Origin of the sequence: Actinomadura hibisca NBRC 15177, from assembly GCF_001552635.1 — a bacterium.
Classification (GTDB): Bacteria; Actinomycetota; Actinomycetes; order Streptosporangiales; family Streptosporangiaceae; genus Spirillospora; species Spirillospora hibisca.
Genome location: NZ_BCRO01000018.1, coordinates 1 through 55,690 on the forward strand (window position 1 = coordinate 1; position 55,690 = coordinate 55,690).

The 55,690-nt window shown below is 74.0% G+C and carries 55 protein-coding genes and 1 pseudogene (1 of these 56 cut by a window edge); 33 read left to right on the forward strand and 23 right to left on the reverse strand.

What is annotated here, in order from left to right; all coding sequences use genetic code 11:
* A partial coding sequence (locus tag AH6_RS08080; RefSeq protein WP_218005751.1) for a hypothetical protein occupies window positions 1-377 on the reverse strand: 377 nt, incomplete at its 3' end.
* A 105-nt stretch (window positions 378-482) separates the two neighbouring features.
* Between AH6_RS08080 and AH6_RS08085 the strand changes: the two genes are divergently transcribed.
* Window positions 483-1,364, forward strand: coding sequence for a hypothetical protein (locus tag AH6_RS08085; protein WP_067476140.1), 882 nt, complete (start codon window positions 483-485; stop codon window positions 1,362-1,364).
* On the opposite strand, the gene AH6_RS08090 is transcribed toward AH6_RS08085, so the two are convergent.
* On the reverse strand, window positions 1,309-2,085 hold the full coding sequence (locus tag AH6_RS08090) for a hypothetical protein (protein ID WP_067476142.1): 777 nt from the start codon (window positions 2,083-2,085) through the stop codon (window positions 1,309-1,311). The two genes, AH6_RS08085 and AH6_RS08090, sit on opposite strands and share 56 nt — an antisense overlap.
* A 205-nt stretch (window positions 2,086-2,290) precedes the next feature.
* Between AH6_RS08090 and AH6_RS08095 the strand changes: the two genes are divergently transcribed.
* Window positions 2,291-3,568 carry a nitric oxide synthase oxygenase gene (locus AH6_RS08095; RefSeq protein ID WP_083982427.1) on the forward strand — a complete coding sequence of 426 codons (1,278 nt, stop codon included), beginning with the start codon at window positions 2,291-2,293 and terminating at the stop codon, window positions 3,566-3,568.
* Here AH6_RS08095 and AH6_RS08100 read toward each other — a convergent pair.
* Window positions 3,517-4,530 carry an alpha/beta hydrolase gene (locus AH6_RS08100; RefSeq protein ID WP_067476145.1) on the reverse strand — a complete coding sequence of 338 codons (1,014 nt, stop codon included), beginning with the start codon at window positions 4,528-4,530 and terminating at the stop codon, window positions 3,517-3,519. The two genes, AH6_RS08095 and AH6_RS08100, sit on opposite strands and share 52 nt — an antisense overlap.
* A 213-nt stretch (window positions 4,531-4,743) precedes the next feature.
* On the opposite strand from AH6_RS08100, the gene AH6_RS08105 reads away from it, so the two are divergent.
* From AH6_RS08105 to soxR, 9 genes are all read left to right on the forward strand, one after another.
* Window positions 4,744-5,142: a TOBE domain-containing protein gene (locus AH6_RS08105; RefSeq protein WP_067476148.1), complete on the forward strand. Its 399-nt coding sequence runs from the start codon at window positions 4,744-4,746 to the stop codon at window positions 5,140-5,142.
* Between the two features lie 25 nt (window positions 5,143-5,167).
* The gene (modA, locus tag AH6_RS08110; RefSeq protein ID WP_067476152.1) at window positions 5,168-5,947 is read left to right on the forward strand and encodes a molybdate ABC transporter substrate-binding protein; all 780 of its coding nucleotides are present in this window, start codon (window positions 5,168-5,170) and stop codon (window positions 5,945-5,947) included.
* Window positions 5,944-6,765 carry an ABC transporter permease gene (locus tag AH6_RS08115; RefSeq protein ID WP_067476154.1) on the forward strand — a complete coding sequence of 274 codons (822 nt, stop codon included), beginning with the start codon at window positions 5,944-5,946 and terminating at the stop codon, window positions 6,763-6,765. Before modA ends, AH6_RS08115 begins: the two co-directional genes overlap by 4 nt.
* Entirely contained in the window at window positions 6,762-7,841 is a 1,080-nt protein-coding gene (locus tag AH6_RS08120; RefSeq protein ID WP_067476156.1) for an ABC transporter ATP-binding protein, read from the forward strand. Before AH6_RS08115 ends, AH6_RS08120 begins: the two co-directional genes overlap by 4 nt.
* 176 nt (window positions 7,842-8,017) lie before the next feature.
* Window positions 8,018-9,835, forward strand: a complete 1,818-nt coding sequence (locus tag AH6_RS08125; RefSeq protein WP_174555081.1) for a phosphoenolpyruvate carboxykinase (GTP) — start codon at window positions 8,018-8,020, stop codon at window positions 9,833-9,835.
* Window positions 9,836-9,969: 134 nt separating this feature from the next.
* A complete protein-coding gene (locus AH6_RS08130) occupies window positions 9,970-10,566 on the forward strand; it encodes a DUF421 domain-containing protein (RefSeq protein WP_067476160.1) in 597 nt (198 codons plus the stop codon).
* A 151-nt stretch (window positions 10,567-10,717) separates the two neighbouring features.
* Window positions 10,718-13,303, forward strand: coding sequence for an ATP-dependent Clp protease ATP-binding subunit (locus AH6_RS08135; RefSeq protein WP_169807816.1), 2,586 nt, complete (start codon window positions 10,718-10,720; stop codon window positions 13,301-13,303).
* Window positions 13,296-13,883 (forward strand): HdeD family acid-resistance protein, encoded by a 588-nt coding sequence (locus AH6_RS08140; protein ID WP_067476162.1) that lies wholly within the window; start codon window positions 13,296-13,298, stop codon window positions 13,881-13,883. Before AH6_RS08135 ends, AH6_RS08140 begins: the two co-directional genes overlap by 8 nt.
* An 82-nt stretch (window positions 13,884-13,965) precedes the next feature.
* Complete coding sequence (gene soxR / locus AH6_RS08145; RefSeq protein WP_067476163.1) at window positions 13,966-14,529, forward strand: redox-sensitive transcriptional activator SoxR; 564 nt, start codon at window positions 13,966-13,968, stop codon at window positions 14,527-14,529.
* A 16-nt stretch (window positions 14,530-14,545) separates the two neighbouring features.
* Here the strand turns inward: soxR and AH6_RS08150 are convergent, their stop codons facing one another.
* Together AH6_RS08150 and AH6_RS08155 are read right to left on the reverse strand one after the other, a co-directional pair.
* Window positions 14,546-16,957 carry a glycoside hydrolase family 65 protein gene (locus AH6_RS08150; protein ID WP_067476165.1) on the reverse strand — a complete coding sequence of 804 codons (2,412 nt, stop codon included), beginning with the start codon at window positions 16,955-16,957 and terminating at the stop codon, window positions 14,546-14,548.
* Entirely contained in the window at window positions 16,954-17,703 is a 750-nt protein-coding gene (locus AH6_RS08155; protein WP_067476166.1) for a beta-phosphoglucomutase family hydrolase, read from the reverse strand. Before AH6_RS08155 ends, AH6_RS08150 begins: the two co-directional genes overlap by 4 nt.
* 144 nt (window positions 17,704-17,847) lie before the next feature.
* On the opposite strand from AH6_RS08155, the gene gnd reads away from it, so the two are divergent.
* Window positions 17,848-19,299 (forward strand): NADP-dependent phosphogluconate dehydrogenase, encoded by a 1,452-nt coding sequence (gene gnd / locus AH6_RS08160; RefSeq protein ID WP_067476167.1) that lies wholly within the window; start codon window positions 17,848-17,850, stop codon window positions 19,297-19,299.
* Between the two features lie 21 nt (window positions 19,300-19,320).
* On the opposite strand, the gene mnhG is transcribed toward gnd, so the two are convergent.
* The 7 genes from mnhG to AH6_RS42200 all read right to left on the reverse strand — a co-directional run bounded on the left by mnhG (window position 19,321) and on the right by AH6_RS42200 (window position 25,885).
* Window positions 19,321-19,650 carry a monovalent cation/H(+) antiporter subunit G gene (mnhG, locus tag AH6_RS08165; RefSeq protein WP_067476170.1) on the reverse strand — a complete coding sequence of 110 codons (330 nt, stop codon included), beginning with the start codon at window positions 19,648-19,650 and terminating at the stop codon, window positions 19,321-19,323.
* Window positions 19,651-19,683: 33 nt separating this feature from the next.
* Window positions 19,684-19,956 (reverse strand): MrpF/PhaF family protein, encoded by a 273-nt coding sequence (locus tag AH6_RS08170; RefSeq protein WP_067476172.1) that lies wholly within the window; start codon window positions 19,954-19,956, stop codon window positions 19,684-19,686.
* Window positions 19,953-20,525: a Na+/H+ antiporter subunit E gene (locus AH6_RS08175; protein WP_067476174.1), complete on the reverse strand. Its 573-nt coding sequence runs from the start codon at window positions 20,523-20,525 to the stop codon at window positions 19,953-19,955. The genes AH6_RS08170 and AH6_RS08175 overlap by 4 nt, the downstream gene beginning before the upstream one ends.
* The gene (locus tag AH6_RS08180) at window positions 20,525-22,129 is read right to left on the reverse strand and encodes a Na+/H+ antiporter subunit D (protein WP_067476177.1); all 1,605 of its coding nucleotides are present in this window, start codon (window positions 22,127-22,129) and stop codon (window positions 20,525-20,527) included. Before AH6_RS08180 ends, AH6_RS08175 begins: the two co-directional genes overlap by 1 nt.
* On the reverse strand, window positions 22,126-22,737 hold the full coding sequence (locus AH6_RS08185; RefSeq protein WP_067476182.1) for a Na(+)/H(+) antiporter subunit C: 612 nt from the start codon (window positions 22,735-22,737) through the stop codon (window positions 22,126-22,128). Before AH6_RS08185 ends, AH6_RS08180 begins: the two co-directional genes overlap by 4 nt.
* Complete coding sequence (locus tag AH6_RS08190) at window positions 22,734-25,613, reverse strand: Na+/H+ antiporter subunit A (protein ID WP_067476190.1); 2,880 nt, start codon at window positions 25,611-25,613, stop codon at window positions 22,734-22,736. Before AH6_RS08190 ends, AH6_RS08185 begins: the two co-directional genes overlap by 4 nt.
* Before the next feature lie 104 nt (window positions 25,614-25,717).
* Window positions 25,718-25,885: a zinc-binding dehydrogenase gene (locus tag AH6_RS42200; protein ID WP_218005759.1), complete on the reverse strand. Its 168-nt coding sequence runs from the start codon at window positions 25,883-25,885 to the stop codon at window positions 25,718-25,720.
* A gap of 24 nt (window positions 25,886-25,909) precedes the next feature.
* On the opposite strand from AH6_RS42200, the pseudogene AH6_RS43525 reads away from it, so the two are divergent.
* The 5 genes and pseudogenes from AH6_RS43525 to AH6_RS43530 form a co-directional block, all read left to right on the forward strand.
* Window positions 25,910-26,035 (forward strand): annotated as a pseudogene (locus AH6_RS43525) (AraC family transcriptional regulator); the annotation flags it as partial.
* Window positions 26,036-26,128: 93 nt separating this feature from the next.
* On the forward strand, window positions 26,129-27,331 hold the full coding sequence (locus AH6_RS08195) for a Tm-1-like ATP-binding domain-containing protein (protein ID WP_067476195.1): 1,203 nt from the start codon (window positions 26,129-26,131) through the stop codon (window positions 27,329-27,331).
* A complete protein-coding gene (locus AH6_RS08200) occupies window positions 27,328-28,149 on the forward strand; it encodes a phosphoenolpyruvate hydrolase family protein (protein ID WP_067476198.1) in 822 nt (273 codons plus the stop codon). Before AH6_RS08195 ends, AH6_RS08200 begins: the two co-directional genes overlap by 4 nt.
* Window positions 28,150-28,219: 70 nt before the next feature.
* Window positions 28,220-30,724 carry a DEAD/DEAH box helicase gene (locus AH6_RS08205; protein ID WP_067476201.1) on the forward strand — a complete coding sequence of 835 codons (2,505 nt, stop codon included), beginning with the start codon at window positions 28,220-28,222 and terminating at the stop codon, window positions 30,722-30,724.
* Between the two features lie 93 nt (window positions 30,725-30,817).
* Complete coding sequence (locus AH6_RS43530) at window positions 30,818-31,372, forward strand: hypothetical protein (RefSeq protein WP_157431339.1); 555 nt, start codon at window positions 30,818-30,820, stop codon at window positions 31,370-31,372.
* A gap of 12 nt (window positions 31,373-31,384) precedes the next feature.
* Here the strand turns inward: AH6_RS43530 and AH6_RS08210 are convergent, their stop codons facing one another.
* The 5 genes from AH6_RS08210 to AH6_RS08230 form a co-directional block, all read right to left on the reverse strand.
* Window positions 31,385-32,434, reverse strand: coding sequence for an NAD-dependent epimerase/dehydratase family protein (locus AH6_RS08210; protein ID WP_067476204.1), 1,050 nt, complete (start codon window positions 32,432-32,434; stop codon window positions 31,385-31,387).
* Window positions 32,435-32,534: 100 nt separating this feature from the next.
* Window positions 32,535-33,089 (reverse strand): Clp protease N-terminal domain-containing protein, encoded by a 555-nt coding sequence (locus AH6_RS08215; RefSeq protein ID WP_067476208.1) that lies wholly within the window; start codon window positions 33,087-33,089, stop codon window positions 32,535-32,537.
* Window positions 33,090-33,091: 2 nt separating this feature from the next.
* The gene (locus AH6_RS08220; RefSeq protein WP_067476211.1) at window positions 33,092-33,325 is read right to left on the reverse strand and encodes an RNA polymerase subunit sigma-70; all 234 of its coding nucleotides are present in this window, start codon (window positions 33,323-33,325) and stop codon (window positions 33,092-33,094) included.
* A gap of 66 nt (window positions 33,326-33,391) precedes the next feature.
* A complete protein-coding gene (locus tag AH6_RS08225; protein WP_067476213.1) occupies window positions 33,392-34,432 on the reverse strand; it encodes a hemolysin family protein in 1,041 nt (346 codons plus the stop codon).
* Window positions 34,429-35,811: a hemolysin family protein gene (locus AH6_RS08230; RefSeq protein ID WP_067476216.1), complete on the reverse strand. Its 1,383-nt coding sequence runs from the start codon at window positions 35,809-35,811 to the stop codon at window positions 34,429-34,431. The genes AH6_RS08225 and AH6_RS08230 overlap by 4 nt, the downstream gene beginning before the upstream one ends.
* Before the next feature lie 250 nt (window positions 35,812-36,061).
* Between AH6_RS08230 and AH6_RS08235 the strand changes: the two genes are divergently transcribed.
* Window positions 36,062-36,502: a DUF4440 domain-containing protein gene (locus AH6_RS08235; protein WP_245679233.1), complete on the forward strand. Its 441-nt coding sequence runs from the start codon at window positions 36,062-36,064 to the stop codon at window positions 36,500-36,502.
* A 51-nt stretch (window positions 36,503-36,553) separates the two neighbouring features.
* On the opposite strand, the gene AH6_RS08240 is transcribed toward AH6_RS08235, so the two are convergent.
* The gene (locus AH6_RS08240) at window positions 36,554-37,399 is read right to left on the reverse strand and encodes an EamA family transporter (RefSeq protein WP_067476222.1); all 846 of its coding nucleotides are present in this window, start codon (window positions 37,397-37,399) and stop codon (window positions 36,554-36,556) included.
* A gap of 56 nt (window positions 37,400-37,455) precedes the next feature.
* Between AH6_RS08240 and AH6_RS08245 the strand changes: the two genes are divergently transcribed.
* From AH6_RS08245 to AH6_RS08260, 4 genes are all read left to right on the forward strand, one after another.
* Window positions 37,456-38,469: a helix-turn-helix domain-containing protein gene (locus AH6_RS08245; RefSeq protein ID WP_067476228.1), complete on the forward strand. Its 1,014-nt coding sequence runs from the start codon at window positions 37,456-37,458 to the stop codon at window positions 38,467-38,469.
* 80 nt (window positions 38,470-38,549) lie between these two features.
* Complete coding sequence (locus tag AH6_RS08250; RefSeq protein ID WP_067476231.1) at window positions 38,550-39,593, forward strand: hypothetical protein; 1,044 nt, start codon at window positions 38,550-38,552, stop codon at window positions 39,591-39,593.
* A gap of 69 nt (window positions 39,594-39,662) precedes the next feature.
* Entirely contained in the window at window positions 39,663-39,926 is a 264-nt protein-coding gene (locus tag AH6_RS08255) for a DUF4235 domain-containing protein (protein WP_067476238.1), read from the forward strand.
* A gap of 51 nt (window positions 39,927-39,977) precedes the next feature.
* The gene (locus AH6_RS08260; protein WP_067476241.1) at window positions 39,978-40,985 is read left to right on the forward strand and encodes a YihY/virulence factor BrkB family protein; all 1,008 of its coding nucleotides are present in this window, start codon (window positions 39,978-39,980) and stop codon (window positions 40,983-40,985) included.
* Between the two features lie 43 nt (window positions 40,986-41,028).
* Here the strand turns inward: AH6_RS08260 and AH6_RS08265 are convergent, their stop codons facing one another.
* Window positions 41,029-41,898 (reverse strand): Cgl0159 family (beta/alpha)8-fold protein, encoded by an 870-nt coding sequence (locus AH6_RS08265; RefSeq protein WP_067476244.1) that lies wholly within the window; start codon window positions 41,896-41,898, stop codon window positions 41,029-41,031.
* A gap of 62 nt (window positions 41,899-41,960) precedes the next feature.
* Window positions 41,961-42,557 carry a TerD family protein gene (locus tag AH6_RS08270; protein WP_083982429.1) on the reverse strand — a complete coding sequence of 199 codons (597 nt, stop codon included), beginning with the start codon at window positions 42,555-42,557 and terminating at the stop codon, window positions 41,961-41,963.
* Between the two features lie 46 nt (window positions 42,558-42,603).
* Between AH6_RS08270 and AH6_RS08275 the strand changes: the two genes are divergently transcribed.
* From AH6_RS08275 to paaE, 7 genes are all read left to right on the forward strand, one after another.
* Window positions 42,604-43,206 carry a TetR/AcrR family transcriptional regulator gene (locus AH6_RS08275; RefSeq protein ID WP_067476249.1) on the forward strand — a complete coding sequence of 201 codons (603 nt, stop codon included), beginning with the start codon at window positions 42,604-42,606 and terminating at the stop codon, window positions 43,204-43,206.
* A gap of 97 nt (window positions 43,207-43,303) precedes the next feature.
* The gene (gene paaZ, locus AH6_RS08280; protein ID WP_067476252.1) at window positions 43,304-45,313 is read left to right on the forward strand and encodes a phenylacetic acid degradation bifunctional protein PaaZ; all 2,010 of its coding nucleotides are present in this window, start codon (window positions 43,304-43,306) and stop codon (window positions 45,311-45,313) included.
* Window positions 45,310-46,230 carry a 1,2-phenylacetyl-CoA epoxidase subunit PaaA gene (paaA, locus tag AH6_RS08285; RefSeq protein ID WP_067476255.1) on the forward strand — a complete coding sequence of 307 codons (921 nt, stop codon included), beginning with the start codon at window positions 45,310-45,312 and terminating at the stop codon, window positions 46,228-46,230. The genes paaZ and paaA overlap by 4 nt, the downstream gene beginning before the upstream one ends.
* Entirely contained in the window at window positions 46,227-46,505 is a 279-nt protein-coding gene (gene paaB, locus AH6_RS08290; RefSeq protein ID WP_157431340.1) for a 1,2-phenylacetyl-CoA epoxidase subunit PaaB, read from the forward strand. The genes paaA and paaB overlap by 4 nt, the downstream gene beginning before the upstream one ends.
* Before the next feature lies 1 nt (window position 46,506).
* Complete coding sequence (gene paaC, locus AH6_RS08295) at window positions 46,507-47,331, forward strand: 1,2-phenylacetyl-CoA epoxidase subunit PaaC (RefSeq protein WP_067476268.1); 825 nt, start codon at window positions 46,507-46,509, stop codon at window positions 47,329-47,331.
* The gene (gene paaD / locus AH6_RS08300) at window positions 47,325-47,837 is read left to right on the forward strand and encodes a 1,2-phenylacetyl-CoA epoxidase subunit PaaD (RefSeq protein WP_067476270.1); all 513 of its coding nucleotides are present in this window, start codon (window positions 47,325-47,327) and stop codon (window positions 47,835-47,837) included. The genes paaC and paaD overlap by 7 nt, the downstream gene beginning before the upstream one ends.
* A 1-nt stretch (window position 47,838) precedes the next feature.
* Complete coding sequence (paaE, locus tag AH6_RS08305; protein ID WP_067476271.1) at window positions 47,839-48,921, forward strand: 1,2-phenylacetyl-CoA epoxidase subunit PaaE; 1,083 nt, start codon at window positions 47,839-47,841, stop codon at window positions 48,919-48,921.
* 14 nt (window positions 48,922-48,935) lie between these two features.
* Here the strand turns inward: paaE and AH6_RS08310 are convergent, their stop codons facing one another.
* A complete protein-coding gene (locus tag AH6_RS08310) occupies window positions 48,936-49,415 on the reverse strand; it encodes an Lrp/AsnC family transcriptional regulator (protein WP_067476272.1) in 480 nt (159 codons plus the stop codon).
* Between the two features lie 135 nt (window positions 49,416-49,550).
* On the opposite strand from AH6_RS08310, the gene pdhA reads away from it, so the two are divergent.
* The 3 genes from pdhA to AH6_RS08325 are packed head-to-tail and all read left to right on the forward strand — an operon-like array spanning window position 49,551 to window position 53,034.
* A complete protein-coding gene (gene pdhA, locus AH6_RS08315; RefSeq protein WP_067476275.1) occupies window positions 49,551-50,663 on the forward strand; it encodes a pyruvate dehydrogenase (acetyl-transferring) E1 component subunit alpha in 1,113 nt (370 codons plus the stop codon).
* A gap of 2 nt (window positions 50,664-50,665) precedes the next feature.
* Window positions 50,666-51,685 carry an alpha-ketoacid dehydrogenase subunit beta gene (locus AH6_RS08320; RefSeq protein WP_067476282.1) on the forward strand — a complete coding sequence of 340 codons (1,020 nt, stop codon included), beginning with the start codon at window positions 50,666-50,668 and terminating at the stop codon, window positions 51,683-51,685.
* The gene (locus AH6_RS08325; protein ID WP_067476285.1) at window positions 51,682-53,034 is read left to right on the forward strand and encodes a dihydrolipoamide acetyltransferase family protein; all 1,353 of its coding nucleotides are present in this window, start codon (window positions 51,682-51,684) and stop codon (window positions 53,032-53,034) included. Before AH6_RS08320 ends, AH6_RS08325 begins: the two co-directional genes overlap by 4 nt.
* A 52-nt stretch (window positions 53,035-53,086) precedes the next feature.
* Here AH6_RS08325 and AH6_RS08330 read toward each other — a convergent pair whose 3' ends face one another.
* Entirely contained in the window at window positions 53,087-53,422 is a 336-nt protein-coding gene (locus AH6_RS08330; RefSeq protein WP_067476287.1) for a cupin domain-containing protein, read from the reverse strand.
* Between the two features lie 106 nt (window positions 53,423-53,528).
* A complete protein-coding gene (locus AH6_RS08335) occupies window positions 53,529-54,005 on the reverse strand; it encodes an adenylyltransferase/cytidyltransferase family protein (RefSeq protein WP_067476289.1) in 477 nt (158 codons plus the stop codon).
* A gap of 265 nt (window positions 54,006-54,270) precedes the next feature.
* Here AH6_RS08335 and AH6_RS08340 point away from each other — a divergent pair, with 265 nt between their 5' ends.
* Window positions 54,271-55,690: the 5' portion of a Na+/H+ antiporter gene (locus tag AH6_RS08340; protein ID WP_067476292.1), read on the forward strand. It continues 161 nt past the right edge of the window; the window shows 1,420 of its 1,581 coding nt (coding positions 1-1,420); it begins with the start codon at window positions 54,271-54,273; its stop codon lies beyond the right edge, outside the window.

The following is a 55,690-nucleotide window of genomic DNA, read 5'->3' on the forward strand; positions in this document are numbered from 1 at the left end:
CCCCCCCAGCCGAGATGGCGCACGGCGGCGCGCTCGGCGGCGCGCAGCAGGCCGCGCCGCCGCCCGGCGGGGACGCGGGCCGCGAACCGCCACGCCGGGCCGTGGGCCTGGCCCGGCAGGCGCAGGTCCAGCACCACCGGACCGGACCGCGCGCCGCCCAGCAGTTGGACGGGCGCGCCGCACACCGCCGCGCAGATCCCCGCCGCGTCGCGGACGACGCCGAGCAGCGCCGGTGCGCCGGGCGGTTCGGCCAGCGCCCGCAGCAGCTCGTGGGACCACAGCGCGTCCAGGCCCTCGGCCTGCTGGAAGTCCGTCCAGCCCGCCGGTTCGGCGCCCGCGCGCAGTTCATGGATCTCGACCGTGACGCCCTTGATCACCGCTAGAGTCTGGCATCAAATGATCAAAAAAGGGACCGGTCCGGCGAAGAGTACTTCTCCGTCGTCGCGCGGCCGGTCCCTGAGTGGCACAGGAGCCGCCCGGCCATGATCACCGCTCGCGTCGTGCCCCCCGGTTTCTCCGCCACGCGCTGGGACGCCGCCCGCCGGAAGGTCGTGCGGCGCGCGTTCCGCGAGGTGCCCTTCTACCGCGAGCAGTGGGCGGCGGCCGGCCGCGAGCTGCCCGACGTCGTGCCGACGCCCGCCGAGCGACTGGCCGACCAGGCGTTCCGGCTGTGCCCGCTGGGCCGCCCCTACCGCCCGGCGCACGAGCCGTCGTTGTGGACCGGCGACGCCGCCGCGTTGCGCGCGGCCGTGCGGACCGCCGGTGTGCCCGCCCGCGGCGTCCCGGTCCTGGAGGTCCGGGACGCGATGCTCGACCGGCTCTCCCTCGGTCCGGGCGGTCCCGCCTACGGGGTGTTGTTGTCGGCGGAGGCCGACGTGCTGGACGAGGAGCGCCGGGCCGCGCTGAACGCGCGGGCGGTCGGGCTCGCGGTGCGGGCCGGACGCGCCGTTGTCGTCGGTCCGCCGGACGCGCTCGACCATGCCGTCGCCGGACTCCGGTCAGCTGCTGCGGCGACCCTGCGGATCGGTGTTCTCGCACGGACGACGCCCGCCGAGGCGTTCTCGGCGGGCGGGCCCGTCCTGCTGCACGACCCGGTCCTCGGGTACTACGGCGCGCGGGCCGGGACGTGCGGAGTGGTCCATCTGCTGTGGCGTCACCACCACGCGCGGGTCGTCGACGGCGCGCTCCAGATCACCGACCTGCGCCGGCGACGGCCGACGTTGTGCGGCGTCGTGCCGGCCGGATCGGCGGGGAGCGCCGTGGCACCGTGTCCGGAGCACGGCGTCCCCGCCCTGGTCAGCGGCCTGGTCAGCGTGCCTGCTGCTGCCGGTAGTGCCCGGCCACCTTCTGGTCGCCCGGCATGACCGAACGCTCCCGACCCGGCTCGGGGTCGGGACGGCGGACGAAGCCGGACGAACCCTGCTGCGAGCCGCCGGACCGCGAGTCGCGCCCGTAGCGGCTGACGACCGGGTCGATGGGCTGGGTCGTGCCCGACGGGCGGGCGGGGGAGACCGGCTCGCGCTCGGCGGGCCCGTGCCCGGCGCGCGGCACGGTGCGGTCGGGGTCGTCGGCGCGGTCCCGCTCGTCCGCGCGGCTCTCCTCTTCCTGTTCCCGCTCGACCAGCCGCGTCTCCTTCACGCCGACCACCGCGAAGCGGCCCAGCGCGAGCGCGGCCAGGAAGACGATGACCACGCCGAGCGCGCCGAAGCCCGCCAGCTGCTCGGCGATCCGCCGCCCCTCCTCGGCGCCGAGCGGCGCGCCGACGCCTCGCACGTCCCACAGCGTGGCGACCGGGCCGCCCACCACGAACCACGCGCCGCCGAGCGCGGCCAGCCAGCCGCCGACCATGGCGAACGCGCGGTGCGCGCTGAACAGCACGATCAGCCCGCCGAGCACGGCGGCGGCCCCGGGGGCGACGCTGAGCTGGAGCCGGGCGGTGTCGTAGACCCAGGTGTCGTCGGGGGAGAAGCCGAAGTCGAAGTAGGGGCCGACGAACGGGACCAGCCCGCCCCACAGCCCGAGAAGCACCAGCAACGTCCCGCTGAGGACGCCGCGGCTGCGCGGTACCCGCATGGTGCCCGCCATGATCAGCCTCCTGATCGGGCGTCGGTGTGTCCTGTCGTGGGGACCCTCTACCCCTGGAATCGGCGTCCAAGCGCGTGCGCGACGGGATCTGACGGACCGTGTTCATTTCTCACCAATCGTGAGGAAACCCGGACGCGCCGCGACCTTCATGGCATCCTGTGACGGCTGGTGATCAAGGTTTGACTTTCGGTCACGAGGGGGGAAGATGGCACTGTTCGGACGCAAGCGCGCCGGTGGCCGCACCGCCGCGACGGCGGAACCCGCACCCGCACCCGCACCCGAGCCCGCACCCGAGCCTGGCCCGCTGGAGCGCGCGGCCGAGGACTTCATCCGGATGTTCCACGCCGAGGACCGCCGCGCCGGTCCGCCCGAGGAGCGGCTGCGCGCGGTCCGCGCCGAGATAGCCGCCACCGGCACCTACCGGCACACCCCGGCGGAGCTGGCCTTCGGCGCGCGGGTGGCCTGGCGCAACAGCTCGCGCTGCATCGGCCGCCTGTACTGGCGCAGCCTGCGGGTGCGCGACCTGCGGCACGCGCGCACCGCCGACGAGATCGCCGCCGGTTGCGTGGAGCACCTGGCCGCCGCGTCCGGCGGCGGTCGCGTCCGCCCGGTCATCACGGTCTTCGCGCCCGACGAGCCCGGCCGCCCGGGGCCGCGCCTGTGGAACGACCAGCTCGTCCGCTACGCCGGGTACCGGCGGCCGGACGGCGGGGTGACCGGCGACCCGTGCAACGCGGCGCTCACCGACGCCGCCCGCGCGCTCGGCTGGCCCGGCGGCCCCGGCACGCGCTTCGACCCGCTGCCGCTGGTCGTGGCCGCGCCCGGCGAGCCGGTGCGCTGGTACGAGCTGCCGCGCGAGGTCGTGCTGGAGGTGCCGCTGGAGCACCCCGACTTCCCGTGGTTCGCCGGGCTCGGGCTGCGCTGGCACGCGGTCCCGGCGGTGTCGGACATGACGCTGGAGATCGGCGGGGTGTCCTACCCGGCCGCGCCGTTCAACGGCTGGTACATGGGCACCGAGATCGGCGCCCGCAACCTGGCCGACGCCGACCGCTACGCCATGCTGCCCGAGGTGGCCGGACGGCTCGGCCTCGACATCTCCGACGAGGCGTCGCTCTGGCGCGACCGCGCCCTGGTGGAGCTGAACGTGGCGGTGCTGCACTCGTTCCGGGCCGCCGGGGTCGCCATCACCGACCACCACACCGAGTCGCGCCGCTTCCTGACGCACCTGGCGCGCGAGGAGGCGGCCGGGCGGCGCTGCCCGGCCGACTGGTCGTGGATCGTGCCACCGCTGTCGGGGGCGGCGACGCCGGTGTTCCACCGCTACTACGACGAGGCCGAGCTGACCCCGGCGTTCGTGCGGCGGCCCTCGGCGGTGCCCGCGACGGGACCGGCGGCGGGCACCGCCGCAAGGGCCGCGGGCTGCCCCGTCGCTCAGCCCGCCGCGTCGGCGACGTCCACCGCGTCGGTCATCGTCTGCTCGTAGGCGGTCCGCACGAACGCGCCCAGCTCGGCGATCGCGGTGCGCGACTCGGGCAGGAGGGGCCCGAACATCTGGAACACGTGCAGCTGCCGGTCCCACACCTGGAGCGTCACCGGCACCCCGGACTCGGCCAGCCGCCGCGCCATCAGCTCCGAGTCGCAGTACAGCAGCTCGGTGGAGCCCGCCGTCAGCAGCGTCGGCGGCAGCCCCGACAGGTCGGCGCGGATCGGCGAGACGGCGGGGTCGGTGACGTCCAGGTGCCCGAGGAAGCCCTCGACCAGGCGTTCCAGCAGCGGGCCGGGCGCGGACGGGTCCAGCGTCATGTTGGCGTGCGCGAGCTTGGCGGTCAGGTCCATGTCGAGCATGGGGGACAGGGCCACCAGCGCGGCGGGCTGCGGCAGGCCCTCCTCGCGGGCGCGCAGCGCGGTGGCGAAGGTGAGGTAGCCGCCGGCGGAGTCGCCCATGATGACGACGTTCTCCGGCGCGATCCCCCGCTCCTCCAGCAACCACCGGTAGGCGGTGACGCAGTCCTCCACCTCCTCCTCGAACGCCACGGCCGGGATCATCCGGTAGTCCACCGACAGCGCGGGCACCCCGGCGGCGGCGCTGAACCGGGCCACCATCGGGCGGTGGGTGTTGAGGCCGCAGCAGATCCAGCCGCCGCCGTGCAGGTAGAGGATGACCTTGTCGCGGGCCCGGCCGACGCCGGGGCCGTGCACCCACTCGGCCTGGAAGTCGTCGAAGCGCACCCGCTCGCGGTGCGTGCCCTTGGGCGGGCGGGACCGGGCGGCCATCCGGTCCAGGGCGGCGGCGCGGCGCAGCGCCTTGTCGTCGATCGGCAGTTCGGCGAGCTTGGCGAGGCGCGGCTGGAGCAGCCGGCGCACCCCGGCCGAGACCGCCCGCGACCGCAGGCTCGCCGTGCCCCGCCGGTCGATCACCAGGGTGACGGGTTGTGTCCGGGTCAAGGGTCCTCCTGCGGACTCGGGCGGATCGGGCGCTTCCCTCCGATGGTGGCACCGTGCCGCCGGGCGGCGGAAGAGCGAACCGAAGGGGATTCGGTCACGGGCCGGGGCCGGGGCGGCTGGAGCATCTGCCAAGGTCCGATCGTTCTGAGCCTGGTGGATTATGGCCTTATCTCCAGATGCGCCTCGCATTTGCGAGGGGCTAATGTATGCGGCGTGACCACGTTCCGCATCAGCGAGGCCGCCGCCCTGCTCGGGGTCAGCGCCGACACCGTCCGCCGCTGGGTGGACGGCGGGCGGCTCCCGGCCGTCCGCGACGAGCACGGGCACCGCATCGTCCCCGGACCCGAGCTGGCCGCCTTCGTCCGCGACCAGTCCCGTTCCGACGACGACGGCGGGCGCTTCTCCTCCGCGCGCAACCGGATGCGCGGCATCGTCACCGACGTGGTGCGCGACGGCGTGATGGCCAAGGTGGACATCCAGGCCGGGCCGTTCCGCATCGTGTCGCTGATGAGCCGCGAGGCCGCCGACGAGCTGGGGCTGGAGATCGGCGTGGTCGCCGAGGCGGTCGTGAAGTCCACGACCGTCGTCGTCGAGCGGCCCGACGCGGGCTGACCCCCTTCCCTCCAGGAGATCCGCGATGAAACGCGTCATCACGGCCGCCGCCGCGGCCACCGTCCTGCTGGCCGCCGCCGGTTGCGGCGACACCGGCGACTCGGGCGACAAGGCATCGCCGGGCTCGGGCGGGGGCAAGACCCTCACCGTGTTCGCCGCCGCCTCCCTCACCGAGACCTTCACCGAGCTGGGCAAGTCCTTCGAGGGCTCGCACCCCGGCGTGAAGGTGCGCTTCAACTTCGGCGGCAGTTCCACCCTCGCCCAGCAGATCACCCAGGGCGCGCCGGTGGACGTGTTCGCGGCCGCCAGCCCGGCGACGATGAAGCCCGTCACCGACGGCGGCGCGGCCGCGCAGCCGCAGGTGTTCGCCAAGAACCGCCTGGTCATCGCCGTCCCCGCCAAGGAGGCCGGGAAGGTCTCCCGGCTCGCCGACCTCGGCAAGTCCGGGCTGAAGGTCGTGCTGTGCGCCGAGCAGGTGCCCTGCGGCGCGGCCGCCGGGAAGGCCCTGGCCGCCGGGGGCGTGAAGGTCGAGCCGGCGTCGCGCGAGCAGGACGTCAAGGCGGTGCTCACCAAGGTCCGGCTCGGCGAGGCCGACGCCGGGCTGGTCTACCGCAGCGACGCGAAGGCCGCCGCCGCCGACGTCAAGGGCGTGGAGTTCCCCGAGTCGGCCAAGGCCATCAACGACTACCCGATCGCGGCGCTGACCAAGGCCCCGCAGTCCGGGCTGGCCAAGGAGTTCGTGCAGCTCGTCCTGTCGCAGCAGGGCAAGGACACCCTGGTCAAGGCGGGCTTCGAGTCCCCGTGACCCGCCGCTCCACCGCCCGTTCCGCCAACCGTTCCACCGCCGGACGGCCGCCGCTGGTCCTGCTGCTGCCCGCCCTGACCGGGCTGGCGTTCCTGGTGCTGCCGCTGGCCGGGCTGCTGGTGCGCGCGCCGTGGTCCACCCTCGGCACCCGGCTCGGCGAGCCGCACGTGCTGGAGGCGCTGCGGTTGTCGCTGGTCACCGCCACGTTGGCCACCGTCCTGTGCCTGCTGCTGGGGGTGCCGCTGGCGTGGCTGCTGGCGCGGGTGCGGTTCCGGGGCGTGCGGCTGGTGCGGGCGCTGGTGACGGTGCCGCTGGTGCTGCCGCCGGTGGTGGGCGGCGTGGCGCTGCTGCTCGTGCTGGGCCGCAGGGGGCTGGTGGGGCAGTGGCTGGACGCCTGGTTCGGGATCACGCTGCCGTTCAGCACCGCCGGGGTGGTGCTGGCCGAGACGTTCGTGGCGCTGCCCTTCCTCGTCATCAGCGTGGAGGGCGCGCTGCGCGCGGCCGACCTGCGCTTCGAGGAGGCCGCCGCCACGCTCGGCGCGGGCCGCTGGACGGTGTTCCGCCGGGTGACGCTGCCGCTGGTGGCCCCCGGCATCGCGGCGGGCGCGGTGCTCTGCTGGGCGCGGGCGCTGGGCGAGTTCGGGGCCACCATCACCTTCGCGGGCAACTTCCCCGGCCACACCCAGACGATGCCGCTGGCGGTCTACCTGGCGCTGGAGACCGACCCGCAGGCCGCGATCGTGCTCAGCCTGGTGCTGCTGGCGGTGTCGGTCGTCGTGCTGGCGGCGCTGCGCGACCGGTGGGTGAGCACTTCATGAGCGATGTCGTGAGCGAGAAGGCGGGCGGGCTGGACGCGCACCTGGTGGTGCGGCGTCCCGCGTTCGAGTTGGACCTGCGGCTGGCCGCCGAGCCCGGCGAGGTCGTCGCGCTGCTCGGCCCCAACGGCGCGGGCAAGAGCACCGCGCTGCGCGCGCTGGCCGGGCTCGTGCCCACCGCCGCCGGGCACGTGCGGGTGGACGGCGCCGACCTCGGCGCGCTGCCGCCCGAGCGGCGCGGCATCGGCATGGTCTTCCAGGACTACCTGCTGTTCCCGCACCTCAGCGCGCTCGACAACGTCGCGTTCGGGCTGCGCTGCCAGGGCATGGGCAAACGCGCGTCGCGCGCCCGCGCCGCCGAGTGGCTGGAGCACGTCGGCCTGGCCGACCACGCCTCGGCCAAGCCGCGCGCGCTGTCGGGCGGGCAGGCGCAACGCGTCGCGCTGGCCCGCGCCCTGGCGGTGCGCCCCCGCCTGCTGCTGCTGGACGAGCCCCTGGCGGCGCTGGACGCCCACACCCGCCTGGAGATCCGCGCCGCGCTGCGCAGGCGGCTGGCCGGGTTCGCCGGGGCGGCGGTGCTGGTCACCCACGACCCGCTGGACGCCATGGTGCTGGCCGACTGGCTGGTGGTCGTCGAGGGCGGCCGCCTGGTGCAGCAGGGCCCGCCCGCCGAGATCGCGCGGCGGCCCCGCACCGACTACGTGGCCCGGCTGGTCGGCCTCAACCTGTACCGGGGCCGGGCCTCGGCGGGGGCGGCGGGTAGCACGGTGGTGCTGGCGGGCGGCAGCGGGAAGCTGGACAGCGCGGACTCCCTCGACGGTGAGGTTTTTGTGGCCTTCTCGCCAGCCTCGGTGGCGCTCTACCGGTCCCGGCCCGACGGCAGCCCCCGCAACGTGTGGCGCGCCACCGTCGGAGCGGTCGAACGGCAGGGCGACCGGGTCCGGGTCCGGCTCGACGGCCCGCCCTTCACCGCCGCCGCGGACGTCACCCCCGGCGCGGTCGCCGAACTCGGATTGAGCGAGGGCAGCACGGTATGGGCCGGGGTGAAGGCGGCCGAAACCCATGTTTACCCAGCTTGACCGCATTCAATCAAGAGCCGTTCCGGGCCCGTTCATCTGCTGGAAACCGCGTGACATCAATCACAGGAGGGCACACAAGCCCCTAAATGGGGGACTGATTGGTCCAGACCAAATGGCAAAAACGCAGGGTCTTGTTCATCATGCAAAGATCCTGCGAACCGCTGAAGGAGTTGCCCGTGTCCAACCAGATCCCCGGCCTCGACCAGGCCCCCACCAGTCACGCCGAGCTGATTGACTGGGTGCGCGGGATCGCCGAGCTGACCCAGCCCGAGCGAATCGAATGGTGCGACGGCTCGGAAGCCGAGTGGGAGCGCCTGACCGGCCTCCTGGTCGAGCAGGGCACGTTCAAACGCCTGGACCCCGAGAAGCGCCCCAACAGCTTCTACGCCGCCTCCGACCCCAGTGACGTGGCACGAGTAGAGGACCGGACCTACATCTGTTCGGAGAAGGAAGAGGACGCCGGTCCCACCAACAACTGGATCGCGCCCGCCGAGATGCGCGAGACCTTCGGCGAGCTGTTCAAGGGCAGCATGAAGGGCCGCACCATGTATGTGGTGCCGTTCTGCATGGGGCCGCTGGGCGGCACCATCTCCCAGCTCGGCGTCGAGATCACCGACTCGCCCTACGTGGTCGTGTCGATGAAGATCATGACGCGGATGGGCGAGGGCGCGCTGCGCCTCATCGAGGAGCGCGGCCAGTTCGTCAAGGCCGTGCACTCGGTCGGCGCCCCGCTGGAGCCGGGCCAGGCCGACGTGCCGTGGCCGTGCAGCTCCACCAAGTACATCTCGCACTTCCCCGAGACCCGCGAGATCTGGTCCTACGGCTCGGGCTACGGCGGCAACGCCCTGCTCGGCAAGAAGTGCTACGCGCTGCGCATCGCCTCGACCATGGCCCGCGACGAGGGCTGGATGGCCGAGCACATGCTCATCCTGAAGCTCACCCCGCCGACCGGCGAGACCCGGTACGTGGCCGCGGCCTTCCCGTCGGCCTGCGGCAAGACCAACCTCGCCATGCTGGAGCCGACCATCCCGGGCTGGAAGGTCGAGACCATCGGCGACGACATCGCCTGGATGCGCTTCGGCGAGGACGGTCGGCTGTACGCCATCAACCCCGAGGCCGGCTTCTTCGGCGTCGCCCCGGGCACCGGCGCGGCCACCAACGCCAACGCGGTGAAGACGTTGTGGGGCAACAGCATCTTCACCAACGTCGCGCTCACCGACGACGGCGACGTGTGGTGGGAGGGCCTGACCGACGAGCCCCCCGCGCACCTCACCGACTGGAAGGGCAACGACTGGACGCCGGAGTCGGAGACCCCGGCGGCCCACCCCAACGCCCGCTTCACCACCCCGGCCGGGCAGTGCCCGATCATCGCGCCGGAGTGGGAGGACCCCAAGGGCGTGCCGATCTCGGCGATCCTGTTCGGCGGCCGCCGCGCCACCGCCGTCCCGCTGGTCACCGAATCCTTCGACTGGCAGCAGGGCGTGTTCCTGGGCGCCAACGTGGCCTCGGAGAAGACCGCCGCCGCCGAGGGCACCGTGGGCGAGCTGCGCCACGACCCGTTCGCCATGTTGCCGTTCTGCGGCTACAACATGGGCGACTACTTCGGTCACTGGCTGAAGATCGGCAAGTCCACCGACGTCGAGAAGCTGCCGCGCATCTACTACGTCAACTGGTTCCGCAAGAACGCCGACGGCACGTTCATCTGGCCCGGCTTCGGCGAGAACAGCCGCGTGCTCAAGTGGATCGTGGACCGGCTCAACGGCCAGGCCGACGCGGTCAAGTCCCCGATCGGCCACCTGCCGACCAAGGACGCGCTCGACACCGACGGCCTGGAGATCGACGAGGCCGACCTCGACACGCTGCTGTCGGTCGACACCGAGGTGTGGAAGCAGGAGGCCGCCCTGGTCCCCGACCACTTCAACACCTTCGGCGACCACCTGCCCAAGGAGCTGTGGGACGAGTACAACGCCCTGGTCAACCGCCTGGGCGAGTAGTGACACCCGCGTCCCGCTGAGCCGGGACGCGTGAGCAGGCGACTCCGACCGCGGGGCCGCGCCGACCGGCGCGGCCCCGCGGTTTTTGCCCGCCCCTGGTGTTGCGGCGGCCCGGTCCCGGAAACGAGCCGCGCATGTGGCAGGACCTGTGGGGGATGGGCGTCCCCGTCGCGGACAAGGCCGTGCGGACGGTCGCGGTCTTCCTCGTCGTCGTCCTGCTGCTGCGCTTCGCCGGGCGGCGGGAGCTGGCCCAGCTCAACGGCCTGGACTTCGTGGTCATGCTGCTGCTGTCCAACGTGGTGCAGAACGCCGTCATCGGCCCCGACAACTCCCTGCTCGGCGGCCTGCTGGGCGCGGTGTTCCTGCTGGTCGCCAACGGCGTGCTGACCCGCCTCATCGTGCACGTCCCCTGGGTCAGCGGCCTGGTCCGCGGCCGGGTCAGCGTGCTGGCTCAGGACGGCGCGTACCGGATGCGCACCCTCGACCGGATCGGCCTGCGCCCCGAGGAGGTGGACCAGGCCATCCAGGAGCAGGGCGGCGACGCCGTCCAGGACACCCGGCTGGTCACCCTGCTGCCGGGCGGCGCGGTGGTGGTCCGGCTGCGCCGCGCCGAGCAGTCGGCGAGCTACGGCGACGTCGTCGAGCTGCGGGCCCGCCTGGAACGCATCGAACGCCGTCTGGAACACCTGGCCGCCCCGCCCGGTGGCGGCCACGACCACCCCGGAAAATGAGCGGTTTTGCGCAGTCCGGGAGGTTTCTTGGTGTTGCGCTCCCGCCCTGAGGGCTAGCAGTGGAAGAGAGGCTCCGGCGATCGGGTTCGGGGCGGGACGACGACGCGCATCTTTCCGGGGGACCGCTGTGGCCAGTACACCGTTCGGCTCGATGTTCAACGACCCCTTCCGCGGGTTCGAGTACCTGACGGGGCGCATGTTCGGCTCACCGGAGTCCTGGCCGCCCCGCGCGGGCGGCGTGCAGCGCGTGGACATCGGCCAGATGCTCAGCGAGTCCGGCCGCGAGATGGTCGGGCAGGCGCTCGCCCGCGCCGGGGAGCGCGGCGCCGCCGACCTCGACGTGCTGGACCTGCTGGGCGCCGCCGCGCAGACCGACCCCGCCCGCGCCGTGCTGAACTCGGCGGGCGTCAACCCCGACGCGCTCGTGGCCCGCATCGACGACGTGACCGGCGGCGACGCGCCCGGCGAGCCGCCCTCCACCCTCACGCCCGCCGCCAAGCGGGCGCTGCTGGACTCCCAGCGCATCTCGCGCGCCCTGGACGCCAGCTACATCGGCCCCGAGCACCTGCTGCTGGCGCTCGCCGCCAACCCCGACTCCAACGCCGCCCGGATGCTGGCGGCCCAGGGCGTGTCGGCCAACGAACTCCAGAACGCGATCCTGTCCGGCCCCGAGCAGTCCGGTGCGGGCTCCGCGACGCAGGGCGGCCGGGGCAAGAGCGACACCCCGACGCTGGACGAGTACGGCCGCGACCTCACCGAGGTCGCCCGCGAGGGCGGCCTGGACCCGGTGGTGGGCCGCGAGGAGGAGATCGAGCAGGCCATCGAGGTGTTGTCGCGGCGCACCAAGAACAACCCGTGCCTGATCGGCGAGCCGGGCGTCGGCAAGACCGCCATCGTGGAGGGCATCGCCCAGCGCATCGTCAACGGCGGCGTCCCCGAGACCCTCAAGGGCAAGCGGGTGGTCGCGCTGGACCTGACCGGCATGGTCGCCGGCACCAAGTACCGCGGCGAGTTCGAGGAGCGCGTCAAGAAGGTCGTGGACGAGATCCGCGCGCACTCCGACGACCTGGTGATCTTCATCGACGAGGTGCACACCCTGGTCGGCGCGGGCGCCTCCGAGGGCGGCATGGACGCCGCCAACATCCTCAAGCCCGCGCTGGCGCGCGGCGAGCTGCACGTCGTCGCGGCCACCACGATCTCCGAGTACCGCAAGAACATCGAGAAGGACGCCGCGCTGGAGCGCCGCTTCCAGCCGGTGCTGGTGCCCGAGCCGACCGTCGAGGACACCGTCACGATCCTGGCCGGGCTGCGCGACAAGTACGAGGCCCACCACCAGGTGCGCATCACCGACGACGCGGTGGACGCCGCCGCGCGCATGTCGGCCCGCTACATCTCCGACCGGTTCCTGCCCGACAAGGCCATCGACCTGATGGACCAGGCCGCCGCCCGGGTGCGGCTGCGCTCGATGTCGCCCGACGACGACGCGCGCGAGCTGGAGCGCCGCCTGGAGGGCCTGCACCGCGACAAGGACCAGGCGATCGCCAGCGAGAACTTCGGCCGCGCCGAGGAACTGCGCCTGGAGATCGAGCGGCTGCGCCCCGAGCTGGACCGGGCCCGGCGCGGCGGGGACGACGTGCCGCAGGTCACCGCCACCGACATCGCCGAGGTGGTGTCGCGCCGCACCGGCATCCCGGTCGCCCAGCTCACCGAGGAGGAGCGCGACCGGCTGATGCGGCTGGAGCAGCACCTGCACGAGCGGGTCGTCGGCCAGGACGAGGCGGTGCAGGCGGTCGCCGAGGCGGTGCGCCGGGGCCGCGCGGGCCTGTCGGACCCGAACCGGCCGCAGGGCAGCTTCCTGTTCCTCGGCCCGACCGGCGTCGGCAAGACCGAGCTGGCGCGGGCCCTGGCCGACATCCTGTTCGGCGGCACCGACCACATGGTGCGCATCGACATGAGCGAGTTCCAGGAGAAGCACACCGTCTCCCGGCTGATCGGCGCGCCGCCCGGCTACGTCGGGTACGAGGAGGCCGGCCAGCTCACCGAGGCGGTGCGGCGGCGGCCGCACTCGGTGGTGCTGCTCGACGAGATCGAGAAGGCCCACCCCGACGTGATGAACATCCTGCTCCAGATGCTCGACGACGGCCGCCTCACCGACGGCCAGGGCCGCACCGTCGACTTCAGCAACACCATCGTCATCATGACCAGCAACGTCGGCGCCCAGCTCATCCTGGAGTCCGAGGGCGACAGCGCGGAGCTGCACGACCAGGTCATGGACCTGCTGCTGCGCACGTTGCGGCCCGAGCTGCTGAACCGCATCGACGAGACGATCGTGTTCACCCGCCTGGACCGCGGGCAGCTGCGCCAGATCGTGGACCTGCTGCTGGACAAGACCCGCCAGCGCCTGGCCGGGCAGGCGGTGGCGCTGGAGGTCACCGACGCCGCCAAGGACCGGCTCGCCGAGCGCGGCTACAAGCCCGAGTTCGGCGCGCGCCCGCTGCGCCGCACCATCCAGCGCGAGGTCGACAACCCGCTGTCGCGGATGTTGCTGACCGGCGAGGTGGACGAGGGCGCGACCGTGCGCGTGGACGCCGGTGACGGGGATGACCTGGCCATCGACGTGCGCGCGGGCGACCGCTCCGCCGAGCAGATCGACGCCGCCGCCAAGGGCGACCCGGTCATGGCCGACGCCGGTTCCGGCGCCGGTCCGTCCGACTCCCAGGGAGGGTCCGATGTTTGATGTCATCACGCGCAACTGGTGGGTGCTCGCGCTGCGCGGTGCCTTCGCCGTCCTGTTCGGCGTCGTCGCCTGGATCTGGCCCGGCATCACGGTGTGGGCGCTGGTGTTGCTGTTCGGCGCCTACGCGCTGGTGGACGGCGTGTTCTCGCTGGTCGGCGCGTTCACCGGCGGCTCCGGGCAGTCCCGGGGCTGGATGGCGGTGTCGGGCATCGCGGGCATCGTCCTCGGCGTCATGGCGCTGGCCTGGCCCGGCGTCACCGGGCTGGTGCTGCTGATGCTGATCGCCGCGTGGGCGGTGGTCACCGGGATCATGGAGATCGTCGCGGCCATCGCGCTGCGCAAGGAGATCGAGGGGGAGTGGCTGTACGCGCTCACCGGCGCGGTCTCGGTGCTGTTCGGCGTGCTGCTGTTCGTCTGGCCCGCCTCCGGCGCGCTCGCGGTGATCTGGATGATCGGGTTCTTCGCGATCCTGTTCGGCGCGCTGATGCTGGGCGCGGCGTTCCGGCTGCGCAAGCTCGGCAAGGAGACCGAGGGGCGCGGCTACCGGGGCACCGAGGGCGGCGCGACCATTGCGCACTGACAGCGCGCACTGAGCGATCGCCCGCACGCCGGGGGTCCCGCGCGAACCTCAACGCTGCTTGAGGTCGCGTAGGATCCCCGGCATGACACGGCTGGAGTTCAGGGTCCACGAGCTGACCGTCGGCCAGCTCGCCGAGCGCAGCGGCGTGGCGGTCTCCGCGCTGCACTTCTACGAGGCCAAGGGCCTGATCAGCAGCCGCCGCACGGCGGGCAACCAGCGCCGGTTCAGCCGCGACGCGCTGCGCCGGGTGTCGTTCATCAAGGTGTCGCAGCGGGTCGGCATCCCGCTCAGCGAGATCAAGCGGGCGCTGGCCACCCTGCCCGAGGAGCGCACGCCGACGGTGGCCGACTGGGCGCGGTTGTCGGAGACCTGGAAGACCGACCTGGACGACCGCATCGCGCAGTTGCAGAAGTTGCGCGACGACCTCACCGAATGCATCGGCTGCGGCTGCCTGTCCATCAACAAGTGCGCCCTGACCAACCCCTACGACCAGCTCGGCGACGAGGGGCCGGGGCCGCGCAGGCTGCTGGTGCGGCACGGCGACGCCCCGCACGCGGACGGCGCGCAGTCCACGCCGTCCGCGCCGTCCGCGACCGCCGCGCAGGGCGACAGCCAGGCCGAGCCCTGCGCGGACGACATCTGCTGATCCCTGCCCGCGGTCTCTACGCGCGCCGGGTGTCGCGGGTGCGCGGGTCCAGCCGGCGCGGCGCGGGCTCCCGTCCGGCGGGCTGGGCGGGCGGTTCGGGCGTCTCGCGCTGCGGGATCGGCAGCGTGGCTGGCTCGTCGGCGAGCGTGACCTCCTCGCCGTGGTGGGTGAACTTCAGCCCGCGCCCCTCCAGCAGCTCGTAGACCGCCTCGTCGGCGGTGACCGTCACCATGAACCGGTTGCCCCGGTAGCGCATCCGGAACGCCAGGCGGCTGATCCCGCCGGGCAGCCGGGGCGCGAACTTCAGCAGCCCGTCCTCCACGCGCATCCCGCCGAACCCGGCCACCAGCCCCGACCAGGCCCCGGCCATGGAGGCGATGTGCAGGCCGTCGCGGGTGTTGCGGTTCAGGTCGTGCAGGTCCAGCAGCGCGGTCTCGCCGAGGTAGTCGTGCGCGAGGTCCAGGTGCCCGACCTCGGCGGCGATCACCGCCTGCGTCTGCGCCGACAACGAGGAGTCCCGCACGGTGATGGCCTCGTAGTAGCCGAAGTCGCGGGCCTTCTGCTCGGCGGTGAACGCCTCCCCGCACAGGTGCAGCGCCAGCACCAGGTCGGCCTGCTTGACCACCTGCTTGCGGTACAGGTCGAAGTAGGGGAAGTTCAGCAGCAGCGGGTACTGGTCGGGCTTGGTGTCCGGGAAGTCCCAGCGCGCGTGGTTGGTGAAGCCCTCGCTCTGCGGGTGCACGCCGAGCCGCTCGTCGTAGGGCACCAGCATCGCCGCCGCCGCGTCCCGCCACGACGCGGCCTCCTCGGTGGTGACGCCGAGCCGGTCGGCCTCCTCGGGGTGCCGCATCGCCAGCCGGGCCGCCTCCTGCATGTTCCGGCGCGCCATCAGGTTGGTGTAGACGTTGTTGTCGACGACGGCGGTGTACTCGTCGGGGCCGGTGACGCCGTCGATGCGGAACACGCCCTCGACGTCGTGGTGCCCCAGGTGCCGCCACATCCGGGCGGTGGCCACCAGCAGCTCCAGGCCGATCTCGCGCTCGAACTCCTCGTCCTGCACCGCGTCCATGTAGCGGACGGCGGCGTCGGCGATGTCGGCGTTGATGTGGAACGCGGCGGTGCCCGCGGGCCAGTACCCCGAGCACTCCTGCCCCCGGATGGTCCGCCACGGGAACGCCGCGCCCGTCAGGCCGAGCTGCGCGGCGCGCTCGCAGGCCAGCGGGAGCGTCATGTGCCGCCAGGCCAGCGCGTCGGCGGCGGCCTGCGGGTGGGTGTAGATCAGCACCGGCAGCACGAACGTCTCGGTGTCCCAGAAAGTGTGGCCGTCGTAGCCGGGCCCGGTCAGCCCCTTGGCCGGGATCATGCGGCGCTCGGCGCGCGCGCCCGCCTGGAGGATGTGGAACAGCCCGAACCGCACCGCCTGCTGGATCTCGGCGTCGCCGTCCACCTCCACGTCCGCGCCGCACCAGAAGTCGTCGAGGTAGTCGTGCTGCTCCTGCAGCAGCCCGTCCCAGCCGGTGTGCTGGGCCCCGGCGAGCGCCGCGACGACCTGGTCGTGCAGGGCGGGCCGGGACCGGCGGCTGGACCAGCCGTAGGCCAGGTACTTGGTCATGCACAGGCTCTCGCCGGGCTCCAGCCGGGTGGCGACCGTCAGCCGGCCCACGTCGGGGGAGCTCTCGGTGTCCACCGCCATCGACTCCGGGCCGCTGATGTCGTGGGTCATCCCGGCCGCCATCCGCAGCCCGCTCTCGCGGGTGCGGTGCACCAGCAGCACCTTGGTGCCGTTGGCGACGTTCTCCTCGCCGACCAGCGGGTCGGCGAGCGTCGCCGAGGCGCGCGGGTCCTTGCCGGAGGACGGCAGCGCCTCGTTGGCGACCAGCTCCGACTGGGCGACCACGCGGACCGGGTCGTCCACCGGCTCGACCGTGTAGCGGATCGCCGCGATGGCGCGCTGGGTGAGCGACACCATGCGCACCGAGGTGATGCGGACGGTCTTGCCCGCCGGGGAGGTCCACTCCACGCGGCGGGTGAGGGTGCCCTCGCGCAGGTCGAGCACCCGCTCGTGGTGGTGCAGGCGGCCGTAGCGCACGTCGAACGGCTCGTCGTCCACCAGCAGCCGGATCAGCTTGCCGTTGGTGACGTTGATGACGGTCTGGCCCTCGTCGGGCAGGCCGTAGGCGGTCTCGGCGTGCGGCAGCGGCCGCTCCTCGAAGAAGGAGTTCAGGTAGGTGCCGGGCAGGCCGTGCGGCTCGCCCTCGTCCAGGTTGCCGCGCAGCCCGACGTGCCCGTTGGACAGCGCGAACACCGACTCGCTCTGCGCCAGCCGGTCCAGCCGCAACTCGGTCTCGCGCACGCACCAGGGTTCGACCTGGTAGACGGGCCGGTCCGGCGTGTCCGTCTCGCCCGGCTTCTTGGCTCGTTGCGTCACCGGCCCTCCTCCAGTTCCGCCAGGTCGCCGACCACGACGTCCGCGCCGCGCTCGGCCAGGGCGGCGGCGTGCTCGTCGTCCACCCGGTTGACCCCGACCACGTAGCCGAAGTCCCCGGCGCGCCCGGCCTCCACCCCGGCCAGCGCGTCCTCGAAGACCGCCGCGTGCCCGGGTGGGACGCCGACCTCGCGCGCGCCCTCCAGGAAGGTGTCGGGGGCGGGCTTGCCGGGCAGGTCGCGCTCGGCCGCGACGACGCCGTCCACGCGGGCGTCGAACAGGTCGGTGATCCCGACCGTCTCCAGGACCTGGGCGGTGTTGGCGCTGGAGGACACCACGGCGGTCTTCAGGCCCGCCTCGCGCGCGGCGCGCACGTAGTCGATCGAGCCCTCGAACACCTCCACGCCCTTGTCCCTGATGAGCTGGAGGACCAGCTCGTTCTTGCGGTTGCCGAGGCCGCGGACGGTCTCGCGGTCGGGGGGATCGTCCGGCGACCCTTCCGGAAGTTCGATGCCGCGCGACTGCAGGAACGAGCGCGTTCCGTCCTCGCGGCGCTTGCCGTCGACGTACGGGCCGTAGTCCTTGACCAGGTCGAACGGCGTGAACGGTTCCCCGGTGCGGTCGGCGCGGTCCCGCAGGTACTCGTCGAACATCTGCTTCCACGCGGCGGCGTGCACGGCGGCCGTACGGGTCAGCACCCCGTCTAGGTCGAACAGGCACGCCTGGATGTGGTCGGGCAGTCCGAGCATCGCTCCTCTTTCGCCGGGGACGGTCTGGTCCGGTCTAGCGGCTCTTCCCAGCTGGAACAAGGACATGCGCGACGGGGTTGCCCGAACCGAGGGAGATCGTTCCGCGTACAGGGCGGGTAGAGGCCCCTAGGGGAGGAGACACACATGGACAAGGCGCAGGAAGGCAAGCAGGCGGGCAAGGCGCAGATCGGGGTCACGGGCCTGGCGGTCATGGGCCGCAACCTGGCCCGCAACCTCGCACGGAACGGCTACACCGTCGCCCTGCACAACCGCACCACGGCCAAGACCAAGGCGCTGGTGGAGGAGTTCGGCGACGAGGGCGACTTCGTTCCCGCCGAGACGGCCGAGGAGTTCGTCGCGGCGCTGGAGCGGCCCCGCCGCCTGGTGGTCATGGTGAAGGCGGGCGAGCCCACCGACGCGGTGATCGAGGAGTTCGCGCCGCTGCTGGAGCCCGGCGACATGATCGTGGACGGCGGCAACGCGCACTTCGCCGACACCCGGCGCCGCGAGGCGGCGCTGCGCGAGCGCGGCCTCCACTTCGTGGGCGCGGGCGTCTCCGGCGGCGAGGAGGGCGCGCTGAACGGGCCCAGCATCATGCCGGGCGGCTCGGCCGAGTCCTACGCCGCGCTCGGGCCGATGTTCGAGAAGATCGCCGCGCAGGTGGACGGCACGCCCTGCTGCGTCCACGTCGGGCCCGACGGGGCCGGGCACTTCGTCAAGATGGTGCACAACGGCATCGAGTACGCCGACATGCAGCTCATCGCCGAGTCCTACGACCTGCTGCGGCACGCCGCCGGGCTGGACCCGGCGCAGATCGCCGAGGTGTTCCGCACCTGGAACACCGGGCGGCTGGAGTCCTACCTGATCGAGATCACCGCCGAGGTGCTGGCGCACACCGACGCCGCCACCGGCGAGCCGTTCGTGGACGTGGTGCTCGACCAGGCCGAGCAGAAGGGCACCGGCCGCTGGACGGTGCAGACCGCGCTGGACCTCGGCGTACCGGTCGGCGGCATCGCCGAGGCGGTGTTCGCGCGCTCGGTCTCCGGCCACGCCGACCTGCGCGAGGCCGCCCAGGGGCTGCCCGGCCCCGCGCCCGAGCGGGTCGCGGACGCCGGGTTCGCCGACAAGGTCGAGCAGGCGCTGTACGCCTCCAAGATCGTCGCCTACGCGCAGGGCTTCCACCAGATCGCCGCGGGCAGCGCCGAGTACGGCTGGGACATCGACCTCGGCGCGATGGCCACCATCTGGCGCGGCGGCTGCATCATCCGGGCCCGCTTCCTCAACCGCATCCGCGAGGCGTACGAGGCCGACCCGGCGATGGCCACGCTGCTCACCGACGAGTACTTCGCCGACGCGCTCGCCGGAGCCCAGGACGCCTGGCGCGAGGTGACGGCGGTCGCCGCGCGGATCGGCGTGCCCACGCCCGGCTTCTCCAGCGCGCTCGCCTACTACGACTCGCTGCGCGCCAAGCGGCTTCCGGCCGCGCTGGTGCAGGGGCAGCGCGACTTCTTCGGCGCGCACACCTACCGGCGGGTGGACCGCGACGGCTCGTTCCACACGTTGTGGGGCGGCGACCGGTCGGAGGTCGAGGCGTAGCGGGCCGGGCGGGCGGGACGCTCAGTCCTTGTCGAGGGCGGCGTCCAGTTCGTCCACGTACAGCAGGTCCGGGCGGAGCAGCCCCGAGCGGTAGGCCGCCCGGCCCACGATGTGCGCGGCGACCGGCACGGTGGTGAGCTGGAGGGCCATCACCAGCACCAGCGTGGTGATCACCTCCACGGTCGGGAAGCGCACCCCGACCGCCGTCAGCACCAGCAGCAGGCCCACGGCCTGCGGCTTGGTCGTCGCGTGCATCCGGGTCAGCAGGTCGGGCAGCCGGAACAGCCCGAGGCCCGCGCTCAGCGAGGCGGCCGAGCCGACCAGCAGCAGGATCCCCAGCACCACCGTCATCGTCGCACCACCGTCATCGTCGCACCACCGTCATCACTCCTCCTCCGCGCCGTCGCGGTGCACCATGAACCGCGAGATGCCGACCGACCCGACGAACCCCACCACCGACAACACCAGCAGGATCGGCAACACCCACGGGTCGTCGTGGCCGATCGCCTCCACGCCCATCCCCGCCATGATCACCGCGACCAGCACGTCCAGCGCCAGCGCGCGGTCCAGCATCGTCGGCCCGCGCACCAGCCGGGCCAGCGTCAGCGCGGCCGCCACCCCCAGCACCAGGCCCGCGATCGTGATCACTGCGGTCACCGGTCGTCCCCCCTCCGCGCCTCGGCCAGGGCCCGGCGGTCGTCGCGGGTGCCGAAGGCGCGCACCACGCGCTCCTCCTGCGCCAGCACGTCCCGCCGGGCCCGCGCCACCGTCTCGTCGTCGTCGGCGCCCAGCACGTGCAGGAACAACGTCGCGTCGCCGCGTCGCACGTCCACCACCACCGTGCCCGGCGTGGCCGCCAGCGTGATCGCGGTGACGGTCATGATCAGGTCGGACCGGGTCCGCAACTGCACCGCCAGCACCGAGTTGACGGTGGGACGGCCCGCCCCGACCGCCTGCCAGGCCAGCGGCCCGGCGCTGTACAGCAGGTCCAGCGTGAGCCGCACGACGAACCGGACCAGGCCCACCGGGTGCAGCCGCAGCCCCGGGTCGATCGGCGGCATCGGGAACACCAGCACCAGCAGCAGCGCCAGCACCAGCCCCGACACCGCGTTGGCGATCGACGGCCGGTCCCACATCAGCACCCACAACACCGTCAGCCACAACACCAGCGGGAACTGGACGACCCGGTTCCCGACCCGCACGCTGTAGGGCGGCATCTCCGCCATCACGACCTCCCGGGCGTCATCGGCCGCACGGCCTGCACGTAGCCCTGCGGTTGGAGCAGTTCGGCGGCGGCCCGGCCGCTCAGCGCCACCAGCGGGCCACCGACCACGGTGTAGGCCAGGCTGAGCGCCACCATCGCGATCGTCGCGCCGACCATCGCGGCCGGCAGCCGCGCCGTGGGCGGCGCGGTCTCCTCCTCGCCCTCGGCGTCCTCGGACGCCGCGTCCTCGGGCACCGCGCCGTCGGGTCCCGTCCCGGCCGGACCCGCGCCGGCGGGCGCCACGCCGCCGGGGGACCGCCAGAACGCCTGGTTCCACACCTTCACCAGGGCGTAGAGGGTCAGCAGGCTGGTGACCACCCCGGCCCCCACCAGCACCAGCGCGAGCGGGCCGCCGTCGGCGAGGCCCGCCCGCAGCAGCCCCAGCTTGCCCAGGAACCCCGACATCGGCGGGATGCCGCCCAGGTTCATCGCCGGGACGAAGAACAGCACCCCGACCAGCGGCGCGGTGCGGGCCAGCCCGCCCAGCCGGTGCAGCGAGGTCCCGCCGCCGCGCCGCTCCACCAGCCCGGTCACCAGGAACAGCGCGGTCTGGATCGTGATGTGGTGCAGCACGTAGAACACCGCGGCGGTGATCGCGTCCAGCGTGCCCAGCGCCACCCCGAACACCAGGTAGCCGATATGGCTGACCAGCGTGAACGACAGCAGCCGCTTGATATCGGTCTGCACCATCGCGCCGAGCACCCCCACCAGCATGCTGAGCAGCGCCGCCACCAGCAGCAGCGTGCGCAGCCGCCCGTCGGGGAACAGCAGCGTCTCGGCGCGCAGCATGCCGTACACGCCGAGCTTGGTGAGCAGCCCGGCGAACACCGCGGTCACCGGCGCGGGCGCGGTGGGGTAGGAGTCGGGCAGCCACATCGACAGCGGGAAGACCGCCGCCTTGATGCCGAAGGCGGTCAGCAGCATCACCTCGGCGGTCAGCGCGACCCCGGACGGCAGCACCGCGATCCGCTCCGACAGCTGGGCCAGGTTGACGGTGCCGGTGGCGCCGTACAGCACCCCGATCGCGATGAGGAACAACATCGACGACAGCAGCGCCACCACGATGTAGGTGGTGCCGGCCCGCACCCGGGTGGCGGTGCCGCCCAGGGTGATCAGCACGTAGCTGGCCATCAGCATGATCTCGAAGCCGACGAACAGGTTGAACAGGTCGCCGGCCAGGAACGAGTCGGCGACCCCGGCGAGCAGCAGCAGGTAGGTCGGGTGGAACACCGACAGCGGGCCGGGCCGCTCGCGGTCGGCCATGTCCTGGCCGATCGCGTAGATCATCACGCACAGCGTGACGGCGGCCGACACCGTCAGCATCAGCGCCGACAGCCGGTCGGCGACCAGCGTGATGCCGACCGGCGCGGGCCAGCCGCCGAGCTGGGCGACCTGCGGCCCGTCCCGGTCGGCGCGCACCAGCAGCACCACCGCGATGGCGAGCACCGCCGCCAGCACGGTCACGCTGATGACGCGCTGCACCCCCGGGCGGCGCGGCCCGAGGGTGATCTTCACTCCGGCGGCCAGCAGCGGCAGCAGCACCGCCAGCGGCATCAGCTGGTTCATCGGCCCGCCCCGCCCGTGCCACTCGTGCCGCCCGGGCCGCCCGGGCTGTCCGCCCCGCCCGTGTCGTCGGTGTCGTCGGTCTCGGCGGGATCGGCCACCGCGCGCCGCTCCCGCTCGGCCCGGATCTGCGCGCGCAGCTCGGCGCGCGCCCGCCGGATCTCCCGCCGCCGCGCGCGCGACCAGTGCCGGAACTCGCGGCGCTGCTCGCGGATGCGGGCGCGCAGCTCGTCGTCGCCGCCGCTGACCCGGCGGTCCTCGACGTCGTCGCGGACCTCGTCGTCGCCGCTCAGCCGGGCCGCCCGGTAGGCGATCGACAGCAGGAACGCCGCCGAGGCCAGCGCGATGACGATCGCGGTCAGGATCATCACCTGCGGCAGCGGGTCGTTCATCGCGCGGATCCGCGACACCTTGTACAGCCCGTCGGTCAGGATGGGCGCGCCGCCGGCCGGGCCGCCGCCGGTCAGCAGCAGCAGGTTCACCCCGTTGCCGAGCATCAGCAGCCCGACCACCAGCCGCACCATGCTGCGCTCCAGCAGCAGCGTCACCCCGGCCGCCACCAGCGCGCCGCCGCCCACCGCCAGCACGACGGTGCCCGTCACCTGGCTCACGCGTCCTCCTCCGCCTGCCGGTCGATCTCCGCGCCGAGCGCGTTGAGGATGTCCAGCACCAGTCCCACCACGATCAGGTAGACCCCCACGTCGAAGACCAGCGAGGACGCCACGTGCAGGTGCCCCAGCACCAGCAGGTCCAGGTCCCAGGAGCCGCTGGCCAGCACCGAGTCCCCCCACAGCAGGCCGCCGAGCCCGGTGCCCGCCGCGATCACCAGCCCGACGCCCAGCAGCACGCCGACGCTGACCGGCGCGGCCTCGGCCAGCTCGAACGGGCCGCCGGCCAGGTAGCGGATCGCCAGCGCGAGCCCCGCCACGATGCCGCCCGCGAACCCGCCGCCGGGCGCCGAGTGCGCGGTGAACAGCAGGTACAACGACAGCAGCAGCACCGTGTGGAAGACCAGCCGCGCGACGACCTCCACGATGATGGAGCGGCGCTCGGCGGCCAGCGTCCCGCCCGCCGCGAGCCAGGCCCGCTCCCGGGGCACCCCGGCCTCCAGGCCCCCCTCAGCGTCCTGCCCGGCGGTGTCCCCGCGCCCGCCGGAGGTGTTGATGGAGTTGATGCCCTGCACCGACCACACGGCGGTCCCGGCGTCCGCCTCGCGGGCGCGGCGCGGGCCGCGCACCCGCCGCCCGGCGAACACCATGCTGGTCACGCCGATCGCGGCCAGCGCCACCACCGAGCTCTCGCCCAGGGTGTCCCAGGCGCGCATGTCCACCAGCGTGGTGGCGACGATGTTGGCGGCGTCCGCCTGCTCGGCCGCCGCCGGGAACCCCGCGCTGATGGACGGGGCGGTGCGGCTCCGGACGGCCAGCAACGTCGCCGTCGTCGCCAGCAGCCCGCTCAGCACGCCGACCGCCAGGTGGCCGGTCCGGCGGGGCCGGGGCGCCCGGGGCAGCGCCCCGGTGGGCAGCCGCCGCAGCACCAGGACGAACACCAGCAGGCTGACGGTCTCCACCAGGAACTGGGTGAGCGCCAGGTCGGGGGCGCCCTGCAACACGAACAGCGTGCCCACGCCGTACCCGGACGCCCCGGCCAGCACGACGGTCTGCGAGCGGCCGGTGGCGCGGACGGCCGCGACCGCCGCCGCGACGGTCAGCGCGACGACCATGCCCTGGGCCGGGCCGTCCCACCAGCGCGGCGCGCTCGGCGCGGGCCAGTCGCCGCCGAACGCCAGCGCGCCCGCGGTGACCGAGGCGGCGGTGATCAGGATGACCAGCAGGTAGCCGGGCAGCGACCCGCGCTGCACCGCGCCGGTGAGCTGCACCGCGAACACCGTCAGGCCGCGCATGATGCGGCGGTAGACCTCGCTCGGCTCGAACAGCACCAGCCGCCGCTGGACCTCGGTGACCACGCTCCGGGCCCCGAACAGCCCGGCGCCGAGCGCCAGCGAGATCACGCTGAGCAGGAGCGCCGCCCCGACGCCGTGCCAGGCCGACAGGTGGTAGTCGCCGGCCGGGTAGGGCCCGGCGCTGCGTCCCAGCGGCGCGTCCAGCTCCGCCACGAACAGGCCGAGCAGCACGCAGGCCGCGGCGAGCACCACCGGCGGGAAGAGGAGCAGCGGGCCGGGCCGGTGCCAGGCGGTGTCGGCGACGCCGGGCTTGCGGGCGAACGCGCCCCACAGGAAGCGCAGGCTGTAGGCGGCGGTGAACGCCGACCCGACGACCAGCACCGTCAGGACCGGCGCGTGTCCCTCGACGAACGCCTCGTAGGCGGCCTCCTTGCCCGCGAACCCCAGCGTGGCGGGGATGCCCGCCATGGACGCCGCCGCCGCGACCGCCGCCCCGCACACCACCGGGGCCCGGCGCGCCAGCCCCGACAACTCCCGCAGGTCGCGGGTGCCGGTGGCGTGGTCGACGATCCCGACCACCATGAACAGGGTGGCCTTGAACAGCGCGTGCGCCAGCAGCATGGTGACCCCGGCGAGCGCCGCCGTCCGCCAGCCCGCGCCGGTCAGCACCGTCAGGAAGCCGAGCTGGCTCACCGTCCCGTAGGCCAGCACCAGCTTCAGGTCGTGCTCGCGCAGCGCCCGCCACCCGGCCAGCAGCATGGTCGCGCCGCCGAGGCCCAGCACCAGCGGCCGCCAGACCGGCACCGCCGCGAAGGCGGGCGCGAGCCGCGCCACCAGGTAGACCCCGGCCTTCACCATGGCGGCGGCGTGCAGGAACGCGCTGACCGGCGTGGGCGCGGCCATCGCGCCCGGCAGCCACAGTCCGAACGGCATGATCGCCGACTTCGACAACGCCCCGGCCAGCACCAGCACCAGCGCCACCGAGACCGCCGTGCCCTGCGGCGGGCCGGCCACGATCGCCGAGATCCGGAACGTCCCCGCCTCCCGGCCCAGCATGATCAGCCCGACCAGCATGGCCAGCCCGCCGAAGGTGGTGACCACGATCGCCTGCGTGGCGGCCTTGCGGGCGGCGGCGCGCTCGGCGTCGAACCCGACCAGCAGGTACGACAGGACCGTGGTCAGCTCCCAGAACACGTAGAGCAGGATCAGGTCGTCGGCCAGCACCAGGCCCAGCATCGCGGCGGCGAAGGCCAGCAGCTCCCCGGCGAGCGCGCCGACGCCCCGCTGCCCCGCGCCGAAGTAGCGGGCGCAGTAGGCCACGATGAACGCGCCGACGCCGCCGACGATCAGGACCATCAGCCAGCCGAGCGCGTCGGCGCGCAGCGCGAGTTCCAGGTCCAGGTCCGGGATCCACGCCCACTCCTCGACGCGCGGCCGGTCGCCGCGCAGCCAGGGCGGCAGCGCCCACGCGGCGGCGGCGAGCGGCACCAGCGCCAGCGGCAGGAAGGCGGTCCGCCCGAACCACCGGACCAGCGCGGGGGCCGCCAGGGCGGCGGCGCAGTGCGCGGCGAGCAACAGCAGCATGGTGCCCCAGAGAGAGTGATCGACTACTCTCCGCGACGTTAGCGAGAGTGCGGCCCTCCCGTGGCGACCTGACATGCCGGGGAGGGCGTCCGCGCAGCGGGGCTTTACCCGGCGACGGTCAGCACGATCTTCCCGGCGGTGCGCCCGGACTCGCCGATCTCGTGCGCCTCGGTCGCCCGCTCCAGCGGCAGCACGGTGTCGATCTCGACGCGCAGCCGCCCCGCCTCGACCAGCGCGGCCAGTTCGCGGAGGCCCCCGCCGTCGGGCTCCACGATCGTGAACCCCGCGCGCAGCCCCTGCCGGTGGACCGGATCGCCGCCGAGGCCGGGTTCGGCACCGCCGCCTCGCTGCGCCAGCACATGGTCGCCCTGACGGGCGTGCCGCCGTCCGCCTACCGGCAGACCTTCCGCGCGGGCGTCTGACCTCGCCGTACCCCCGCGCCCGGCAAGATCGCGACCGGGACGATAATCGGAGGGACGCGCAGACGACGAGGTCCGCGGAAGGAGCGTGAGGCCATGGCGACCGTCGTGCTGGTCGGGACACTGGACACCAAGGGCGCCGAGTACGCCTGGTTGCGCGACCGCCTGCGGGCGCTCGGCAGCGAGGTGGTCCTCGTGGACGTCGGCGTGCAGGCCGACGCCGGGATGGCCGCCGACGTGTGCGCCGACCGGGTCGCGCAGGCCGCCGGGACCGACCTCGCGGCGCTGCGCGCGGCGGGCGACCGGGGCGCCGCCGTCACCGCGATGGGCGAGGGCGCCGCCGCCGTGCTGGCCGGGCTGTACACCGAGGGCCGCGTCGACGCGGTGCTGGCGGTCGGCGGCAGCGGTGGGTCCTCGATCGCCGCGCGGGCGGTGCGGGACCTGCCGGTCGGGCTGCCCAAACTGATCGTGTCCACCATGGCCTCGGGCGACGTGGCGCCCTACGTCGGGGCCAAGGACGTCACGATCACCTACAGCGTGGTGGACGTCGCGGGCGTCAACCGGGTGTCGCGGATCGTGCTGGGCAACGCGGCGGCCGCGGCCGCCGGGATGGCGCAGGCGCACGCGGCGGGGGAGGAGTCGGCCGACGACCGGCCGGTGGTCGCCGCGTCCATGTTCGGCGTGACCACCCCGGCGGTGGACGCCGCCCGCGAGCGGCTGGCCGAACTCGGCTACGAGGTCCTGGTGTTCCACGCCACCGGCGCGGGCGGCCGCGCCCTGGAGGCGCTGGTCGACAGCGGCATGGTGGCCGGGGTGCTGGACCTCACCACCACCGAGCTGGCCGACGACCTGGTCGGCGGCGTGTTGTCGGCGGGCCCGGACCGGCTGACGGCCGCCGGGCGCGCGGGCGTGCCGCAGGTCGTGGCGCCCGGCGCGCTCGACATGGTCAACTTCGGGCCGCGCGACACCGTCCCGGCCGCGTTCGAGGACCGCAACCTCTACGTGCACAACCCGACCGTCACGCTGATGCGGACCACGCCGGAGGAGATGGCCGAGCTGGGCCGCCGCCTGGCCGCCAAGCTCGCCGCCGCCACCGGCCCGACCCGGCTGTTCGTCCCGCTGCGCGGGGTGTCGGCGCTGGACGCCGAGGGCATGCCCTTCCACGATCCGGAGGCCGACGCGGCTGCCTTCGCCGAGATGGGCGAGGGCGAGCGGCTGGACCTGCACATCAACGATCCCGCGTTCGGCCGGGCCATGGCCGAGCGCCTGCACGAGATGATCACGGAGGGACGGCAGTGAACCGCCAGGACGTGCTGGAGCGGCTGCGCCGCACGGTCGCCGAGGGCAGGCCGGTCGTCGGCGCGGGCGCGGGCACCGGCCTGTCGGCCAAGTGCGCCGAGGCCGGAGGCGTGGACCTGATCATTATTTATAACTCGGGCCGCTACCGGATGGCCGGGCGCGGCTCGCTGGCGGGGCTGCTGCCCTACGGCGACGCCAACCAGATCGTGGTCGAGATGGCCGCCGAGGTCCTGCCCGTCGTGCGCGACACCCCGGTGCTGGCGGGGGTGTGCGGCACCGACCCGTTCCGGGTGATGCCGTGCTTCCTGGACCAGCTCAAGGCGATGGGCTTCGCGGGCGTGCAGAACTTCCCGACCGTGGGCCTGTACGACGGGGTGTTCCGGCAGAACCTCGAAGAGACCGGCATGGGCTACGACCTGGAGGTCGAGATGGTCCGGCTGGCCCACGAGCGCGACCTGGTCACCGCGCCCTACGTGTTCGACGAGGACCAGGCGCGCGCCATGGCCGAGGCGGGCGCGGACGTGCTGGTCCCGCACGTCGGCCTCACCACCAAGGGCAACATCGGCGCGGGCACCGCGCTCACGCTGGACGAGGCCGTCGCCCGCGTGCAGGCCATGCGGGACGCCGCGGCCGCCGTCCGCCCCGACATCATCGTGCTGTGCCACGGCGGCCCCATCGCCGAGCCCGAGGACGCCGCGCACGTCCTCGCCAACACCACGGGCGTGGTCGGTTTCTTCGGGGCGTCCTCGGTCGAGCGGCTGCCCACCGAGCGGGCCATCACCGCCCAGGTCGAGGCGTTCAAGAACCTGGAGATCTGACCGCGGTCCGGGCCGCCCCTCCGGCCCCCTTCTGGCGCATCCACCATGCGATCAAGGGCAGGATGGAGGGGTGAGCCTTATCGAGCAGCTTCCTTCCGGTGACGACGTCGGCCCCGACGCGCTCTTCGCGGCGTTCGAGACGTGGGTCTCGAGACGCGGGATCACGTTGTACCCCGCCCAGGAGGAGGCGCTCATCGAGGTGGTGTCGGGCGCGAACGTGATCCTGGCCACCCCCACCGGCTCGGGCAAGAGCCTGGTGGCGGCCGGGGCGCTGTTCGCGGCCCTAGCCAACGACCAGGTGGGTTTCTACACCGCGCCGATCAAGGCGCTGGTGTCGGAGAAGTTCTTCGACCTGGTCGAGATGTTCGGCCGTGACAACGTCGGCATGATGACCGGCGACGCCAGCGTCAACCCCGACGCTCCGATCATCTGCTGCACCGCCGAGGTGCTGGCCAACATGGCGCTGCGCGACGGCGCCGACGCCGACGTCGGCGTGGTCGTGATGGACGAGTTCCACTTCTACGCCGAGCCCGAGCGCGGCTGGGCCTGGCAGATCCCGATCCTGGAGTTGCCCCAGGCCCAGTTCCTGCTGATGTCGGCGACGCTCGGCGACGTCGAGTTCTTCCAGCAGGACCTCACCCGCCGCACCGGCCGCCCCACCGCGCTGGTCACCAACGCCGAGCGCCCGGTGCCGCTGATCTACGACTACCGGCTCACCCCGCTGCACGAGACCATCGAGGAGCTGCTCGGCGAGCGGAAGGCCCCGATCTACCTGGTGCACTTCACCCAGGCCGCCGCGATCGAGCGCGCGCAGTCGCTGATGAGCATCAACGTGTGCACCAAGGAGGAGAAGGCGCGGATCGCCGAGCTGATCGGCAACTTCCGCTTCACCACCAAGTTCGGCCGCAACCTGTCGCGGTTCGTGCGGCACGGCATCGGCGTGCACCACGCCGGGATGTTGCCCAAGTACCGGCGGCTGGTGGAGAAGCTCGCCCAGGCCGGGCTGCTGAAGGTCATCTGCGGCACCGACACCCTCGGCGTCGGCGTCAACGTGCCGATCCGCACCGTGGTGTTCACCGCGCTCAGCAAGTACGACGGGCACCGCGTGCGGCGGCTGCGCGCCCGCGAGTTCCACCAGATCGCCGGGCGCGCCGGCCGCGCCGGGTTCGACACCGTCGGGTTCGTGGTCGCGCAGGCCCCCGAGCACGTGGTGGAGAACGAGAAGGCCCTCGCCAAGGCGGGCGACGACCCCAAGAAGCGCCGCAAGGTCCAGCGCAAGAAGGCCCCTGAGGGCTTCGTCGGCTGGGACGAGGAGACCTTCCGCAAGCTCCAGACCGCCGAGCCCGAGCTGCTGCGGTCCCGCTTCCAGGTCAGCCACGCCATGCTGCTGTCGGTGATCGCCCGCCCCGGCAACGCCTTCGCGGCCATGCGGCGGCTGCTCACCGACAACCACGAGGACAAGGCCGCCCAGCGCCGCCACATCGCCCGCGCCGTCGCCATCTACCGGTCGCTGCTGGCCGGGGGCGTGGTCGAGTCGCTGGAGGTCCCCGACGAGCAGGGCCGCTACGCGCGCATCACCGTCGACCTCCAGGAGGACTTCGCGCTCAACCAGCCGCTGTCCACCTTCGCGCTGGCCGCCTTCGAGATCCTCGACCCCTCCTCGCCCTCCTACGCGCTGGACGTGCTGTCGGTCATCGAGGCGACGCTGGACGATCCGCGACAGATCCTCGCCGCCCAGCTCAACAAGGCGCGCGGCGAGGCCGTGCAGGCGATGAAGGCCGAGGGCATCGAGTACGAGGAGCGCATGGAGCTGCTCCAGGACGTCGACTACCCCAAGCCCCTCGAAGAGGAGCTGACGGCCGCCTACGAGATCTACCGGGCCGGGCACCCGTGGGTCGGCGACCACGAGCTGCGCCCCAAGACCGTCGTGCGCGACATGTACGAGCGCGCGATGACCTTCACCGAGTACACCGGCTACTACGAGCTGGCGCGCGGCGAGGGCCTGGTGCTGCGCTACCTGTCGGGCGCCTACAAGGCGCTCCAGCAGACGGTGCCCGAGTCCATCAAGAACGACGACCTGATCGACCTGATCGAGTGGCTGGGCGAGCTGGTCCGCCAGGTCGACTCCAGCCTGCTGGACGAGTGGGAGCAGCTCGCCAACCCGGTGGACGACCCCGAGGCCGTCATCGAGGAGAAGGTCACCCGGGTCACCGCCAACGCCCGCGCGTTCCGGGTGCTGGTCCGCAACGCGCTGTTCCGGCGGGTGGAGCTGGCCGCGCTGGAGCGCTACGACCTGCTCGGCGAGCTGGACCCCGACTTCGGCGCCGCCGCCTGGCGCGCGGCCATGGACGCCTACTACGACGAGCACGACGAGCTGCTGACCGGCCCCGACGCGCGCGGCCCCAAGCTGCTCCAGATCGAGGAGGTGCCCGCCGACGAGTTGTGGCGGGTCCGGCAGGTGTTCGACGACCCGGCGGGCGACCACGACTGGGGCATCAGCGCGGAAGTGGACCTGGCCGGGGCCGACCAGGAGGGCGAGGCGGTCATCCGGGTGACCGCGGTGGACCGCCTCTGATCGTCGGCCCGCGCGGGGCTTTCCAGGTATCGGACGGGCAACGGCCGCGCCGTTTCCCGTGTCCGGCTGGACGCGTACCGTGATGATCCTGGCATGCGCCCTGCCTCGCGCCATCACCGCCGAATCCCGCCGTCCGGCTACACCAGGGCCGCGCCGCAGCCTCCCGGCCCCCGGCGGCTCCCGTATCTGGCGGCGGCCCTCGGCTCGGCGGTGCTCGTCGCCGGGCTGACGCTGCCCGGCGACGCGCCGCAGCGCGGTTCCGGCGCGCTCACCCCTGGGACGGCGGCCGCCGAGACCCCGCCGCCGGTCGCGGCGCGTCCCTCATCGGTTCCTGCGACGATCGCGGGGCAACTCGCTCCGTCCCTGCTGCCCCGATCCAGGGAACGGAAGCGGGAGGCGCAGGCGGAGCGGCGGCCCGAGGCCCGTGCGGAACGGCCGTCCCGCTCGGCCCGGCCGCCTCGCGCGTCGAGCCCGTCGCGTCCGTCGCGCCCGGCCAAGCCGTCGCGCAAGCCCATCGCCCGGCCGTCCGCCGCCGCGCCGCCCGCCGCCACGGGCTGGGCAAGGAAAGAGTGCGCCCGCCGATTTCCTCGCGACGCGAAGCGCCGCGATGCGTGCACGGTGGTGCTGGCGCGGCTGGGCGGCCGCTGATCGGCGGACGGCTCAGGGGCGGCGGCCGATGCCCGTCATCAGCTCGCGCAGCCGCAGGGGCCCGCTGGTCTCCGGCGCCAGCGGCGGCGTCTCCATCCCGGCGCCCTCGCGCAGGCCCTCCAGGAACTCCCGCATCGCGCTGGTGCCGCTGCGCTCGGGCGTCCAGCCCAGCTCGTCCCGGGCCCGAGCGGTGTCCATGATCGGGGCGCGCAGCACCAGGTCGAACAGGTACGGCGAGGCCGGGACCAGGCCGAGCCGCCACGCCGCCGCCAGCGCGGCGCGCGCCCCGGCCGCCGGGACCGGCACCCGGCGCGCCCCGAACATCCCGGCCAGCTCGGCGGCGTCGATCACCGGTTCGGCCGCGACGTTGAACGCCCCGCGCGCCTCGCCGGTCACCGCCAGCCGGAACGCCTCGCCCGCGTCGGAGGAGTGCAGCGCCTGGAAGGCCAGGTCGGGGATGTCGGGGAACACCGGGATCAGGCCCGGCCGCACCAGCGACCCGGGCACCAGCGGCCCGCCGAACAGGCGGCGCTGCCCGGTGGCCGCCTCGCGCTTGAAGATGAAGCCGGGCCGCAGCCGCACCGCCCGCAGGCCGGGGTGCTCGGCCTCCACGCCGTCCAGCAGCCGTTCCACGTACGCCTTCTCGCGGCTGTAGGCGGCCTCGGGCCAGCCGTGGGTGGGCCAGGACTCGTCGCGGCGGTGCTCCTTGTCGGAGGGGGAGTAGGCGCCGACGGAGGAGGAGTAGACCAGGGCGGGGACGCCCGCGTCGACGACGGCCCGGAAGACCCGCTCGCTGCCCAGCACGTTGTTCCGCCAGGTCACCCACGGATTGCGGGTGGGCTGGAACAACCACGCCAGGTGGACGACCACGTCCGCGCCGCGGAACAGCGCGGCCAGGTCGTCGCGGGTGACGTCGGCCTTCGCCCACTCGGCCTTGTCGATGTCCAGGTCGGCCTGCCGCCGGGCCAGTCCGAGGATCGAGGTGATCCGCGGGTCGGCGGCGAGCGCCTGGACGGTGCTGGTGCCCACGTTGCCGGTGGCGCCGACGACCACGACGCGCATGGTGCCTCCTTGGGGTGCCCGCGCCCTCGCGCGGTCCGGACGGCTGCCCGGGACAGCCGTCCTACCCTCTGAGCTGGGCCTTCATGCGCGCCTGCGGCGGTCAGGCCGCCGCGGCGGTGATGCGGCGGGTGACGTCGGCGCGCAGGGCGTCGGCGTCCACGCCCAGTTCGAACAGCAGCCGCACCGACAGGAACTGCCGGTCGTGCAGCAGTCCGAGCAGCAGGTGGCCGTCGCCGATCTCCTTGCTCTTGAGCCGGATCGCGTGCTGCAGGCTCAGCTCCAGCGTCTTCTTGGCGGGGGCGGTGAACGGGACGTGCCGCCCGCCCCGGCGGAACCGGCCGGGGGACGAGTCCAGCGCGCCCTCCCCGAACCTGCTCTCGGTGGCCTCGCGGACGGCGTCCAGGTCGATGCCGAGGGTGCGCAGCGCCTCGGCGTCGAGCGGGTCGTCGCCGGACTCGTCCAGCCGGGCGACGCGGGCGCGCAGTTCGCCGGCCGCCAGCCCCTGGGCGCGCAGGGCCTGCCCGCCGGGCCCGTCGCCGCCGGCCAGCGCCAGCAGCAGGTGCTCGGTGCCGATCCGGCGGTGGCCGAGGTCGCGCGCCTCCTGCTGGGAGTCGACGACGACGGCGCGGGCCTGCTCGGTGAACCTCTCGAACATCGCTACTGCTCCTTCGACAGAAGGCGGCGTCCGCCGCCGTGCTTCTTGTGGACGGCCTGCTTGCTGACGCCGAGGCAGACCGCGATCTCCTGCCAGGACCAGCCCTGCTCGCGGGCGCTGGCCACCTGCAACGCCTCCAGCCGCTCGGCCAGCTCGCGCAGCGCGCGCACGGCCCGCAGCCCGACGGCCGGGTCCCGGCTGCTCGCCTCGCGGGCGAGCGTCACTCCATCGCTCATGCCGTCAATGTAGGTTGACAAGCGGGCCATGTCAACCTCGGTTGACGAACGTGCGGGGACGGCGGCTCAGGCCGGGGTGACCAGCGTGCCGAGCAGGTCGTCCAGGCTGATCAGGCCCGCCGTGCGGCCGTCCGCGCCGCGCACCAGCCCCAGATGGCTGTGCGCGGCGCGCATCGTCGCCACCGCCTCGGCCACCGGCAGGTCGACCGGCACGGTGGGCACCGGGTGCGCCAGCTCGCCCGCGCCCGTCCGGCGGCCCCGCGCCCGCGCCAGGTAGGCGTCGCGGACGTGCACCATGCGCGGCGGCTCGGCCAGCCGCACCGGCCCGCCGTCGGCGTCGGGGGCGCCGAGCATCAGCCGCGTCCGGCCGGTCCGCGCGGCGGTCTCCACGACCTCCTGCGGGGACGCCGACGCGGGCACCGCGATGATGGCGTCCGGCGGGATCACCAGGTCGGCGAGCGGCGCGCGCGGCGCGTCCAGCGCGGCGGTGAGGATCGACAGGTCGTTCTCCTCGATCAGCCCGAGCCGCCGCGACTCCAGCGCCAGGCTGCGCAGCTGCTCGGGCGTGCGCGACACGCTCGCCGCGTCCTTGGGCCGCACGCCCACCAGCCGCAGCAGCAGGTTGGTGACGCCGTTCAGCGCCGCCAGCAGCGGCCGCACCACCGTGGTGAAGCCCCGGAACGGCGGGGCGAGGATCGTCGCCGACCGCTCGGGCCGCGCGATCGCCCACGACTTGGGCGCCATCTCGCCGATCACCATGTGCAGGAACGTCACCAGCGCGAGCGCCAGCACGAACGCCACCGCGTGCGCGGCGCCCTCCGGCAGCCCGGCCGCGTGGAACAGCGGGGTCAGCGTCCCGGCGATCACCGGTTCGGAGACCAGGCCGAGGCCCAGCGAGCACATCGTGATGCCGAGCTGCGCGCCCGCCAGCATCAGCGACAGCTCGCGGATGCCCGCCACCGCCGACGCCGCCGCCCGCGACCCCTGCGCGGCGGCCTTCTCCAGGCGCGGCCGCTTGGCCGCCACCAGCGCGAACTCCGCCGCGACGAAGAAGCCGTTGCCCACCAGCAGCGCCAGCGTCAGGGGCGCGCCCACCGACAGGTTCATCCGGTCCCTCCGGTACGGTCCTCGCGCGCGGCGGCCCCGCCGCCGTCGCCCTCGTCGGGGTCGCGCTCCACGGCGCGCACGCGGATCAGCTCGGGCACGTGCCGGTGCACCGACAACACCTCCACCACCGCGCGGCGCGGCGGCTCGTCCATCCGGGTGGGCGCGAGGTCCACCGTCACCACGTCGCCGGGCTCGGCGATCCGGCCGAGGCGCTGGAGCAGCAGCCCGGCCACCGTCTCGTAGTCGCCCTCGGGCAGCGCGATGCCGGTCTCGTGGGCGACCTCGTCCATGCGCAGGCCCGCGTCGGTGGTCCACCACTCGCCCCGGCGGATCGCGAGGTCGTCGTCCACCTCGTTCTCGTCGGCGATCTCGCCGACCAGCTCCTCGGCCACGTCCTCCCAGCTGATCAGGCCCGCGAAGCCGCCGTACTGGTCCACCACGCACGCCAGCGGCGCGGCCGCCGCCTGGAGCTGGGCCACCACCTCCGGCAGCGGCAGCGTGGAGGGCACCATCAGCGGCGGCCGGGCGAGCGCCCGCACGGGGGTCGCGGCGATCTCGGCGGGGCTGAGCCGGATCAGCTCGTCCAGCCCCACCACGCCCAGCACGTCGTCCACCCGGTCGCCGACCACCGGGTAGCGGGTGTGGCCGTGCGCGGTGATGATCTCGTTGAGCGCGGCGGCCGGGGCGTCGGCGGAGACGGTGACCACGTCCACGCGCGGCACCATGACCTCCTCGGCGCTGCGCTCGGAGAACGACAGCGCCCGCTCCAGCAGGTCGGCGTGCGCGGCCTGGAACTCCTCGCCGGACTCGCCGATGATGTGGCCGAGCTCCTCCAGCGTCGCGCCGTGGTGCAGCTCCTCGACCGGCTCGATGCCGACCGAGCGCAGCAGCTTGTTGGCGGCGGCGTCGAACAGCCGGATCAGCGGCGCGGCGACCTTCAGGTAGACCAGGGTGGACGAGGCGAGCGCGCGGGCCAGCGGCTCGGCCCGCGCCAGCGCCAGGTTCTTGGGGAACAGCTCGCCCAGCACCATCTGGATCACCGTCGCCAGCACGAACCCGGCTGCCACCGCCACGCCGCCGACCATGCCCTTGGGCAGCCCGGCGGCGGCCAGCGGCTCCTCCAGCAGGTCGGCGAGCGCGGGCTTGGCGATGAAGCCGACCACCAGCGCGGTCACGGTGATGCCGAGCTGCGCGCCCGACAACATGAACGACAACCGCTCCATCACCCGCACGGCGCGGGCGGCCCGCCGGTCGCCCTCGCGGGCCTGCCGCTCCAGGTCGGGCCGGTCGGCGGTGACGTAGGCGAACTCCTGCGCGACGAAGTAGCCGGTGGCGGCGGTCAGCAGCAGGACGGCCAGCAGGCCGAGCGCGGCGTTCACCGGGCCCGTCCCGGGGCGTCGGGGCGGACGTCAGGGCGGACGGCAGGGCGGACGGCAGGGCGGGCGTCAGGGGACCCGTCGCGGCATCGGTCGCGGTGCCGGTCCGGGCCGGTCTCGCCGGACACGTTCCTCCTTCCGCGCGGCTCCCGCCGCGCGCGCCTGGGGATGGTGCCTACCTTCCCCATTCAAGATCCTTACTACCCTGGTCGTCCCGGCCGCCGCGCGGCCGTGAGGACCCGAGAGGACGCCCATGACGAGCAAGGGCAGTATGCCCGCCGGAACCGACGCGCTGGTGGAGACCGAGATCATCGACCAGCACCGGTTCATCGAGGAATGGCTGGGCGGGACCGTCCCGCGGTCGGCGCAGCACTACGCGGCGTTCGTCGAGCGGCACACGCCCGGCTTCGTCCTGCACGGCCCCGGCGGCGACGCCGTGCGCCGCGACGCGCTGATGGCCGACCTGGAGAAGGCCCACGGCGCGGTGCCGGGCCTCGCCATCGAGATCCGCGGGGTGCGCGTGCTGGAGGAGGCGGGCGACCTGATCGCCGCAGTGTACGAGGAGCACCAGCAGTCTCCGGCCGAGACCAGCGCCCGGCGCAGCACCGTGCTGTTCGTGCGCGACGAGGCCGCCCCCAACGGGCTGCTGTGGCGGCACCTGCACGAGACCTGGATCGCTCCCGGGACCGCCTGACGGTCGTGGCCCCCGGCGTCCGTCCCAGCGCGCGACGCTGGCTCCGCCGACTCAGTGCGCGGTGATGAGCAGGACGCCGGTGGCCACCACGCAGGCCGCCGCGATCCGCTGCGCGCCCATCTTCTCGGCGAAGAACACCGCCCCGATGATCGCGCCCGAGATCACGCCGGTCTCGCGCAGCGCCGCCACCGACGCCAGCGTCCCGCGCGTCTGCGCCCACAACACGATCCCGTACCCGGCCAGCGCGAACAGCCCACCCGCGAGGCCCAGCGCGCACTGCCGTCGGTCCAGGCCCCGCAGCAGCCCGCCGCGCCGCACCGCCCAGATCCCCAGGAACGTCAGCGGGGCCTCGATCCCGAACAGCCACACCGTGTAGGACACCGCGCCCTCGGCGGCCCGCACCCCGACGCCGTCCAGCAGCGTGTAGGCGGCGATCGAACCGCCGGTCAGCAGCGCCGCGCCGATCGCGCGCGGATTGCGGCGCGCGCCGCCGCGCACCGTCCCGGCGAACGCCAGCACGCCGAGCCCGCCGCACACCGCCGCCACGCCCGCGAACTGCACGGCGGTCAGGCGCTCGCCCAGGAACACCGCCGCGACCAGCGCCACCAGCAGTGGCGCGCTGCCCCGGGCCAGCGGGTACACCTGGTTGAAGTCGCCCAGCCGGTAGGACGTCAGCAGCAGGGCCATGTAGCCGAGGTGCACCGCCACCGAGGCGAGCAGCCACGGCCAGGCGGCGGGCGCGGGCGGGTCGGCGAACGGCAGCAGCGGCAGCACCAGCGCCGACTGCCCGAGGCCGATCAGCGCCACCGACGCCCAGCGGTCGGCGGCGCCCTTGGCGATGGCGTTCCACGTCGCGTGGAGCACCCCGGCGAAGATCACGGCGAGTGCGGCGGTCATGTCCGCCAGTCCACCCCCTCTGCCCCGATCCGGGCAGCGATTTAGGCTGGGGCTCAATGATCGAGCTGCGCCTCGGCGTGGAGGACCTCGCCGACACCCGCTTCGCCGTCTCCGCGCTCGCCGAGACGGTGCTGAGCCTGCGGGTGTGGTTGCTGCCCGGCTACTACGTGCTGCAACTGCCCTGGCTCCGGCAGGCCCGCGCCGCGCTCGGCGACCTGGACATCGGCCCGCTGCTGGCGCTGGTCGGCGCGCACCGCGCCGTCCCCGACTTCCTCACCGCCCGCCCCGCCGAGCCGGTCGCCGAGTTCGCCGCCGAGCTGGAACGCGTCCGGGCCGTGCCGCCCGCCAAGGTCGCCGCCGACGTCCGCGCCGCGCTCCAGGGGCGGCCCGTCCCGCCCGTCCTGGCCGGCGGCCTGGCCCGGCCCGCCCTGCTGCGCGACCGCCTCGCCGAACTCCTCCAGGACTACTGGAGCGTCGCGCTCGAACCGCACTGGCCCCGGATGCGCGGCGTCCTGGAGGCCGACATGCTCTACCGCGCCCAGCAGCTCACCCGGGGCGGCGCGCGGCTGCTGTTCGCCGACCTGCACCGCACCATCGGCTGGCGCGACGGGATGCTCCGGCTGGAGTTGTCCTATCCGCACCGCGAGCTGACGATCCCCGTCACCGGGCGCGGCGTGTGCCTGATGCCCGCCCTGTTCGTCAAGACGCCCGGCCTTCCGCTCGACCCCGACGAACCGCCCACCGTGCTGTACCCCGCGCGCGGCATCGCCACGGTCTGGGAGACCGCGCCGCCGCCCCCGCCCGGCGTGCTGGCCGCCCTGCTCGGCCGCCCCAAGGCGCAGATCCTGGGCTGCCTGGACCGGCCCGCCTCCACCACCGACCTGGCCCGCCGCCTCGGCGTCACGCCCGGCGCGGTCTCCCAACACCTGGCGGTGCTGCACGGCGCGGGGTTGGTCGCCAAGGCCCGCACCGGGCGGTCGGTGCTGTACGCCCGCACCGGCACCGGCGACCGGCTGCTGCGCGGCGCGCCCGGCGGGTTCGGCGGGTTCGGCGATGAGGATTCGCGCTGACTCCTGGAGCGTGCCCTTTTACCGTGATAGGCACGAGATGACCCTTGGGTTAGCGGTTTCTTGCAGCAGCGGGAGAGCCAATGACCGACAGCGGACGCCCCCGGCCCGTCTTCGACCCCTGCCTCCCGGCCGGTGACCGCGCCCTGCTGGCCGCCGCCCCCGAACTGCTGGTCGCCGCGAGCCTGCCCGCGCCCCCGCGCCCGCACGTCGGCGCCGCGACCATCGCCGCGCGGGCGGTGTGGATCCCGCTGTTCGCCCTCTTCTACGGCGTGCTGCCCGGCGGCTGGTTCCGGGTGTTCTTCCTGGCCTCGCTGGACGACGACGACCTGATGGGCGGCGTCACGCGCTGGGGGAGATTGCCGCTGCTGGCGATGTTGCTGACCCCGGCGGTGCAGGTCGTGCTGCTGCTGCTCGGCCAGGACGAGGCGGCCGCCGCGCTGGCGGCGGCGAGCTTCGCCGCGTGGGCCGCCGGAGCGGTGCGCCACCTGCGCGAACCGGCCGCCGCGCGGGCCGCCCGCGAACTGCACGGCCGCTACCTGCTGCCCGCCGACTTCGACCGCCCCGCGTCCCGGCTGCTGGGCCGCGCCCAGCGCGCCGTCGACGCGGTGCTGGGCTCCCAGTCGTACCGCGCCGGGCTGCTGGACGCCGTCGACAACGCGGTGCTGCTGCCCCGCGAGGAGTGGGCGATCGCCGGGGCGCTGGCCGAGCACACCCGGCTGCGCCGCGAGCACCGCGCCCAGCAGCCGGGACGGCTCAGCGCCGAGGTCCGCGCCCTGCTGGAACCGCAACGCCGCGCCCTGGCCCTGTCGGTCCGCTCGGTCACCGGACGGGTGGAGGCCCTGGAAGATTACGCCCGCCGGGTCCGCGACGCCGACGACGCCTACCACGAGTGGCAGGTGCTCCAGCGCGTCCCCGAGCAGAACGCCCGGCACCGCGACCTGCTGGCCGGGACCGTCCGCGACGACCTGGCCCGCGCGGAGATCCGGCGGCTGGCCGACGACGCTCAGCGCGCCGAGGAGGCGTTCCGGGGCGGCGTCGGCCACGCGCTGCGCGCGGCGGGCGATCTCGCCGTCCCCGAACCCGCCGATTCCGGACGGCCCGCGCCCACCCGAAACCCCCGATGATCAGGGGCGGAGACGCGAATCGCCGCCGTCCGGCCGTTTAAGCGCGCCCTACGGGGAACCTGCTCTGGCATGAAACTGCTCTACAAGCCGCTGTCGATCCTCATCAGCGTGGTCGCCGCCCAACTGGCGGGCATGGTGTTCAAGCAGGTCTGGAAGCGGGCCGCGGGCCAGGACGACGCGCCCGACGCCGACGACCAGAACTACTCCTGGCGCGAGGTCCTGGTCGCCGCGACCGTGCAGGGCGCCATCTTCGGCCTGGTGAAGGCGGCCGTCCAGCGGTCGGGCGCCCAGGCCGTCCGCAAGACGACCGGCCACTGGCCCGGCGACGACTGACCGACCACCCCCCCCGCGAGCACCGCCCGCCCGGCCCCCAGGGACACCGTGATGAGCAAGATCAAGAAGAAGAGCAGCCCCGAAGCCCCGACCCAGCTGTCCCCGAAATCATGGTGGGACGCGGTGAAGCGGTCGTTCGGCGAGTTCAAGGACGACTCCCTGCCCGACTGGGCGGCGGCGCTGACCTACTACGGCGTGCTGTCGATCTTCCCGGCGATGCTCGTGGTGGTGTCGCTGGTGGGCCTGGGCGGCAAGTCGTTGTCGCAGGACCTGATCACCAACGTGGGCGAGGTCGCGCCCGGCTCGGTCAAGCAGGTGCTGACCAACGCCCTCACCGAGCTCCAGCGCGGCGCGGGCGGCGCGGGCCTGGTCGCGATCATCGGTCTGCTGGCCGCTATCTGGTCGGCCTCCGGCTACGTGGGCGCGTTCATGCGCGCCTCCAACACCATCTACGACGTGCCCGAGGGGCGTCCGATCTGGAAGACGCTGCCGCTGCGCGTCGGCGTCACGCTGGTCACGCTGCTGCTGCTGGCCGTGTCCGCGGTCGCCGTGGTGGTGTCGGGCCCGATCGCGCGCCAGGTCGGCGACCTGCTCGGCTTCGGTTCGGAGGCCGTCACCGTGTGGAGCATCGCCAAGTGGCCGGTGCTGCTGCTGGTGGCCAGCTTCCTGTTCTCGCTGCTGTACTGGGCCTCGCCCAACGCCAAGCACGGCTTCAAGTGGGTCACCCCCGGCGGCGTGCTGGCGCTGCTGCTGTGGCTGGCGGCGTCGGCCGGGTTCGCGTTCTACGTGGCCAACTTCAGCTCCTACAACAAGACCTACGGCAGCCTGGCGGGCGTCATCGTCTTCCTGGTCTGGTTGTGGATCTCCAACCTGGCGATCCTGCTGGGCGCGGAGGTCAACGCCGAACTGGAACGCGGCCGCGCCATCGCCGGGGGCCTGCCCGAGGACGCCGAGCCCTACGTCGAGCCCCGCGACACCCGCGGCTTCGACGACGAGGAGAAGAAGGAGTTCGCGGTCCGCGAGGAGACCGTGACCCCCGCCGCCGACCAGCGGAAGTGACGACGCCGGAAGTGACGACGCGTCCGGCGACGCGGTGGACCGCCTACAGCAGGGCGACGGCGCGGTCCACCGCGTTCGCCACGTCGCCGCCGGGCGGGTAGAGCAGGGAACGGCCCACCACCAGCCCCCGCACCTGCGGGGAGTCCAGGGCCTTGGCCCAGGAGGCGAAGGCGGCGTCAGTGTCGGAAACCTCGCCGCCCAGCAGCAGGACCGGCAGCGTGGTGGCGGCGAGGACGCGCTCCATCCCCGCCACGACCGGCAGTTTCAGCCACGTGTAGGCCGAGGTGCGGCCGAGGCCGGAGGCGACCGCGACCGAGCGGACCACCGCCTCGGCCGACAGGTCGTTGCGCAGCCGCCCGTCCTCCCAGGCCGCCCAGAACGGCTCGACCAGCGCGGTCAGCCCCCGGTCGGCCAGCTCGTTGACCGCCTGCGCCGCGCCCGCCAGCGTGAAGGCGGTGTCGGCGTCCTCCGGCACGATCCGCAACAACATCTTGCCGCCGTCGAACCGCATCCCGGCCACGGCCTGGGCGTCGTAGCCGGTGAAGCGGTCGTCGGCCTCGAAGGCGGACCCGGCGAGGCCGCCCCGGTTCATCGACCCGAACACCGCCTTGCCCTCCAGCGCGCCGAGCAGCAGCAGGTCCTCCAGCACGTCGGCGGTGCCGAGCACGCCGGTGACGCCGGGCCGCTCCAGCGCCACGCACAACCGGCGCAGCAGCTCGCCCCGGTCGGCCATGGCGAGCGGGTCGCCGCCCACCGCCAGCGCGCCCCGGGCCGGGTGGTCCGCCGCGATGATCATGGCGCGGCCGTGGTCGCCCAGCACCGACACCGCCCGCGACCGGCGGGCGGCCGCCGCCGCGACCGCGCCGGGGTCCACCGCGCGGGCGTCGATGATCTGCCGCAGTCGATCGAACACCGCTCACCTCACCGTCTCGGCCGGAACGCCGCCTTCCACCATGCCACCGGCGGGCCCGCCGGTCAGGTCCGGACGGTGACCCCGTGCCGGTGGGCGATGCCGTGCAGGTCGGTGGTGCAGTCCTGGCCCAGGGCGCGGAACCGCCAGCCTCCGGCGCGCCGGTACAGCTCGGCGATGACCACCGAGCTGCGGGCGGGGAGGTCCTCCTCCAGTTCGTAACGGGCCAGATCCTCGCCGTCGGATTCGTCGTCGGATTCCAGGGAGACCTGGACGTAGGGGCCCTGCGCGTCGCCGACCGAGCGGCACGGGCCGGACGGCACCTGGGCGGTGGCGGCGAACCGCACCCCCGCCGCCTCGGCGGGCAGCAGCGCCAGGTCGATCGTGAACCCGGTGCCGTCCGGGTCCGCCAGCCGGACCGCGCCGTCGGCGCTCTCCCGCCGCCCGGCGTGCACGAAGGACCGGTCCGACAGGGCCCGGCCCTGCTCGTCGACCACCAGCGCGCCGACCGCGAGGTCCGGGCCGCGCCGCCGTCCCAGGCGGACCGCCAGCCTCCCCTCCCCGGCGGCCGGGGGGAGCGGCACGCTGCCGCCTCGATGCAAGTGAAACGCCATGCGGGCTCCTCCGGGGGGACGTGCGCCGTCGATCATACGGACGCGCATGATCGCCCGGTCGTTCCCACCGGCCCGGCGCTGGGATACTCGGGGCGTGCCAGCCAAACAGCCGGTCCGCCGCGGCCGCCCCGGATACGACCTGGACACGCTGCTGTCGGTCGCGGTCCAACTGTTCAACGAGCGCGGCTACGAGGCCGCCAGCATGGAGGCGCTGGCGCAGCGGCTGGGCATCACCAAGTCGGCGATCTACTACCACGTGCCGAGCAAGGAGGGCCTGCTCGAACTGGCGGTGGACCGGGCGCTGGACGGCCTGTTCGAGGCCGCCGACCGCGCCGCCGAACTGGACGGCCCGGCCATCGACCGGCTGGAGTCCCTGGTGCGCGCCAGCGTCCGGGTCCTGGCCGAGCGGCTGCCGTTCGTCACCCTGCTGCTGCGGGTGCGGGGCAACACCGAGGTGGAGCGCGCGGCCCTGGAGCGCCGCCGCGAGTTCGACCACCTGGTGGCCGCGCTGATGGCGCGCGCCGCCGAGGAGGGCGACCTGCACCCCGACATCGACCCGGCGATCGGGGCGCGGTTGTTGTTCGGCACCGTCAACTCGCTGATCGAGTGGTACCGGCCCGGCGGCGGCATCGACGCCGAGGCGCTGGCCGCGATGGTCTGCACCGCCGCCTTCGAGGGCCTGCGCCACCGCCCCTGACCCACTCCCGGCCGCCGGCCGACCCCTTTTCAGCCGGGCCGCCCCGTGTTAGCGTTTTCTACCGAACGGACGGTCAGTAATTCGGGAGGTCCAGCCCATGAGCCCGTTGCGCAGCTACCTGGCGGGGGCCTGGCACACCCCCTCCGACCAGGGTGTTCCGCTCCACGACGCGGTCACCGGCGCGGAGGTCGCCCGGTTCTCGGCCGAGGGCGCCGACTACGCCGCCGCCCTGGCGTACGGCCGCCGCCACGGCGCGGCCCTCCGGGAGCTGACCTTCCACCAGCGCGCCGCGCTGCTGAAGGCCCTGGCCTCCCACCTGCGCGAGCACCGCGAGGAGCTGTACGCGCTGTCGGCGCACACCGGCGCGACGCGCGCGGACTCCCGCATCGACGTGGACGGCGGCCTCGGCACCCTGCTGGCCTACTCCAGCAAGGGCCGCCGCGAGCTGCCCAACGCCACCCTGTACGTGGACGGCGAGGTCGAGCCGTTGGGCAGGACCGGCGCGTTCCTCGGCCGCCACGTGCACACCCCGCTGCACGGCGTCGCGGTGCAGATCAACGCCTTCAACTTCCCCGTCTGGGGCCCGCTGGAGAAGCTCGCCCCGGCGTTCGTCGCGGGCCTGCCGTCGCTGATCAAGCCCGCGCCGCAGACCGCCTACCTGACCGCGCGGCTGGTCGAGCTGATCGTGGAGTCCGGCATCCTGCCCGAGGGCGCGGTCCAGCTCGCCTGCGCCGACCCCGGCGACCTGCTGGATCACCTCACCGAGCAGGACGTGTTGTCGTTCACCGGCTCGGCCGACACCGCCCGCCGCCTGCGCGCCCACCCGCGCCTGCTGGAGCGCGCGGTGCGCTTCAACGCCGAGGCCGACTCGCTCAACTGCGCGATCCTCGGCCCCGACGGCGACCTCGACCTGTACGTGAACGAGCTGGTCACCGAGATGACCGTCAAGGCGGGCCAGAAGTGCACCGCGATCCGCCGCGCGTTCGTGCCGCGCGACCGGCTGGACGAGGTCACCGAGGCCGTCCGGGCGAGGCTGGCGGACGTGGTGGTCGGCGACCCGGCCGCCGAGGGCGTGCGGATGGGCCCGCTGGTCAGCCGCCAGCAGCGCGAGGAGGTCCGCCGCTCGCTCAAGGCGCTGGGCGGCGAGGTCCTGTTCGGCGACCCCGACCGCGTCGAGGCCGTCGGAGCCGACGCCGAGCTGGGCGCGTTCGTGTCGCCGGTGCTGCTGCTGGGCGACCCCGAGCGTCCCGAACCGCACGAGGTCGAGGCGTTCGGCCCGGTCAGCACCCTGATGCCGTACGACTCCGCCGAGCAGGTCGTGGACTACGCCGCGCGCGGCCAGGGCAGCCTGGTCGGCTCGGTGGTCACCGAGGACCCGGCGTTCGCCCGCGAGGTCGTGCTCGGCGCGGCCCCCTGGCACGGCCGCCTGCTGGTGCTGGACCGCACCGCCGCCAAGGAGTCCACCGGGCACGGCTCGCCGATGCCCGCGCTGGTGCACGGCGGCCCCGGACGCGCCGGAGGCGGCGAGGAACTGGGCGGCGTCCGCGCGATCCTGCACCTGATGCAGCGCACCGCCGTCCAGGGCTCCCCGGCGACCCTCACCGCCGTCACCGGCCGCTGGACGCCCGGGGCCGACCGCACCGACGACGGCGTGCACCCGTTCCGCAAGTCCTTGGCCGAGCTGAAGATCGGCGACTCGGTCACCGCCGGGCCGCGCCCGGTCACCCTGGCCGACGTCGAGCACTTCGCCGAGTTCACCGGCGACACCTTCTACGCCCACATGGACGAGGAGGCCGCCGCCGCCAACCCGCTGTTCGGCGGCCGCGTCGCGCACGGCTACCTGGTGGTGTCGTTCGCCGCCGGGCTGTTCGTCTCGCCCGAGCCCGGCCCGGTGCTGGCCAACTACGGGCTGGAGAACCTGCGCTTCCTCACCCCCGTCAAGCCCGGCGACGAGCTGACGGTCACCCTCACCGCCAAGCAGGTCAACCCGCGCGAGAACGCCGACTACGGCGAGGTGCGCTGGGACACCGACGTCGTCAACCAGGACGGCGCGTCGGTCGCCAAGTACGACGTGCTGACGCTGGTGGCGAAGGAGACCCCGCGATGAGCCCGAGCGCCTTCGAGGACGTCATCGCCCGCGACCAGCGCATCGAGCCGCGCGACGAGATGCCCGACGCCTACCGCAAGACGATGGTCCGCCAGATCGCCCAGCACGCCCACTCCGAGATCATCGGCATGCAGCCCGAGGGCTACTGGATCACCCGCGCGCCCTCGTTGCGCCGCAAGGCGATCCTGCTGGCCAAGGTGCAGGACGAGGCGGGCCACGGCCTGTACCTGTACGCCGCCGCCGAGACGCTGGGCGTGGACCGCGCCGACCTGACCCAGCGCCTGATCGACGGCCGCCAGAAGTACTCCTCGATCTTCAACTACCCGACGTTGTCCTACGCCGACGTCGGCGTCATCGGCTGGCTGGTGGACGGCGCGGCGATCTGCAACCAGGTCCCGCTGTGCCGCAGCTCCTACGGCCCCTACGCCCGCGCGATGATCCGCGTCTGCAAGGAGGAGTCCTTCCACCAGCGGCAGGGCTACGAGCTGCTGATGACGATGGTGCGCGGCACCGCCGCCCAGCGCGCGGCCGTGCAGGACGCGGTGGACCGCTGGTGGTGGCCGTCGCTGATGATGTTCGGCCCGCCCGACGCCGACTCGCCCAACACCGCCCGCTCGATGGCCTGGAAGATCAAGCGGCACACCAACGACGAGCTGCGGCAGCGCTTCGTGGACATGACCGTCCCGCAGGCCGAGTTCCTCGGCGTCACCCTGCCCGACCCCGAGCTGCGCTGGAACGCCGGGCGCGGCCACCACGACTTCGGCACGCCCGACTGGGACGAGCTGAAGCGCGTCATCTCCGGCGACGGCCCGTGCAACGCCGAGCGCGTCGCCAACCGCCGCCGCGCGCACGAGGAGGGCGCGTGGGTCCGCGAGGCCGCGACCGCCCACGCGCGCAAGAAGGGAGCCGCCGCGTGAGCTGGCCGCTGTACGAGGTCTTCGTCCGGGGCAAGCGGGGCCTCAACCACGTGCACGTCGGGTCGCTGCACGCCCCCGACGACGAGACCGCCCTGCACAACGCGCGCGACCTGTACACGCGCCGCAACGAGGGCGTGAGCATCTGGGTGGTGCGCTCGGAGCACCTGGTCGCCTCCAGCCCGGACGAGAAGGACGCCTTCTTCGAGCCCAGCGGCGACAAGGTCTACCGGCACCCCACCTTCTACGACATCCCCGACGACGTACCGCACATCTAATATGAACGACGACGACAACGTGTACGCCGCGCTGACCGAGGACAACGACGCCCGCTGGGCCTTCGGCACCGGGTTCAGCGACCCGCTGGCCGGGGTCGAGATGGCCCCGGCGGGCGAGGACCTGGCGGCCTACTGCCTGATGCTGGGCGACGACGCGCTGATCATGTCGCAGCGGCTCCAGGAGTGGGTGGCCCGCGCCCCCGAGCTGGAGGACGAGGTCGCGCTCGCCAACATCGGCCTGGACCTGCTCGGCCAGGCCCGCGTGCTGCTGGCCCGCACCGGCCGCGACGAGGACGACCTCGCCTACCGGCGCGCGGCGGCGGAGTTCCGCAACGTGCGGCTGGCCGAGCTGCCCAACGGCGACTTCGCGCACCTGGTCGTCCGGCTGCTGGTCTTCTCCACCTGGCGGCTGGCGCTGCTGGACCGGCTCGCCGCCTCCGCCGACCCGACGCTGGCCGCGATCGCCGCCAAGGGCGTCAAGGAGGTCGCCTACCACCGCGACTACGCGGCCCGCTGGACGGTCCGGCTGGGCGACGGCACCGACGAGTCCCACCGGCGGATGCGCCGCGCCCTGGACGAGCTGTGGCCCTACGTCCCCGAGCTGTTCGTGGCCGATCCCGTCGAGTCGGAGCCCTTCGCCGTCGATCCGGCCTCGCTGCGCGATGAGTTCGACCAGGTCATCGCCCACGTCCTCGAAACAGCGACTCTTCCTATCCCCGACGTCGCAGGCGACCCGGCCCCACGCGGCACGCACACCTCCGCGCTGGAGCCGCTGCTGGAGGAGATGCAGAGCGTCGCGCGCGCCTTCCCGGAGGCGACATGGTGATCGACGAAAGGAAGGGCAGGCCGAGCGCGCGGGCGGTCGCCGAGACCGTCACCGACCCCGAGTTGCCCCAGCTCACCCTGGCCGACCTCGGCGTGCTGCGCGAGGTCGCCGAGGACGGCGGCCGGGTCACGGTGTCGATCACCCCGACCTACAGCGGCTGCCCGGCCCTGGACACCATGCGCGACGACCTGGTGCACCGCCTCGACGCCGCCGGGTACGCCGACGTCGAGGTGCGCATCGTGCTGCACCCGGCGTGGAGCACCGACGACATCACCGAGGCCGGGCGGCGCAAGCTCGCCGCTGCCGGCATCGCCCCACCCGGCCCCGCGCCCCGCCGGGGGAGCGGCCCCGTCCCGCTGACGCTGGGACCCACCCGGCGCGCCCGCTGCCCGCGCTGCGGCTCGCCCGACACCCGCGAGCAGTCGCCGTTCGGGTCCACCGCCTGCAAGGCGCTGCGCCGCTGCGACGCCTGCGGCGAGCCGTTCGAGCACCTCAAGGAGATCTGAGATGACGCTCGCGACGACCCCACCGGCGCAGACGCCCGAGCACCGCCGCTTCCACCGGCTGCGAGTGAGCCGCGTGGAGCGCCTGTGCGACGACGCGGTCGCCGTCACCTTCGACGTGCCCGACGAGCTGACGGGCCTGTACGCCTTCCAGCCCGGCAAGTCCCTGGCGCTGCGCCGCTTCGTGGACGGCCGCGAGGAGCGCCGCTCCTACTCCATCTGCGCCCCGGCGGGCGCGCGCCCGCGCGTCGGGGTCCGCGAGGTGCCCGGAGGGCTGCTGTCGTCGTGGCTGGTGCACGAGGTGCGGCCGGGCGACGAGATCGAGGTGCAGCCGCCCAGCGGTTCGTTCACCGGCGACCTGCTGCCCGGCGAGCGCCACGTGATGATCGCGGCCGGGTCGGGCATCACGCCGATCCTGTCGCTGGCGGCGTCCGCGCTGGCCGCCGGGTCGCACGTCACGCTGTTCTACGGCAACCGCCGCAGCGGCACCGTGATGTTCGCCGACGAGCTGGCCGACCTGAAGGACCGCCACCCGGCCCGCTTCGAGCTGGTGCACGTGTTGTCGCGCGAGCCCCGCGAGGCCGAGCTGTTCTCCGGCCGCCTGGACGCCGAGCGGCTGGCGGCGCTGCTGCCGCCGCTGGTGCCGGTCGGCGAGGTGGACCACTGGTGGTTGTGCGGCCCGCACGGCATGGTCACCGGGGCCCGCGAGGCGCTGAAGGGCTTCGACGTCCCCGACGAGCGCGTCCACCAGGAGCTGTTCTACGTCGGCGAGACCGAGCGCCACGTCGAGGAACCGGTGCCCGCCGGGCCGGGCAGCGCCGTGACGGTCGTGCTCGACAGCCGCACCACCACCCTGGAGCTGCCCGCCGGGACCACCGTGCTGGACGGGGCCCAGCGGGTGCGGCCCGACCTGCCGTTCGCCTGCAAGGGCGGCGTCTGCGGCACCTGTCGCGCCAAGGTCACCGCGGGCGAGGTCACGATGCGCCGCAACTTCGCGCTCGACCCCGCCGAGACCGACGCCGGGTTCGTGCTGACCTGCCAGGCGCTGCCGGTCACCGACGCGGTGACCGTGGACTACGACGCCTGACGGGGGCCCCGCGCTCACATCGGCGGCATCTCGCCGGGCGTCCACTCGCCCGCCAGCTCGCCCGGCGACTCGTCGAAGATCAGCAGCGTGCGGGTGCTGCGCACGCCCGGGATCGCGTGCAGGTCGTACAGCACCAGCTCGCGCAGGGCGGCCTGGTCGGGCACCCGCACCAGCGCGATCACGTCGAAGTCGCCGCCGGTCAGCGCGAAGTGGTGGATGGCGGGCAGCCGCCGCAACTGCTCGCGCACCTCGCGCCAGGAGTTCTGCTCGATCTTGAGCGTCAGGTAGGCCGAGGTCGCCAGCCCGACCTGCGCCGGGTCCAGCCGCGCCGAGAAGCCCTTGACGACGCCCTCGCGCAGCAGCCGGTCGAGGCGGCTGTAGGCGTTGGCGCGCGAGACGCGCACCCGCTCGGCCAGCGCGCGGATCGACATGCGGCCGTCGCGCAGCAGCGCGCCGACGATGGCGCGGTCGATGTCGTCCAGCGTCGCGGCCATCCGTCTCGCGGGCCGCCGCTCGAACGCCTCCGGCGCGTCCGTTCGTCCGGCGGACGGGTCGCTAACAGCCATTTCGTCTCATGATTTCTCCAGCTATGGACGGACTGGTCCCGGCGAAAGCAATGTAGTGGACATATGGCCGATTCTAGGAGGGTGGCCGTGGCGGCAAAGAAGCCGGGTGCGGATCTGCTTCCCGATCGCGAACCCCTGCGGTTCATCGACGCGGACGGACGGCCCGTCAAACCGGGCAAGAGCGGGGGCGCGGCCATGCCCGCCCCCGAACGGCTGCTGGACGCCCACCGCGCGCTGGTGGTGGGCCGCCGGTTCGACCGGCAGGCCACCAGCCTGGTCAAGCAGGGACGGCTGGCGGTGTACCCGTCGGCGCACGGGCAGGAGGCGAGCGAGGTCGGCGCGATCCTCGGCCTGCGCGACACCGACTGGATCTTCCCGACCTACCGGGACAGCGTCGCGCTGGTCACGCGCGGCATCGACCCCGTCGAGGTGCTGACGCTGCTGCGCGGCGACTGGCACTGCGGCTACGACCCGGTCGCGCACCGCACCGCACCGCAGTGCACGCCGCTGGCCACGCAGGCCCCGCACGCCGTCGGCGTCGGCCACGCCGCGCGCCTCAAGGGCGAGGACACCGTCGTTCTGGCCTTCCTGGGCGACGGCGCGACCAGCGAGGGCGACTTCCACGAGGCGATGAACTTCGCGGCGGTGTTCAAGTCGCCGGTGATCTTCTTCGTGCAGAACAACAAGTACGCGATCTCGGTGCCGCTGGCCCGGCAGACCGCCGCGCCGTCGCTGGCGCACAAGGCGGTCGGCTACGGGATGCCGGGCGTCAGCGTGGACGGCAACGACGTGGCCGCCGTCATGGCGGCGGTGACGCGGGCCGCCGACCGCGCCCGCAAGGGCAAGGGCCCGACGCTCATCGAGGCCCACACCTACCGCATCGAGGCCCACACCAACGCCGACGACGCCACCCGCTATCGCGCCGACGACGAGGTGGCAGAGTGGCGGCGGCGCGACCCGGTGGACCGGCTGACCGCCTACCTGCGCGAGGCCGGGCTGCTGGACGACGCGCGCGCCGCCGCCGTCGCCGAGGAGGCCGAGCGCGTCGCCGCCGACCTGCGCGACCGCATCGACGACCAGCGCCCGCCCGCCCCGGCGGAGCTGTTCGCGCACGTCTACGCCGAGCCCACCGCGCAGCTGCGCGAGCAGGCCGCCCTGATCGCCGAGGAGGTGTGACGATGCCCGCCACGAAGTCCGCCACGAAGTCCGCCGAGAAGTCCGCCGAGACGTCGATGGCCCAGGCGCTCAACGCCGCGCTGGCCGACGCCCTGGCCGAGGACCCGCGCGTGGTGGTGTTCGGCGAGGACGTGGGGCCGCTCGGCGGCGTCTTCCGCGTCACCGACGGCCTGACCGCCAAGTTCGGCGAGGACCGCTGCTTCGACACCCCGCTCGCGGAGTCCGGCATCGTGGGCCTCGCCGTCGGCATGGCCATGAACGGGCTGCGCCCGGTGGTCGAGATGCAGTTCGACGCCTTCGCCTACCCGGCGTTCGAGCAGATCGTCAGCCACGTCGCCAAGATGCGCAACCGCACCCGGGGCACGATCGGCCTGCCGATGGTCATCCGCGTGCCCTACGGCGGCGGCATCGGCGGCGTCGAGCACCACTGCGACTCCTCCGAGGCGTACTACGCCCACACCCCCGGGCTGACCGTGGTCGCCCCCGCGACCGTCGCCGACGCCTACGCGCTGTTGCGCGAGGCGATCGAGCACCCCGACCCGGTGGTGTTCCTGGAGCCCAAGCGCCTGTACTGGGCCAAGGAGGAGGTGCGCCTGCCCGCGCGCGGCGAGCCGTTCGGCCGCGCCGCCGTCCGCCGCGCCGGGGCCGACGCCACCCTCATCGCCTACGGGCCCACCGTCCCGGTGGCGCTCGCGGCGGCGCAGGAGGCCGTCGCCGAGGGCTGGGACCTGGAGGTCGTGGACCTGCGCACGCTGGTGCCGTTCGACGACGCCACCGTCACCGCCAGCGTCATGAAGACCGGCCGCGCCGTCGTGGTGTCGGAGGCGCAGGGCTTCGCCGGGGTCGCCGCCGAGATCGCCGCCCGCGTGGGGGAGCGCTGCTTCCACGCGCTGGAGGCCCCGGTCCGCCGCGTCACCGGCCTGGACATCCCCTACCCGCCGCCCAAGCTGGAGCACCACCACCTGCCGTCGGTGGACCGGGTGCTCGACGCGGTGGCCGATCTCCAGTGGGAGGACGCGTGAGCGCCCGCACCTTCGCCCTGCCCGACCTCGGCGAGGGCCTGACCGAGGCCGAGGTCGTCCGCTGGCTGGTCGCGGCGGGCGACACCGTCGCGGTGGACCAGGCCGTCGTCGAGGTCGAGACCGCCAAGGCGACCGTGGAGGTCCCCACGCCCTACGGCGGCGTCGTGACCGAGCTGAGCGCCGCCGAGGGCGAGGTCGTGGACGTCGGCGCGGCCCTGCTGGTCGTGGACGACGCGCCCGCCGAGTCCGCTCCGGACGCGCCCGAGGCGCGCCGCTACGTGGAGGAGGAGCGGGCCGGGTCGGGCAACGTCCTGGTCGGCTACGGGACCGCCGAGCCCGTCCGGCGCGGCAGGCGGCGCCCCGCCCGCCGGAGCGCGGCACCCGCCGCAGCGTCCACCACCGTGCCCGCCGGATCGTCCGGCAACGCGTCCGGCACGACGCGGCCGCTGGTCATCTCGCCGGTCGTGCGCCGCCTGGCCCGCGACCACGGGGTGGACCTCACCCGGCTCACCGGGAGCGCGGCCGGGGGAGTCATCACCCGCGCCGACGTCGAGCAGGCCATCAAGAGCGGCGAGAAGACCGCCCCGGCGGCTCCGGAGACGGTCCCGGCAGCCCCCGCCGTGGCCCCCGCTGTGGCCCCCGAGCCGTCCCTCCCCGCCCCCGTCCGCGAGCGCGTCCCGCTGCGCGGGGCGCGGCAGGCCGCCGCCGAGGTGTTCTCCCGCAGCCGCCGCGAGATCCCCGAGGCCACCACCTGGGTCGACGTGGACGCCACCGACCTGGTCGCGCTCCGCGAGCAGCTCAACGCGCGGCGCCCGGACCGCCCGATCGGCCTGCTGGCGCTGCTGGCCCGGTTCACGGTCGCGGGCCTGACCCGCCACCCGGAGCTGAACAGCCGCGTGACCGGCGCGGAGATCGTCCGGTTCGACGGCGTCAACCTCGGCCTGGCCGCCCAGACCGACCGCGGCCTGGTGGTCCCGGTCGTCCGCGACGCGCACCGGCTGAGCGCCCGCGAGCTGCACGGCGAGATCGCGCGGCTGACGGCGGCGGCGCGCGAGGGCGGGCTGACGGCCGCCGACCTCACCGGCGGCACCTTCACGCTCAACAACTACGGCGTGTTCGGCGTGGACGGCTCGGCCCCGATCATCAACCACCCCGAGGCCGCCATCCTCGGCGTGGGCCGGATCGTCGACCGGCCCTGGGTGGTGGACGGCGAGGTCGTGCCGCGCAAGGTGACGCAGCTGTCGCTGGCGTTCGACCACCGGGTCTGCGACGGCGGCCCGGCCGCCGCGTTCCTGCGGTTCGTCGCCGACTGCGTCGAGCACCCGCACGACGCGCTCGCCGACCTGTGACACCGGGGCCGCCCCGGCCCGGCACGCCGGGCCGGGGCGATCCCGGCGAAGGTCAGTGCAGCCGCTTGGCGACGGTCAGGAAGACCGCCGAGTCCTCCAGCGCCTCCAGCGTGTGGGACGCCTCGGGCACCACCAGCAGGTCGCCGGTGACGCCCTCCCAGGACTCGTCCGCCGTGGCCATCCGGACCCGCCCCGCCAGCACGTGCAGCGTCGCCTCGCCCGGCCCCACGTGCTCGTCCAGGCCGGAGCCCGCGCGCAGCGCGATCAGCGTCTGGCGCAGCACGTGCTCGTGGCCGCCGTACACGGTGGTCGCCGACCGGCCGCTGGAGGCGGCTCGGGCGAGGGCGAGGTGCTCGCGCGCCGCCGCGGTCAAAGACTGTTTGTTCACCGGTCTCCCTCGCATGTCCGAGATCGTCAACTCCGAGTAGATCTTCCCGCCCGGAGGCGGTTCCCACCGGCCCGCCGGGCAAAGACTGCGTTTCGCGGCGGACCGGTCAGCGCTCCCCGGCCAGCGCCTCCAGCAGCGCGGTGGTGGAGCGCGCCTCGGTCAGGCCCAGCTCCCACGCCTCGGCGTCCAGCGCCGCCGCGCCGCGCCGCTTGGCCTCGGTGTGCGGGTCGCCGACGGTGTAGGCCAGCGCCACCGGCTCCAGCGGCCGCAACAACTCGACGTAGTCGGCCCATCCGGCGGTCCCGGGCGGCCCGGAGATCACGAAGACCCCGCTCACCGGGCGCAGCGCCGCCATCGTCTCGGCGCGCTCGGCGGCCGGGTTGACCGGCCGCTCCGGGCCCTTCCAGGCCCGCACCCGCGCGTCGTCCTCGATCCCCACCACGACGGGGAAGCCCCGGGCCGCGGCCGCCGACAGGAACCGCACGTGCCCCACGTGCAGCACGTCGAACACCCCGGTGATCACGACCGGCCGCCCGGCCGGGCGCGGCCCCGCCCAGGCGGCCGTGAGCCTCTGATCCTCCACCGTGGCCTGCCCCCTCGCTGCGCCGTGCTCGCTGCGTCGCGCTCGTTGTGCCGTGTTCCTCAGGGTTCACGGTAGCCCCGGCGGCCACCGCCCCGGACCGGCGGGGGCGGTGCTCGGGCGAAGGCCGACAAACCATGATCGATGTCTCCCCGCCGCGCACGGAATCGCGCCGGGATCGCGCCGGGCTGGTGTGGCGCGCCGAACGCGGGCGGCCGCCGCCAGCACACTGGACCACGACCGGGGCGCGAGGACGTGGGGGACGGCCGTGGACCAGCTGGTGTTGATCTTCCTGGTGCTGCTGGCCACGATCGTGGCCGAGCCGCTGGGCGAGCGCGTCGGGTTGCCCCCGGCGGTGCTGCTGACGGTGTTCGGCTGCGTGCTGGCGCTGATCCCGGCGGTCCCGCTGGTGCACATCGCGCCCGACCTGATCCTGCCGCTGGTGTTGCCGCCGCTGCTGTACGCGGCGGCGCGGCGCACCTCCTGGCAGCAGTTCGCCGAGAGCTGGGGCCCGATCACCATGCGGGCGGTGGGGCTGGTCCTGGCCACCGCCGCCGCGGTGGCGGCGGTCTTCCACGCCTGGTACCCCGGGCTGCCGCTCGCGGCGGCCGTCGCGCTCGGCGCGCTGGTCGCCCCGCCCGACCCGGTCGCCGCGACCGCGCTGGCCGGGCGGCTCGGGCTGCCGCGCCGCCTGGTGTCGGTGCTGGAGGGCGAGGGGCTGTTCAACGACGTCACCGCGCTGGTCGTCTACGGGGTGGCGGTGCAGGCGGCGGTCACGGGCCGGTTCTCCACGCTGGACGCGCTGGGGGAGTTCGTGCTGTCGGCCGTCGTCGCGGTCGCGGTGGGCCTCGGCCTCGGCTGGGCGGGCAGCCGCCTGATGGAGTGGCTGGGGGACGCCACGCTGAAGGTCGCGCTGACGCTGCTGCTGCCGTTCGCCGCGTTCGGCCTGGCCGAGGCGTGGGACGGCTCGGCGGTGCTCGCGGTGCTGGTGTGCGCGCTGTACCTCACCGACGCGGTCACCCGCTCCGACGACACCGAGTACCGGCTGGTCGGCGAGTCCTTCTGGGAGATCATCGAGATGCTGGTCAGCGGCTTCGCGTTCGGGCTGATCGGCCTGGAACTCGGCACGGTGCTGGAGGCGGTCGGCCCGGACTGGGGCCGCCTGGTCTCGGGCGCGGCGGTGGTGATCGCCGTGGTGGTGGGGCTGCGGCTGGTGTGGCTGCTGGCCACCTGGTTGCTGTTCACCCGCTGGCGCGCCCGCCACCGGGGCGACGAGCCCACCACCTGGCGCGAGACGCTGGTGACCTGGTGGGCCGGGATGCGCGGGGTCGCGACGGTCGCGCTGGCGCTGGCGATCCCGCTGACCACCGACGACGGCTCGGCCTTCCCCGGCCGCCCCGAGATCCTGTTCACCGCGTTCGCGGTCGTGCTGTTCACCCTGCTGCTCCAGGGCCCGACGCTGCCCCTGGTCGTCCGGCTGACCGGCGTGCACGCCGACACCGAGCGGGAACGGACGCTGGAGCGGGAGCTCTGGACCCGCGTGCTGCGCGCCGAGCTGGCGCGGCTGAAGGAGCTCGCCGCGACCGAGGACCTGCCGGAGGAGTACTACGAGCGGCTGCGCGCGAAGTTCGTGGAGCGGCTGTCCCGCGCCGACCCGGAGGCCGCCGACGAGGACGCCCGCGCCACCG

Coding starts and splice junctions, on each gene's coding strand:
- AH6_RS08135 (WP_169807816.1), top strand. CDS start 10,718: ATGTTCAACGACCCCTTCCGCGGGTTCGAGTACCTGACGGGGCGCATG.
- AH6_RS08260 (WP_067476241.1), top strand. CDS start 39,978: ATGAGCAAGATCAAGAAGAAGAGCAGCCCCGAAGCCCCGACCCAGCTG.
- AH6_RS08085 (WP_067476140.1), top strand. CDS start 483: ATGATCACCGCTCGCGTCGTGCCCCCCGGTTTCTCCGCCACGCGCTGG.
- AH6_RS08180 (WP_067476177.1), bottom strand. CDS start 22,129: ATGAACCAGCTGATGCCGCTGGCGGTGCTGCTGCCGCTGCTGGCCGCC.
- AH6_RS08140 (WP_067476162.1), top strand. CDS start 13,296: ATGTTTGATGTCATCACGCGCAACTGGTGGGTGCTCGCGCTGCGCGGT.
- AH6_RS08255 (WP_067476238.1), top strand. CDS start 39,663: ATGAAACTGCTCTACAAGCCGCTGTCGATCCTCATCAGCGTGGTCGCC.
- AH6_RS08215 (WP_067476208.1), bottom strand. CDS start 33,089: ATGTTCGAGAGGTTCACCGAGCAGGCCCGCGCCGTCGTCGTCGACTCC.
- gnd (WP_067476167.1), top strand. CDS start 17,848: ATGGACAAGGCGCAGGAAGGCAAGCAGGCGGGCAAGGCGCAGATCGGG.
- AH6_RS08090 (WP_067476142.1), bottom strand. CDS start 2,085: ATGGCGGGCACCATGCGGGTACCGCGCAGCCGCGGCGTCCTCAGCGGG.
- AH6_RS08245 (WP_067476228.1), top strand. CDS start 37,456: ATGATCGAGCTGCGCCTCGGCGTGGAGGACCTCGCCGACACCCGCTTC.
- AH6_RS08235 (WP_245679233.1), top strand. CDS start 36,062: ATGACGAGCAAGGGCAGTATGCCCGCCGGAACCGACGCGCTGGTGGAG.
- AH6_RS08195 (WP_067476195.1), top strand. CDS start 26,129: ATGGCGACCGTCGTGCTGGTCGGGACACTGGACACCAAGGGCGCCGAG.
- soxR (WP_067476163.1), top strand. CDS start 13,966: ATGACACGGCTGGAGTTCAGGGTCCACGAGCTGACCGTCGGCCAGCTC.
- AH6_RS08220 (WP_067476211.1), bottom strand. CDS start 33,325: ATGAGCGATGGAGTGACGCTCGCCCGCGAGGCGAGCAGCCGGGACCCG.
- AH6_RS08270 (WP_083982429.1), bottom strand. CDS start 42,557: ATGCGCGTCCGTATGATCGACGGCGCACGTCCCCCCGGAGGAGCCCGC.
- AH6_RS08250 (WP_067476231.1), top strand. CDS start 38,550: ATGACCGACAGCGGACGCCCCCGGCCCGTCTTCGACCCCTGCCTCCCG.
- AH6_RS43530 (WP_157431339.1), top strand. CDS start 30,818: ATGCGCCCTGCCTCGCGCCATCACCGCCGAATCCCGCCGTCCGGCTAC.
- mnhG (WP_067476170.1), bottom strand. CDS start 19,650: ATGACGGTGGTGCTGGGGATCCTGCTGCTGGTCGGCTCGGCCGCCTCG.
- AH6_RS08310 (WP_067476272.1), bottom strand. CDS start 49,415: ATGGCCGCGACGCTGGACGACATCGACCGCGCCATCGTCGGCGCGCTG.
- AH6_RS08225 (WP_067476213.1), bottom strand. CDS start 34,432: ATGAACCTGTCGGTGGGCGCGCCCCTGACGCTGGCGCTGCTGGTGGGC.
- AH6_RS08175 (WP_067476174.1), bottom strand. CDS start 20,525: ATGGCGGAGATGCCGCCCTACAGCGTGCGGGTCGGGAACCGGGTCGTC.
- AH6_RS08095 (WP_083982427.1), top strand. CDS start 2,291: ATGGCACTGTTCGGACGCAAGCGCGCCGGTGGCCGCACCGCCGCGACG.
- AH6_RS08130 (WP_067476160.1), top strand. CDS start 9,970: ATGTGGCAGGACCTGTGGGGGATGGGCGTCCCCGTCGCGGACAAGGCC.
- AH6_RS08190 (WP_067476190.1), bottom strand. CDS start 25,613: ATGCTGCTGTTGCTCGCCGCGCACTGCGCCGCCGCCCTGGCGGCCCCC.
- AH6_RS08240 (WP_067476222.1), bottom strand. CDS start 37,399: ATGACCGCCGCACTCGCCGTGATCTTCGCCGGGGTGCTCCACGCGACG.
- paaZ (WP_067476252.1), top strand. CDS start 43,304: ATGAGCCCGTTGCGCAGCTACCTGGCGGGGGCCTGGCACACCCCCTCC.
- AH6_RS08120 (WP_067476156.1), top strand. CDS start 6,762: ATGAGCGATGTCGTGAGCGAGAAGGCGGGCGGGCTGGACGCGCACCTG.
- paaA (WP_067476255.1), top strand. CDS start 45,310: ATGAGCCCGAGCGCCTTCGAGGACGTCATCGCCCGCGACCAGCGCATC.
- paaE (WP_067476271.1), top strand. CDS start 47,839: ATGACGCTCGCGACGACCCCACCGGCGCAGACGCCCGAGCACCGCCGC.
- paaC (WP_067476268.1), top strand. CDS start 46,507: ATGAACGACGACGACAACGTGTACGCCGCGCTGACCGAGGACAACGAC.
- AH6_RS08320 (WP_067476282.1), top strand. CDS start 50,666: ATGCCCGCCACGAAGTCCGCCACGAAGTCCGCCGAGAAGTCCGCCGAG.
- paaD (WP_067476270.1), top strand. CDS start 47,325: ATGGTGATCGACGAAAGGAAGGGCAGGCCGAGCGCGCGGGCGGTCGCC.
- pdhA (WP_067476275.1), top strand. CDS start 49,551: ATGGCCGATTCTAGGAGGGTGGCCGTGGCGGCAAAGAAGCCGGGTGCG.
- AH6_RS08210 (WP_067476204.1), bottom strand. CDS start 32,434: ATGCGCGTCGTGGTCGTCGGCGCCACCGGCAACGTGGGCACCAGCACC.
- modA (WP_067476152.1), top strand. CDS start 5,168: ATGAAACGCGTCATCACGGCCGCCGCCGCGGCCACCGTCCTGCTGGCC.
- AH6_RS08155 (WP_067476166.1), bottom strand. CDS start 17,703: ATGCTCGGACTGCCCGACCACATCCAGGCGTGCCTGTTCGACCTAGAC.